Origin of the sequence: Streptomyces sp. NPDC059373 (assembly GCF_042751495.1) — a bacterium.
GTDB lineage: Bacteria > Actinomycetota > Actinomycetes > Streptomycetales > Streptomycetaceae > Actinacidiphila.
On sequence record NZ_JBHYXC010000010.1, the window covers coordinates 112,515 to 163,127 of the forward strand.

56 protein-coding genes and 1 pseudogene (1 of these 57 cut by a window edge) are annotated in these 50,613 nt (G+C 70.9%); 19 read left to right on the plus strand and 38 right to left on the minus strand.

All coding sequences use genetic code 11. The annotated features are described in order from the left end of the window. From ACFXJ5_RS41260 to ACFXJ5_RS16995, 5 genes and pseudogenes are all read left to right on the plus strand, one after another. Nucleotides 1-41, plus strand: a pseudogene (locus ACFXJ5_RS41260) (site-specific integrase) (its annotated part extends 244 nt beyond the left edge of the window); the annotation flags it as partial. A 294-nt stretch (nt 42-335) separates the two neighbouring features. Next, the gene (locus tag ACFXJ5_RS16980) at nt 336-629 is read left to right on the plus strand and encodes a hypothetical protein (protein ID WP_384631175.1); all 294 of its coding nucleotides are present in this window, start codon (nt 336-338) and stop codon (nt 627-629) included. Further along, entirely contained in the window at nt 626-1,192 is a 567-nt protein-coding gene (locus tag ACFXJ5_RS16985; protein ID WP_384631176.1) for a DUF6907 domain-containing protein, read from the plus strand. Before ACFXJ5_RS16980 ends, ACFXJ5_RS16985 begins: the two co-directional genes overlap by 4 nt. Next, nucleotides 1,192-1,629 (plus strand): helix-turn-helix domain-containing protein, encoded by a 438-nt coding sequence (locus ACFXJ5_RS16990; RefSeq protein ID WP_384631177.1) that lies wholly within the window; start codon nt 1,192-1,194, stop codon nt 1,627-1,629. The genes ACFXJ5_RS16985 and ACFXJ5_RS16990 overlap by 1 nt, the downstream gene beginning before the upstream one ends. Beyond that, nucleotides 1,616-1,912, plus strand: coding sequence for a hypothetical protein (locus ACFXJ5_RS16995; RefSeq protein ID WP_384631178.1), 297 nt, complete (start codon nt 1,616-1,618; stop codon nt 1,910-1,912). The genes ACFXJ5_RS16990 and ACFXJ5_RS16995 overlap by 14 nt, the downstream gene beginning before the upstream one ends. 203 nt (nt 1,913-2,115) lie before the next feature. Here the strand turns inward: ACFXJ5_RS16995 and ACFXJ5_RS17000 are convergent, their stop codons facing one another. The 5 genes from ACFXJ5_RS17000 to ACFXJ5_RS17020 form a co-directional block, all read right to left on the minus strand. After that, the gene (locus tag ACFXJ5_RS17000; protein WP_384631179.1) at nt 2,116-2,427 is read right to left on the minus strand and encodes a hypothetical protein; all 312 of its coding nucleotides are present in this window, start codon (nt 2,425-2,427) and stop codon (nt 2,116-2,118) included. Next, a complete protein-coding gene (locus ACFXJ5_RS17005; protein ID WP_384631180.1) occupies nt 2,424-2,654 on the minus strand; it encodes a hypothetical protein in 231 nt (76 codons plus the stop codon). Before ACFXJ5_RS17005 ends, ACFXJ5_RS17000 begins: the two co-directional genes overlap by 4 nt. A gap of 123 nt (nt 2,655-2,777) precedes the next feature. After that, the gene (locus ACFXJ5_RS17010) at nt 2,778-3,617 is read right to left on the minus strand and encodes a helix-turn-helix domain-containing protein (RefSeq protein WP_384631181.1); all 840 of its coding nucleotides are present in this window, start codon (nt 3,615-3,617) and stop codon (nt 2,778-2,780) included. Then, nucleotides 3,614-4,150 (minus strand): DUF6879 family protein, encoded by a 537-nt coding sequence (locus ACFXJ5_RS17015; RefSeq protein WP_384631182.1) that lies wholly within the window; start codon nt 4,148-4,150, stop codon nt 3,614-3,616. Before ACFXJ5_RS17015 ends, ACFXJ5_RS17010 begins: the two co-directional genes overlap by 4 nt. Before the next feature lies 1 nt (nt 4,151). Continuing rightward, nucleotides 4,152-4,361, minus strand: coding sequence for a hypothetical protein (locus tag ACFXJ5_RS17020; protein WP_384631183.1), 210 nt, complete (start codon nt 4,359-4,361; stop codon nt 4,152-4,154). 446 nt (nt 4,362-4,807) lie between these two features. On the opposite strand from ACFXJ5_RS17020, the gene ACFXJ5_RS17025 reads away from it, so the two are divergent. Beyond that, a complete protein-coding gene (locus tag ACFXJ5_RS17025) occupies nt 4,808-4,939 on the plus strand; it encodes a hypothetical protein (RefSeq protein ID WP_384631184.1) in 132 nt (43 codons plus the stop codon). 25 nt (nt 4,940-4,964) lie between these two features. Here the strand turns inward: ACFXJ5_RS17025 and ACFXJ5_RS17030 are convergent, their stop codons facing one another. The 10 genes from ACFXJ5_RS17030 to ACFXJ5_RS17075 all read right to left on the minus strand — a co-directional run bounded on the left by ACFXJ5_RS17030 (nt 4,965) and on the right by ACFXJ5_RS17075 (nt 14,529). Beyond that, entirely contained in the window at nt 4,965-9,521 is a 4,557-nt protein-coding gene (locus tag ACFXJ5_RS17030) for a phage tail tape measure protein (protein WP_384631185.1), read from the minus strand. 3 nt (nt 9,522-9,524) lie between these two features. After that, nucleotides 9,525-9,782: a hypothetical protein gene (locus ACFXJ5_RS17035; protein ID WP_384631186.1), complete on the minus strand. Its 258-nt coding sequence runs from the start codon at nt 9,780-9,782 to the stop codon at nt 9,525-9,527. Further along, a complete protein-coding gene (locus tag ACFXJ5_RS17040) occupies nt 9,779-10,258 on the minus strand; it encodes a hypothetical protein (protein WP_384631187.1) in 480 nt (159 codons plus the stop codon). Before ACFXJ5_RS17040 ends, ACFXJ5_RS17035 begins: the two co-directional genes overlap by 4 nt. Before the next feature lie 2 nt (nt 10,259-10,260). Next, the gene (locus tag ACFXJ5_RS17045) at nt 10,261-10,482 is read right to left on the minus strand and encodes a hypothetical protein (protein WP_384631188.1); all 222 of its coding nucleotides are present in this window, start codon (nt 10,480-10,482) and stop codon (nt 10,261-10,263) included. A 1,191-nt stretch (nt 10,483-11,673) separates the two neighbouring features. After that, nucleotides 11,674-11,904, minus strand: coding sequence for a hypothetical protein (locus ACFXJ5_RS17050; RefSeq protein WP_384631189.1), 231 nt, complete (start codon nt 11,902-11,904; stop codon nt 11,674-11,676). Further along, complete coding sequence (locus ACFXJ5_RS17055; RefSeq protein WP_384631190.1) at nt 11,901-12,218, minus strand: hypothetical protein; 318 nt, start codon at nt 12,216-12,218, stop codon at nt 11,901-11,903. Before ACFXJ5_RS17055 ends, ACFXJ5_RS17050 begins: the two co-directional genes overlap by 4 nt. Then, nucleotides 12,215-12,514 carry a hypothetical protein gene (locus ACFXJ5_RS17060; RefSeq protein WP_384631191.1) on the minus strand — a complete coding sequence of 100 codons (300 nt, stop codon included), beginning with the start codon at nt 12,512-12,514 and terminating at the stop codon, nt 12,215-12,217. Before ACFXJ5_RS17060 ends, ACFXJ5_RS17055 begins: the two co-directional genes overlap by 4 nt. Nucleotides 12,515-12,639: 125 nt before the next feature. Then, on the minus strand, nt 12,640-13,782 hold the full coding sequence (locus ACFXJ5_RS17065; RefSeq protein WP_384631192.1) for an AAA family ATPase: 1,143 nt from the start codon (nt 13,780-13,782) through the stop codon (nt 12,640-12,642). After that, on the minus strand, nt 13,779-14,336 hold the full coding sequence (locus ACFXJ5_RS17070) for a hypothetical protein (RefSeq protein WP_384631193.1): 558 nt from the start codon (nt 14,334-14,336) through the stop codon (nt 13,779-13,781). The genes ACFXJ5_RS17065 and ACFXJ5_RS17070 overlap by 4 nt, the downstream gene beginning before the upstream one ends. Nucleotide 14,337: 1 nt before the next feature. After that, entirely contained in the window at nt 14,338-14,529 is a 192-nt protein-coding gene (locus ACFXJ5_RS17075) for a helix-turn-helix transcriptional regulator (RefSeq protein ID WP_384631194.1), read from the minus strand. 99 nt (nt 14,530-14,628) lie between these two features. On the opposite strand from ACFXJ5_RS17075, the gene ACFXJ5_RS17080 reads away from it, so the two are divergent. Next, the gene (locus ACFXJ5_RS17080; RefSeq protein WP_384631195.1) at nt 14,629-15,138 is read left to right on the plus strand and encodes a helix-turn-helix domain-containing protein; all 510 of its coding nucleotides are present in this window, start codon (nt 14,629-14,631) and stop codon (nt 15,136-15,138) included. Then, a complete protein-coding gene (locus tag ACFXJ5_RS17085; protein ID WP_384631196.1) occupies nt 15,138-16,238 on the plus strand; it encodes a tyrosine-type recombinase/integrase in 1,101 nt (366 codons plus the stop codon). Before ACFXJ5_RS17080 ends, ACFXJ5_RS17085 begins: the two co-directional genes overlap by 1 nt. A gap of 30 nt (nt 16,239-16,268) precedes the next feature. On the opposite strand, the gene glnA is transcribed toward ACFXJ5_RS17085, so the two are convergent. Next, on the minus strand, nt 16,269-17,681 hold the full coding sequence (gene glnA, locus ACFXJ5_RS17090) for a type I glutamate--ammonia ligase (protein WP_384631197.1): 1,413 nt from the start codon (nt 17,679-17,681) through the stop codon (nt 16,269-16,271). A 200-nt stretch (nt 17,682-17,881) separates the two neighbouring features. Between glnA and ACFXJ5_RS17095 the strand changes: the two genes are divergently transcribed. Then, nucleotides 17,882-18,349 (plus strand): RDD family protein, encoded by a 468-nt coding sequence (locus ACFXJ5_RS17095; RefSeq protein WP_384631198.1) that lies wholly within the window; start codon nt 17,882-17,884, stop codon nt 18,347-18,349. An 86-nt stretch (nt 18,350-18,435) separates the two neighbouring features. Here the strand turns inward: ACFXJ5_RS17095 and ACFXJ5_RS17100 are convergent, their stop codons facing one another. From ACFXJ5_RS17100 to lipB, 4 genes are all read right to left on the minus strand, one after another. Then, complete coding sequence (locus ACFXJ5_RS17100; protein WP_384631199.1) at nt 18,436-19,119, minus strand: DUF4191 domain-containing protein; 684 nt, start codon at nt 19,117-19,119, stop codon at nt 18,436-18,438. A gap of 75 nt (nt 19,120-19,194) precedes the next feature. After that, the gene (locus ACFXJ5_RS17105) at nt 19,195-19,404 is read right to left on the minus strand and encodes an SCO2195 family GlnR-regulated protein (protein WP_384631200.1); all 210 of its coding nucleotides are present in this window, start codon (nt 19,402-19,404) and stop codon (nt 19,195-19,197) included. 190 nt (nt 19,405-19,594) lie between these two features. Then, nucleotides 19,595-20,536 carry a lipoyl synthase gene (lipA, locus tag ACFXJ5_RS17110; RefSeq protein WP_384631201.1) on the minus strand — a complete coding sequence of 314 codons (942 nt, stop codon included), beginning with the start codon at nt 20,534-20,536 and terminating at the stop codon, nt 19,595-19,597. A gap of 85 nt (nt 20,537-20,621) precedes the next feature. Continuing rightward, complete coding sequence (lipB, locus tag ACFXJ5_RS17115) at nt 20,622-21,509, minus strand: lipoyl(octanoyl) transferase LipB (protein WP_384631202.1); 888 nt, start codon at nt 21,507-21,509, stop codon at nt 20,622-20,624. Between the two features lie 237 nt (nt 21,510-21,746). Between lipB and ACFXJ5_RS17120 the strand changes: the two genes are divergently transcribed. Further along, on the plus strand, nt 21,747-23,204 hold the full coding sequence (locus ACFXJ5_RS17120) for a regulator (RefSeq protein WP_384631203.1): 1,458 nt from the start codon (nt 21,747-21,749) through the stop codon (nt 23,202-23,204). 326 nt (nt 23,205-23,530) lie between these two features. Here the strand turns inward: ACFXJ5_RS17120 and ACFXJ5_RS17125 are convergent, their stop codons facing one another. Both ACFXJ5_RS17125 and ACFXJ5_RS17130 read right to left on the minus strand, forming a co-directional pair. Continuing rightward, complete coding sequence (locus tag ACFXJ5_RS17125; protein ID WP_384631204.1) at nt 23,531-24,754, minus strand: NAD(P)/FAD-dependent oxidoreductase; 1,224 nt, start codon at nt 24,752-24,754, stop codon at nt 23,531-23,533. 90 nt (nt 24,755-24,844) lie between these two features. Beyond that, nucleotides 24,845-25,741 (minus strand): TIGR01777 family oxidoreductase, encoded by an 897-nt coding sequence (locus ACFXJ5_RS17130; protein WP_384631205.1) that lies wholly within the window; start codon nt 25,739-25,741, stop codon nt 24,845-24,847. 50 nt (nt 25,742-25,791) lie between these two features. On the opposite strand from ACFXJ5_RS17130, the gene ACFXJ5_RS17135 reads away from it, so the two are divergent. Continuing rightward, on the plus strand, nt 25,792-26,295 hold the full coding sequence (locus ACFXJ5_RS17135) for a GNAT family N-acetyltransferase (protein ID WP_384631206.1): 504 nt from the start codon (nt 25,792-25,794) through the stop codon (nt 26,293-26,295). Between the two features lie 6 nt (nt 26,296-26,301). On the opposite strand, the gene ACFXJ5_RS17140 is transcribed toward ACFXJ5_RS17135, so the two are convergent. The 9 genes from ACFXJ5_RS17140 to ACFXJ5_RS17180 all read right to left on the minus strand — a co-directional run bounded on the left by ACFXJ5_RS17140 (nt 26,302) and on the right by ACFXJ5_RS17180 (nt 36,710). After that, a complete protein-coding gene (locus ACFXJ5_RS17140) occupies nt 26,302-26,817 on the minus strand; it encodes a DUF4240 domain-containing protein (RefSeq protein WP_384631207.1) in 516 nt (171 codons plus the stop codon). A 66-nt stretch (nt 26,818-26,883) separates the two neighbouring features. Further along, complete coding sequence (locus tag ACFXJ5_RS17145; RefSeq protein WP_384631208.1) at nt 26,884-27,867, minus strand: helix-turn-helix transcriptional regulator; 984 nt, start codon at nt 27,865-27,867, stop codon at nt 26,884-26,886. Between the two features lie 71 nt (nt 27,868-27,938). Then, entirely contained in the window at nt 27,939-28,181 is a 243-nt protein-coding gene (locus tag ACFXJ5_RS17150; RefSeq protein ID WP_384631209.1) for a hypothetical protein, read from the minus strand. A 30-nt stretch (nt 28,182-28,211) separates the two neighbouring features. Continuing rightward, nucleotides 28,212-29,057 carry a hypothetical protein gene (locus tag ACFXJ5_RS17155; protein ID WP_384631210.1) on the minus strand — a complete coding sequence of 282 codons (846 nt, stop codon included), beginning with the start codon at nt 29,055-29,057 and terminating at the stop codon, nt 28,212-28,214. Between the two features lie 206 nt (nt 29,058-29,263). Next, on the minus strand, nt 29,264-31,018 hold the full coding sequence (gene sucB, locus ACFXJ5_RS17160) for a 2-oxoglutarate dehydrogenase, E2 component, dihydrolipoamide succinyltransferase (RefSeq protein WP_384631211.1): 1,755 nt from the start codon (nt 31,016-31,018) through the stop codon (nt 29,264-29,266). A 51-nt stretch (nt 31,019-31,069) separates the two neighbouring features. Beyond that, on the minus strand, nt 31,070-32,458 hold the full coding sequence (gene lpdA / locus ACFXJ5_RS17165; RefSeq protein WP_384631212.1) for a dihydrolipoyl dehydrogenase: 1,389 nt from the start codon (nt 32,456-32,458) through the stop codon (nt 31,070-31,072). A gap of 325 nt (nt 32,459-32,783) precedes the next feature. Next, nucleotides 32,784-34,292, minus strand: coding sequence for a leucyl aminopeptidase (locus tag ACFXJ5_RS17170; protein WP_384631213.1), 1,509 nt, complete (start codon nt 34,290-34,292; stop codon nt 32,784-32,786). 216 nt (nt 34,293-34,508) lie between these two features. Then, nucleotides 34,509-35,843, minus strand: coding sequence for an MATE family efflux transporter (locus tag ACFXJ5_RS17175; protein WP_384631214.1), 1,335 nt, complete (start codon nt 35,841-35,843; stop codon nt 34,509-34,511). Between the two features lie 93 nt (nt 35,844-35,936). Beyond that, complete coding sequence (locus tag ACFXJ5_RS17180) at nt 35,937-36,710, minus strand: adenosylcobinamide-GDP ribazoletransferase (RefSeq protein WP_384631215.1); 774 nt, start codon at nt 36,708-36,710, stop codon at nt 35,937-35,939. A 43-nt stretch (nt 36,711-36,753) separates the two neighbouring features. Here ACFXJ5_RS17180 and ACFXJ5_RS17185 point away from each other — a divergent pair, with 43 nt between their 5' ends. Beyond that, a complete protein-coding gene (locus tag ACFXJ5_RS17185; protein WP_384631216.1) occupies nt 36,754-37,497 on the plus strand; it encodes a hypothetical protein in 744 nt (247 codons plus the stop codon). Here the strand turns inward: ACFXJ5_RS17185 and ACFXJ5_RS17190 are convergent. The 3 genes from ACFXJ5_RS17190 to ACFXJ5_RS17200 all read right to left on the minus strand — a co-directional run bounded on the left by ACFXJ5_RS17190 (nt 37,458) and on the right by ACFXJ5_RS17200 (nt 41,586). Further along, nucleotides 37,458-39,209 carry a phosphatidylglycerol lysyltransferase domain-containing protein gene (locus ACFXJ5_RS17190; protein ID WP_384631217.1) on the minus strand — a complete coding sequence of 584 codons (1,752 nt, stop codon included), beginning with the start codon at nt 39,207-39,209 and terminating at the stop codon, nt 37,458-37,460. The two genes, ACFXJ5_RS17185 and ACFXJ5_RS17190, sit on opposite strands and share 40 nt — an antisense overlap. Before the next feature lie 64 nt (nt 39,210-39,273). Beyond that, nucleotides 39,274-40,299 (minus strand): nicotinate-nucleotide--dimethylbenzimidazole phosphoribosyltransferase, encoded by a 1,026-nt coding sequence (cobT, locus tag ACFXJ5_RS17195; RefSeq protein WP_384631218.1) that lies wholly within the window; start codon nt 40,297-40,299, stop codon nt 39,274-39,276. 72 nt (nt 40,300-40,371) lie between these two features. Beyond that, on the minus strand, nt 40,372-41,586 hold the full coding sequence (locus ACFXJ5_RS17200; RefSeq protein WP_384631219.1) for a bifunctional adenosylcobinamide kinase/adenosylcobinamide-phosphate guanylyltransferase: 1,215 nt from the start codon (nt 41,584-41,586) through the stop codon (nt 40,372-40,374). 71 nt (nt 41,587-41,657) lie between these two features. Between ACFXJ5_RS17200 and ACFXJ5_RS17205 the strand changes: the two genes are divergently transcribed. Then, the gene (locus ACFXJ5_RS17205) at nt 41,658-41,867 is read left to right on the plus strand and encodes a hypothetical protein (protein WP_384631220.1); all 210 of its coding nucleotides are present in this window, start codon (nt 41,658-41,660) and stop codon (nt 41,865-41,867) included. Between the two features lie 69 nt (nt 41,868-41,936). On the opposite strand, the gene ACFXJ5_RS17210 is transcribed toward ACFXJ5_RS17205, so the two are convergent. Genes ACFXJ5_RS17210 through ACFXJ5_RS17220 form a run of 3 tightly spaced genes read right to left on the minus strand, consistent with a single transcriptional unit; the run spans nt 41,937 to nt 44,479 of the window. After that, nucleotides 41,937-43,019: a S1C family serine protease gene (locus tag ACFXJ5_RS17210; protein ID WP_384631221.1), complete on the minus strand. Its 1,083-nt coding sequence runs from the start codon at nt 43,017-43,019 to the stop codon at nt 41,937-41,939. A 54-nt stretch (nt 43,020-43,073) separates the two neighbouring features. Next, a complete protein-coding gene (locus ACFXJ5_RS17215) occupies nt 43,074-43,820 on the minus strand; it encodes a class I SAM-dependent methyltransferase (protein ID WP_384631264.1) in 747 nt (248 codons plus the stop codon). A gap of 53 nt (nt 43,821-43,873) precedes the next feature. After that, a complete protein-coding gene (locus tag ACFXJ5_RS17220) occupies nt 43,874-44,479 on the minus strand; it encodes a DUF3043 domain-containing protein (RefSeq protein ID WP_384631222.1) in 606 nt (201 codons plus the stop codon). Between the two features lie 200 nt (nt 44,480-44,679). Between ACFXJ5_RS17220 and ACFXJ5_RS17225 the strand changes: the two genes are divergently transcribed. From ACFXJ5_RS17225 to ACFXJ5_RS17240, 4 genes are all read left to right on the plus strand, one after another. Continuing rightward, entirely contained in the window at nt 44,680-45,453 is a 774-nt protein-coding gene (locus ACFXJ5_RS17225; RefSeq protein ID WP_384631223.1) for a PspA/IM30 family protein, read from the plus strand. Nucleotides 45,454-45,482: 29 nt separating this feature from the next. Beyond that, nucleotides 45,483-45,761 carry a PspA-associated protein PspAA gene (pspAA, locus tag ACFXJ5_RS17230; protein ID WP_384631224.1) on the plus strand — a complete coding sequence of 93 codons (279 nt, stop codon included), beginning with the start codon at nt 45,483-45,485 and terminating at the stop codon, nt 45,759-45,761. Nucleotides 45,762-45,909: 148 nt separating this feature from the next. After that, on the plus strand, nt 45,910-47,133 hold the full coding sequence (locus tag ACFXJ5_RS17235) for a sensor histidine kinase (protein WP_384631225.1): 1,224 nt from the start codon (nt 45,910-45,912) through the stop codon (nt 47,131-47,133). Continuing rightward, on the plus strand, nt 47,130-47,798 hold the full coding sequence (locus ACFXJ5_RS17240) for a response regulator (RefSeq protein ID WP_384631226.1): 669 nt from the start codon (nt 47,130-47,132) through the stop codon (nt 47,796-47,798). The genes ACFXJ5_RS17235 and ACFXJ5_RS17240 overlap by 4 nt, the downstream gene beginning before the upstream one ends. A gap of 22 nt (nt 47,799-47,820) precedes the next feature. On the opposite strand, the gene ACFXJ5_RS17245 is transcribed toward ACFXJ5_RS17240, so the two are convergent. Further along, nucleotides 47,821-48,795 carry a carbohydrate kinase family protein gene (locus ACFXJ5_RS17245; protein ID WP_384631227.1) on the minus strand — a complete coding sequence of 325 codons (975 nt, stop codon included), beginning with the start codon at nt 48,793-48,795 and terminating at the stop codon, nt 47,821-47,823. Nucleotides 48,796-48,927: 132 nt separating this feature from the next. Between ACFXJ5_RS17245 and ACFXJ5_RS17250 the strand changes: the two genes are divergently transcribed. Next, a complete protein-coding gene (locus ACFXJ5_RS17250; protein ID WP_384631228.1) occupies nt 48,928-49,131 on the plus strand; it encodes a hypothetical protein in 204 nt (67 codons plus the stop codon). An 84-nt stretch (nt 49,132-49,215) separates the two neighbouring features. Continuing rightward, nucleotides 49,216-50,445, plus strand: a complete 1,230-nt coding sequence (locus ACFXJ5_RS17255) for a hypothetical protein (protein WP_384631229.1) — start codon at nt 49,216-49,218, stop codon at nt 50,443-50,445. Nucleotides 50,446-50,613 lie beyond the last annotated feature (168 nt).

Genomic DNA, 50,613 nt, shown 5'->3' on the forward strand with positions numbered 1-50,613 from the left:
TCGCGAACGACGGCCCCAGCACGGCCCCGGTGGTCAGCTAGGTGCTCTGACCTGCGGCGTTGTTAAATGTCGAAGTACAGCTCGAACTCGACACGCCGGGCTGACCACCTGCGGGTATACCCAGAGCACACCTTCTGACCTGCGTGTTCATCTCTCAACGTCTGTCATCGTTTGCCGACTCCAGCCAGGCTCGGACGGAACAGAAACGGAACAGACGGAACGCGGGCCGCCCTCGGCGCCGGTCTCCCTCTCGGAGACATAGCGGCGCCGTCCGGTGCTCGAACACCGAACGGCGCCTTGATCCAGCCCTTCTCGATCAAGGAGCCAGACCCGCCATGAACGCTACCCCGGAAGCCATCTGCGGGCAGTTGCCCGCACCCATCGTCGAGCTGCTGTCCGCAGTCCGTGACGCGCTCGAGCTGCCGACCGCCGACACCACCGCAGACCACCACGCCCGCGCCATCCTGCTCGACGCCCGAGCCAGCGACGCTCAGATCATCCTCGCCGCCGTCATTCGGGGTGACCTCATCACGGACTGCACCAACCAGCTCCGCGGCTGGACTGCCGAGCGGCCCGTCACGTACCGGGTGTGGGTGCCCGAGCAGGCCGAGGGCGAGGGCCAGCGATGACCGAGCGCAGCGTCACCATCTACACGGCCGACCACGGCCCGGTCACCATCCCCGAGCCCGCGTGGTGCACCGCCCCGCACAGGGACGGCGGCTACCGGGAGGACATCACGCACGCAGGGCCGGACGTCGACCTCACCACCGACACCGGCGACGGCCCGGCGGTCCTGCTCTCCTTCGCCCTCGAGCAGCACCCGTTCCAGGATGACGCGGGCCCGGGTGGCGGAGTGTTCGTCAGCGTCTGGCTCGCCGACGGCGAGTACCACCCGCACGACGTCGACGGGCTCGAGCGCCTGGCCGTCGACCTGGCCGAGGCCGGCCGAGGCGTACGCCTCATGGCTCGCCGCCTGGCCGCCGAGACCGGGCAGCGTCCCCGCCCGCAGCAGCCCGGCGAGGTGCTCGCCGCGATGGCGCAGCGGCTCGCCGAGCAGGCCGCCGCCGGCCGCGCCCCGTGGGCCGACATCACCGCCGACTCCGGAGAGCGGCACGTCACCACGCAGCAGGCGGTGGGCCCGTACGTGGTCCGGCTGACGGCGACCATCACGGCGCAGGAGGTGACCGAGTGATGACGACGACCGCCCCCGCGACCCGCACCGACCGGGCCGCCGCCGCACGCCAGCTCGCCGACGACGGGCTGAGCCACCGGGCCATCGCCCGCGAGCTCGGCGTCTCGAAGGACACTGTGCGCCGGGACCTGACAGCCCGTGGCTCACTGGCCGATGCGCCAGATGCGCCGCAGCTCGAGGCCGTCCTGCCGGGTGCACACCCGAAGGCCGTCGAGGCCATACGGAGCCTGCGCAACATCGACGGCGAGGCCCTGGCCGTCGACGTGCGCCAGGCCTGCGCCACCCGGCCCTACCTGCTCGGTGTGGTCCGCCGTGCGGTCGAGCTTCTGGCCGAGACGGGTCCGCTCGAGGTCCTGGACCAGCTCGAGGCGCGAGGCCTGGCCGAGCAGCTGAACGCGCTCATCGCCGAGGGCGGTGAGAGAGATGACGACGCCTGAGCCGATAGGGCCCCATGACGAAGCCATCGACGCCCTCGCGGTCCAGCTCGGCCGCATCGCCCAAGCGCTTCGCGCGCCGTACCTGCCTGAACTGCGGCTCGCCCGAATCCAGATCGCGTACGAAGGCGCCTTCGAGGCCCTGCTCGACACTTACGAGGACCTGCAACGAGCCCGCGACGGCCGCCCGCCCCGCGCGCCCCAGGAGGCCGTACCCGCGGTGACGCAGTCGACGCGGGGTGCCGCCCGAACGACGTCCACTGGTGTCGAGCTGCGCAGCCTCTGACCGTCGAACGCACAGCAAGCGCCCCCGTCGATATGGCGGGGGCGCTGCTCTGTGCTGGTCGTGGAGGGTCCGGCCCGGGCGGGCGAAGCACTGGGCCCCGGCCGTAAGACCGGGGCCCAGCTCTGGCCGCCTGCGCCGTCCGCTTGGGGCTGGCTCGGCGCAGGGGCCGGCTTATGGGGCGGCAGACCATGGACGGCCCAGTCTCAGGGCTGTGCGCCGCGGGACCGCTTGTAGGCGGCCCACAGCCTCTCGCCGTCGTCGCATCGGCCGTTCCCCGAGTTGCACCACTCGGGGCAGCCCCGGAGGTGCGTGAGGAACGCGACGTACGCCACCTCGACGGGCGACTCAGGGGCGCGGGTGGCATGCCAGGCCTGGCCGAGCTTGGAGGTGACCTGGCGGACCCGCTCGGCTTGCTCAGCCGGCGTTGCGTCGGGGACGTCGACCAGGAGGTCACGCAGGGCTTGGCCGAGGGCTTCGGAACGGCGGCCGAACAGGTCGTCGTTGTCGGTGGTCACACTGACCTCCCGGCCGGTTGCTTGGTCGTTTCGCAGTCCGGCGCGCATGCCCACAACTCGGTCGGCACGGTCTTGCTGCCGTACGCGATGTCGTGGACCCCGATCGACCGGTCGGCGTAGAGCCTGCGCGCGCACAAGGCGCAGAACCAACCGTTGATCTGGGCCTGGCTGAGGGCGGATAGGTCCGGCACCTCGCCGGCCGCCGCAGGGACGGGCAGAGCGCCCATGGATGCCTCCCCTGTACAGATCAGCAGCCCTGAGCGGGCTTGCTACCTGTCTGAAACGGTAGGAAGGCAGGGGAGAAAAGTGTAGAAAATTTCTCGGGATTTCTCGGATTGCTCGGGCGGGGGCTACTGGCGCTCGAGGTCGGCCAGTGCCTTCGTGATCAGAGCCCGGGCGTCGCCGTCGTAGCGCGCTGAGGTCGCCAGCCGGTCGAAGATCCGCCGGTACAGATCCAGCTCCTGAGGTTGCACCAGGCGCAGTTCGGCGTCGAACGTCTCGACCATCACGACGTCGTCGTCGAACAGCCAGAAGCCATGCGCCGGCGCCACCGGCAGCCGCACCCCGAACGGGACCACGCCAAGGCGAACTGACGACAGGGTGGACGCCGCCACGAGCCGGTCGAGCTGCCCGGCCAGTACGACGTGCGGCGCCGTGCCGTACCGCAGCACGGCCTCGGTGATGACGAAGTGGAAGCGGCGGCCGCGCTGATAGAGCACCTCCTGACGCTGCATGCGCGCCTGTACGCCCGCGTCGAGGTCGTTCTCGATGCTGTGGAGCTCGATTACCTCGGCCAGGCGGGCGCGCGCGTACTCGGCCGTCTGGAGGAGCCCGGGGACGTACGTGGACTCGAAGCCGCGGATGACACGGGTGTGGGCGTCGATCTCGGTGAGGGCCTGTTGGCGGACGCGCGTGCCGTTGCGGAGCTGGCGGCGCCACTCGGCGTACTGCGTCTCGAGGGAGCGGAGCGCGGCCACCAGATCAGGCGCGGCACTCTCGGCGCCGCAGGCGCGGCACCAGGCGGCGATGTCCTCCGACGTGGGGTTCTGCCTGCCGAGCTCGATCTTGCTGACCTTGCTGGCAGGCCAGGCCAGCGCCTCCGCGAGCGCCTTGCCATTCAATGTGGCGTCGCGGCGTACCTCACGGAGACGCTGACCGAGCGCTTCACGCGCTTCGTGGATGCGGGTCAACTGTTCTGGGCCCGGGCCTTGATGTAGTCGGAGTAGGGGACGGCGTGGTGCCAGGCGACATCACGCAGGTAGCTGTGGTGTACCACCTCGGCCGGATCTTCGACGAACTCGGCACCCAGCGGTCGCCCTTCGGGGTCGAAGTGCATGCGTGCGAGACGGCGGGAGTCGAAGAGCCAGTAGTCGTAACCCGGCAGGCTGAGCTTGGCGGCCTGGTCCTCCGGGAGGTAGCGGATGTCCTCGCCCACCTGCACGTTGAACTGGCACAGGTAGAGCTCGAACTCGAGGTAGTCGGTGAGGACCTCCGGCACGACGCGCACCCGCTCGATGCGCTTGCCCTGCTCGATGCCAGCCTGCATGGTGTCCAGCCACGGCTGGAACCAGTCGGTACGGGGGTCCTCGCCGCGTCGGAACCGGGCGAACGGCTCCTGCTCTTCATCGACGGTGTAGACCTCGCGGGTCTCCAGCCGCCAGGCGGTGTGCTCGAAGTCCTCGAAGAGCCGGCCGAAGGCCTCACCGGTGATCAGGTCAGGCACGTCACTCCTTGTCGTCCCGGGGTGCGAAGCGGGTCAGCAGCTCGCGAGGTACCTCGACGAAGGTCTCGCCCTCGAGGACGTCACGCAGGTCGGCCAGGGCCTCGGCGTCGGTGACCTTGTAGCCCTGGACCACGAACGTGCCGCGATCCGTCTCGTACAGGGTCGGGCAGTTGCCGCCGGCGGAGTTCGTACCGACGAAGCGTAGCTTCATGGGCTTGCTCCTCTGGTAGGGATTTCTCGAAATTGCAGCACTGCGGCGCGGGCGAGACAAGGGTGCGAAATCAGCCAAGAGCAGGCAGGCATTGGCGCGTTGGGTCCCGGTCACCTCCCCGGGGCGATTCAGCGGCCGGGCCGCCACGTAGGGCCAGGCCGAGGATCAAGGTTGACAATGTGCACCTTGATGAGCCCGTACGCCCCGGGCGCGCACCGGCTGAGGCCGGGGGTACGCACAGAGCGCGTACCCCTCTCGGTCCGCCCCAGGCGCGCGCCGGCCGAGGCGCCGGGGGTACGCACTGAGCGCGTACCCCTCTGTCCGCCCCGGAGGGGATCGCCGTTGTCGGCGAGGCGTCCGAGCCGAGCAGCACCCGCGCGAAGTACGTGAGCCGCCGCGGGCCTGCGTTGGATCCGAAAGTGCCGCCGCCGCCGGACACGGAGTCGATGAGTGTCCAGCCCGACGGCGTCGACGGGATCGAATCGGCGGTATTGCCGGATACGACCTGGAGGATGGCGAGCTGCCCGGCCGCGGGGCTGGGCACGACGGCCGTCACGGTGTCGGTGTGCGTGACCTGAGCACCGGTGTTGGTCAGCGTGATCGTCACCGTCGGCCCACCTTCTGCCGGAACGCCGTCCGGTCCTCACTCGCCTTGATCTTCGGCTTCACCTGGACATCGATCAGGTCCTTCAGCGCCGCGTCGTTGAAGTGGACGTGCACCTCGCTCCCCCCGTTGTTGGCCAGGGCCGCGGCGAGCTGCTCCATCGCTTCGGTGTGCCGGGCCGTGAGGGCCGAGCTCGAGCCCGCACGGGCCCTGTTCGTCACCTTCGGCACGACGATGCGGGGGATGGACACCCCGGCCGCGGTGGCCGCCATACGGGATGCTGCGGCGGCGATGTGTGGGGCGTGGGCGTCCATGCCGGCCACCACGCCGGCGCCGACCTGCCAGCCCACCTCGTCCCGCATGACCACCGACGGGCTGTTGATCTTCAGCGACTTCTTGATCGCCTTGACCATGCCCGCGGCGAGCTTGTCCATCTGCTTCTGGAGATCCTTCTCCTGAGCCTTCAGGCCCGCGAGGAAGCCCTCCCCGGCGTGCTTGCCCGAGTCGTACATGACGTCGGCCATGTTGTTGCCGAAGCTGGTCGCCAGCTTGTTCTGCGACGTGAACAGTGCATTGAGCTGGGTGATTTGCTGCGCGGTGACGCCGGGGTCGCCGAGGATCGTCGCGAGCTGGCTGCCGGGGCCGGCCGCGGCGAGCTGCTCCAGGAGGTCCTTGGACGCGCCGCGGTCCCGCAGTGAAGTCGCCAGCTTCGAGAAGTCGCCCGCGGTCTTCTGCGAACCCTTCATCTGCGAGATCAGGTCGGTGACCGAACCGGCGGTCGTGCCCGAGATGCTGAGGTAGTCCAGCAGGTTCGTCTTCTGGTCGCTCGCGTACGACTTGGCCGCGGCGATCTGTGCCGAGACGCCGGCCTTCTTGTCGGCGAGCTTCTCCAGCTTGTCACCCGTCTTCATGACGGACTTGGCGAGCTTGTCGAAGCCCGCGTTCAACAGCTTGGTGTTGAGGCTCTTCAGGGCGCTGGCGATCGCGGACGATGAGCCGGTGGCCAGGGTCTTCTGGAGGCCGTTGGCGATCGTGTTGGCGATCGACGTCTTCGCCGACCGCTTGGCGTTGGCGAGCGCGATCTCGGCGGCCTTCAGCTCCTTCTCTGCGGCCTTGAGCCGCTTGTCCGCAGCCGCCTCACCCTTGTGCCGCCTCTTGGCCCTCGACACGGCGTCCCTGGCGTCCGAGACGGCCCTCTTGTCACGCCGCACCCTGTCCGCGGCGTTGAGGATGGTCCCGGAGGCGTAGCCGGGCAGCTTGATGCCGTTGGACTTGGCGAACGCCATCGACTGCGGGTGAGAGAGGACGTCTTCGCCGCCCTTGAAGTTCACCAGCTCGGGTCCGCGCTCGCCGACCCAGGCCAGGCCTCGGGCGGCTCCGCTGGTGCCCTTGGCGTACCAGTGCGGACTGCGGCCGAGCCACGCGTTGTACGCCGCCCCCGGGCTGCCGTACCGGGACTTGATGTACGACAGGCCCCACTTGATCTGCGTGGCCGGGTTGGTCTGCCAGTCCGAGCCGGCCGACGCCATCTTCTTCGCCGGCAGCGCCTGCGGGATGCCATACGCGCCGGAAGAAGCGTTCTTCGCCTTGGGGTTCCAGCCGGACTCGCCCTGCCACAGAGCCCGCAGCGCCGCCCACTGGTCGGCGCCCCAGCCCTTGGCCTGCATCATCTGCCGGCCGAGGTTCATGATGGCCGTCGAGCCTGTGCCGTGGACACCCAGGCTCCCGCCCGCCAGGCCGCTCGTGGCGGCCGTGTTGATGCCGCTTTGCAGTTTGTGCAGCTGGTTGTAGAGCGCCTGCTCGAAGCGTGCCGCACCGAAGTACGCCGCGCCCGCGTCGGCCTTCCCCCAGGCCCCGGACGCACCCGCGATTCCGCCGTTCTTCAGGCCCCGGGCGTTCAGGTGCTCCAGCAGGCCCCGGAACATCTTCGTCGACCGGGCGTTGACGACGTACTCGCCGTTCGACAGCCATGTGGGGATCGCGTCATCACGCGGACCGCCGGGGCCGTAGACGATGCCGCCACGGGCACGGACGAACGTGCCGGTCTTGCTGTTGAAGCTGGTCAGGTGCAGTCCGGCGATCTTCTTTTCAGCCGCCGTCATCTGCTGCTGAAAAGCGAAGCTCGCCGACGACGACAAGTCCTTGGAGAACTTCGCGAAGCTGCCCTTGACGTGCTTGGTCAGCCATTTCACATCGGCGGCGATGTCCTTCTGGTTGCCGGCCGTCTGGTCGGCGTAGAACTTGGCGATGTGGCGCTGCAAGCTCTTGGTGTTCGCGTGCGAATTGTCGATCAGGCCGTGGGTGGAGTCGTCCTGCCACTGCTTCGTGGCCCTCGCCACCGCGGCGATGTCCGCCTTTTCCTTGCTCTTGCGGCCGTGGAACGCATCGTCGGTGTATTTGCCATACGCCGCGGTCAGCGTGTTCCAGTCCCGTCCCGTGACCTGGATCTGCTTCTTGGTCACCGCGTGGGACTGCGACTTGTGCTCGGCCAGAAACTCCGACCAGTGCCTTTGCTGGCTGGTGTCCATGCCCGCGAAGACCTTGGACATCGACCTGTTGAACGCGGTGTTCAGGTCCGTGCCCTGCTTCTTGAGATTGGCGCCCATGCTGCCGACGTCCTGGCCGAACTTGTTGCTGAACTGGGCGGCGGACTGGCCGAACGCCGTGCGGCCCAGATACAGGGCGCCGGCCACCTTGGTGCGCCCGTCGTTCACCGCATTGATGTACTCGGTGTGGGCGGCCAGGGAGTCGCCCGCGGCAAGGCGCAAAGTCTTCAGGGTGGCCGGGTCCTGGAAGGAGTTGGCGAACTTACGGTACGCCGCGGAGAAGTGCGCCCCTCCCGCCGAGGAGGCCGCGGTGACCAGACCGGAGCCCTTCTCGATGAGCCCGGCCGAGTCGTCCGACGCCTTCTTGACGTTGTGCCCGTACAACCCAACGGCGCCGATGAGAGCCAGCGCCCCGCCGGTCACCAGGGCTGCGCTGCTGATCCCCGCGGCGGCAAGAACCCCGCCACCGGTGGCCGCACCGCCGGCGGCCGCGCCACCGGCCCCGGTCGCGCCTGCCGCCACGCCGGCCCCGGCAGCCGACGTCCCCACCAGGGAACCGAGGCCCCGGCCAAGCGCGGACGTCCAACTGATCGCGGCAAGCGCCTGCGCGGTGATGAGGATCTTCCGCATGGCGGCGCCGATCAGCACCAGCTGGGCGACCGACTTGCCCGCCGTCGTCGTTCCCAGCCACTTGATCGAGGCCACGAACAGCTTCACGCCAGCCATCGCCACAGGAGCCAGCGGCTTGACCGTGTCGACGAGGATCTTCCCGATGCCAGCCAGTCCGGTGAGCAGATCCTTGAGCTCACCTTGCAGCGTCGCCATCGCGCTCTGCGTGCCCTGCGGAACCAGATCCTTCAGCAGCCCCTGCCCGAAGTGGATGACCGCCGGCAGCGCGGTCTTGTCCAGGTACGACACGAAGTGCGTGAGCGGTGGCAGGACCTTCATGCCGATCTTGATGGAGAGCACTTCGAGGTTCGAGACGAGCAGCTTCCACTGCGCCTGCGCGGTCTTGCGCTGCTCCTCGACTGCCTTGGGGAACTTGCCGATGCTGCCGTTGATCTGGTCTTGCTTCTTCTTCAGGACGTCAAGGTTGTTGACGAGCGCGAGGATCGTCGACGACGACCGTCCGCCGCCGAACGCACGGGAGAGCAGCTGGGACGCGGCCACTGCCGACATCCCGGACTTGTCGAGGTGGTCCTTGATGAGCTGGATAGCGCCGATCAGGCCGGACGGCCCGCGCATCGCCTTTGCCAGGGTCGTGCCCGACAGTCCGATCTTCGCGAGCTGCTTCTCCGCCTTGCCCGAGGGCGCCGCCAGGAGGCTGATCGACATCCGCAGCCGGGTCGCCGCGTCGACCGCAGGGACGCCTTCGTCGGTGAGTGTCGCCAGTGCGGCGCCGACGCTCTTCATGCTCAGGCCGAAGGTCTTCGCGGTCGGGAGGATGCCGGTGCCGATCGCGGCGGTGAAGTCCTCCATCCGCATGTTGCCCGCGCCGATGATGGCGTTGACGGTGGCCGCCGCCTCACTGAAACTCGTGGCGCCCTTGATGCCGGTCCGCCAGGCGCCCGCGAGTGCGTTGGTGGTCGCCTCGAGGTCGGCGCCGCCGACGGCCGCCAGGTCGCTGGCCTGCTTGAGCGCCTTCATTGCGTCGGCGTTGTCCATGCCGACGGACTTGAGGTGGTACAGGCTGTCCGCGAGGTGCTGGGGGCCCTGCTGCGTCTTCGTGCCGAGCTCCAGCACGGCCTTGCTGAGGACCTTGACGTCCTTGGCCGTGGCACCGGCCTGCGTCTGGATCTTCAGCATCTTCGACTGGAAGTCGACGGCCTGCTTCGCCGACTCGGCGAGCCCGACCACCAGGGCGCCGCCGACCGCCGCACCGGCATAGAGCGCGGCCTTGCCGACCCCGCGAAGGGTCCGGTCGAGGACCCCGGCCTTGCGGCCGACGTGGTCCATCGTGCGTGACGCGCGGTCCCGGGCGATGAGGTCGTAGACGACAGCCTTGCCCACCGCTCAGCACCCCCGCAGGCGGAGCAGCAGCTGCTCCTGGCGCAAGCGATTCGCTGTCTGGATACGGGCTGCCTGACGGCGCTCTGCGGGGTCCAGGCGGCGCTCTTGGAGCGTGGAGCGGAGGGCGCGCGGGTCACCGGCGGTCACGGCGGCGCGGCCCGCGAACTCGTGGTCACGTGCGGCGAGCTCGGCCAGGCGGGCAAGAGCCTGGGTCGGGGTGATCCCTGCGGCTGGGCCCCCCGCGTACTCGAGCCCGCTCATACCGGGTCCCTGTAGGTGTCACTGGTAGGCCGGGCAGCTTCGCTCTCCGGCACGTACATCAAGCTCGCGCAGTTGCCGGGGCCCGCCTCGCCCTGCCACATCGGACGGGGCGCGGTGCGCTCGTACGCCTCGGCGGCACCGCAGCCCGCTGTACCCGCCGCGTCCTGAGCTCTCCCCGGGCCGTGTCCAGCTCGCAGAACTTCGGTGCGCGCCTCGGTGGCGGCGTTACGGAAGGCCTCGGTGCGGTCGGACTCCCAGCGCTGGCAGGCGGCAAGGAACGCCGCCCACGCGCGATCATGTCCGGCGGCCACCTGGCGTACGCGGTCGATGAGCTTCCACGCGTCAACAAGCGACATCGACCCGTCCGGGTCGATGTCGAACCCGAACAAGCGCGGCTCAAGGACCTCCACGCCCAGTTCGGCGGCGACCTCGGCTACGGAGACCAGCGGCTCGGGCTTGCTTCGAAGCAGCGTCATCATCAGGCACCCGCCCGATCACTGCCGGAGCGGGTCTCAACGGCCCCGGCCCCGGAGGGCAGCAGGTCCTGAACGCTGAGCAGCTGGTTGCCGAGCGCGGCACGCACGGTGCGCAGCGCGTTGGCCAGCTTTCGGGGGTCGTGGGCGGCTCGTTCGGCGGTCCGCTGGCGGTTGGCTTCGTTCGCGGCGGCAGTGCGCGCCCGCGCAGATGCAGGATCGATCATGGAAGGCTCCAGTCGAGGAGCCGCATCCCACTCGGGATATGCGGCATCACCAGACGGAGTCCGCTCGCCACCACCCCTACCGGGGCCAAAGGCCGGCGCCTCTTCGCAACCGGCGGCCGAGCAATAGCGACTTCCGCGCTACGCGTTCGTCCCTGTGTGCCTCGCTGCGCCCAAGGCGGTACCGATCCGTTGTGTGCTTCGCCGCACCCAGCGCGGACACTGACCGGGAGAGCCCAAGTCGATGCCGTGGCGGTGTGGCTACGCGGTCCAGATTCGGTCCGTGGCAGCGCAGTTACGCGGTCCAAGACGAAGGTTCTCGACCGCTAGGCCGACGCGCCTTCACGATCAACGATAGACGCTCGCGTCTATCGTCGTGGCCTGCACAGACACCGAATTTTCCGACGGCCGATCAGGGCCGTCATCCTGTCCCGCGAGGCCGGCACCCTCGGCTCGTTGGGTGACGCTGAGTGAAAACGATCTTTTTGACAGCAAGATCACCAGCGACCCCGCCCCCATGGTCCCCGCAATGTGGACGCTTCATTTAATTCATGATCATGGATCCATGCGTCCATCACGCCTGGTCACCGTGCCCGAGGGGTAGCTGTGCAGGGTTCCTAGAAAGCGGTATTCCGGCACGGGTTCCTCGGGATTCCGCAGTGCGGATCGCATCCGGAGCAGCGCAGATCTTCCCAGCTCGCTACGACCCAACCCGTCGGGCGGGCGCCGCCACTCCCGCCAGTACCCGCGCCAGGCCGACGCTCCTGCGCCCGCCTCGCATTACCCAGCCGTCCGCCGGCCGCCCTGTTGCACCCCCTGTGAGCCAGGCGCCGCGGGCCCTTGGCGCCGCCCTCCACCCTGGCCACAACGTGGTCATAGTCCAACGGCTGGTCGTAGAACATCGGCCGGCCGCACCGCCAGCACGGCTCGCCGTCCTCCATCTCCGCGAGGGCCTTCGCTCGGGCCTGCTGGTGCTCCCACCCGAGGCCCTTCTGCGTGGTGGTCAGACCCTCCCGGGACGGATCGCCCTTCCTCGGTGACATTCAGTGTCCTTTCGCATCAATTGGATAGTTCTAGATGATCTTGGTCGGGCTTGAGAAACAGCACGGGGGGATCTGCCTGAATGTGGGAGGGATCAGGAGCCGATCTCCTCAGCAAGATCCACTTTCCTCGGCCCGTCACTATCCGTGCAGGTCAGCGGCGTGCGGCTCCCTTAAAGGTGTCTGGCAGGTCGTCGCCGCCTACTGCGCAGCCGGGCACGTGCTCGGTGTCGAGCCGTACGGCGCTACCGGGGCCGTCGGTGACTCGAGCTGGACCGCCACACCGCGGGCACTGACCCGTCGTGCGTACGTGGTCGACGATGGCGGCGAGTTCGTCCGGCTCGAGGTCGACGGCGACGTGCAGTGCGGGCAGACGGTGGGTCATCGCGTTGTACTCCTTCGTGGTCCAGCCGCGCCAGGTCGGGGCTGGTCGGGGGTCAGTGCTGCGGGCAGATCAAGGTGCGGCTGCTCTGCCTCGAGGTCGTCGAGCAGCTGCACGGCGCAGGCCCGTACGTCCTCGGGGAGTCGGTGCCGGCCGAGCAGGAAGCGGGCGCCCGCGACAGTACGGGCGCCATCGAGGGCGATCGCCACGACGCCGTACGCCTTGCGCCTCAGGCTGTGCACGGGCGCGAGTCGCTGTGCCTCCCTGGCCTGCTCGGCGAGGGCGGCCTGCCCGGCCGGGCGCGGCGGGGCGGTCACCTTCGCCGCCAGGGTGCGCGGCGGTACTTCGGGGTGCTCGGGTCCGAGTCGGGCTCGGCGGTCTCCTCGAGCGCGTCGGCGACCTCGGCGTAGATGTCGCTCCGGTTGTCCATCTCGGCGGTGAGGCGTGCATGGAGTTCGACCAGGGTGTCCATGTCGGCCTGGAGGACGTCGAGCCGGGCCTCGACCTGATCGCGGCCGAGGGCGACTTCCTCGTCGGTCCACTCTGCGACAGGCCGGGTCCACTCGACGTGGCCGTCGTCGTGGGCGTGGATACCGGAGGGCGGCTCGGTCACGGGCTTCTCCTTCGTCTCTGTCGCTGTCCGGGTCGTTACTGCCAATCACTGCCACCCCTAAAGGGGGGTGGCAGTTGGCAGCGTTGGGGCGGCGCTGCCGTGGCAGCGTTTGGCAGCATTGGCAGTCATGAGGGATCGGGGAGGTAGTACCGAGGCCGGGCCTGCGTGCCGCCCTTGTGCACGGCACCGCGACTGACCAGGGTCTTCAGTTCTCGGTAGAACGTCCGCTCGGCGATCGCGGTGACCCTGAGCAGTTGCGAAGTCGACGCGCCTTCGCTGCCAAAGGACTGCCGCAACTCGTCAAGGATCTTGTTCTGGAAGTCCGTGACGATCGCCGCGTCGCCGGGGCCCGTGGCAGTAAGTACGACACTGTCGCCGACGGGCGTCATGCGGAGGCGGATGGGCTCGAAGTCCTCGGTGTCCTTCTGCTTCTCAGACAGGACGTCGATCCATCGGCTGCCGTCCTTGGCCACCTTGATGATGCTGGTGGCTGCGCCCTCGAAGGCGGATGAGCCGCGGAGGTCGAGGCCGTTCTTGCCGGAGTGGTGGACCATCAGCACGCAGGCCGCGGACGCCTGGCGGATCTGGTCGGCCGCGTCGACGACCTTGCTCATCTCGCCGCTGCTGTTTTCTTCGGCGCCAACGGTGAGCCGGGCTTGCGTGTCCAGTACGACCAGGGCGGGCCGCAGTTCGGCGATGAGCATCACGAGGGCCTGGCGGTCGATGCCGTTGAGCAGCTGCACCGCGACGGGCAGGAAGACGACGCTGTTCATCTGCTGGCCGAAGGCGGTCTCCCAGGCACGTACGCGCTTGCGGATGCCCGATGCGCCCTCGGCGACGACGTACACCACCGGGCCGCCAGCCACCTCGCGCACATGCCAGGGCATGCCGTTCGCGATGCATCCCGCCCAATCCAGCGCGAGGAAGCTCTTGCCCGAGCCGGGCTTGCCGTAAAGCCACGCGAGGCTGTCGCGGAAAAGCACGCCATCGATGAGCGGCACGGGATCCGGGATCGAGTCGAGGCCGGCGGAATCGACCAGCGCAGCACGCAGCTGGGCAAGCCGAGCCTGCGTCGGGTTGGCGCCTTCCCTCGTGCCGTCCGCCTGAGGCGGGGACGGGTCGGCGGTCGCTTCCCCGCGCGGTGGCGTTCTGGGTGGTTCCGTGAGCAGCTGTTCCATGCCGCTCCACATCGAATCGTCCAAGGCGGGAGCAAGGTCTGGCCGCGGCTGGTCATCCATCAGCCGCTGCACGGCCGGATCCAGGCTCACCCTGCCTCCCGACGCGTATCGGGCAGGTCGGCCTGCTGGCCGTCGATGAGGTGCCGCCGCCAACCGGGCCGGCCGGGGATCGCGATCGGCGACCAGCCCGCCGTGGCCCTGATCTCGTGGGCGGGCCTGCGTGCACGGGCCGCCCGGAGTTCGGCGTTGGTCTTGCCTCGCGCGAGGGCCGGGGCGATACGTACGGCCTCGGCGTTGGCATCCTCGGTGATGATGGCGAACCACCGATCGGGATCGTCGTCGAGCAGCTGGTCGAGCCACGACTCGCGGGCACGTTGGCGGCGCCAGAGTTCGGCGGCCTCGACGATGGCGGCGGCGCGGCGAGGGTCTTCGGCACGGAGCCGAACCCATGCCGCAGTGCCGTACTCCGGCCACGTGTTGGGGCCAAGCGCGGCTACCTGCTGCTCGGCCCAAAGCGCCGCGATATCGCCTGCGGTGGCATCCGCGGGCACCGGGCGCAGCGACCGGACGCCGCGCGGACCGATGCCGATGTCGGTGGAGCGTCGTGCCGTCGAGGGCGATCCGCCAGTGTCGTCGGCCCCCATCTCACACCATGCCCGCGGGCTCGACGGCACGTGCGTCCTCCCACGCGATCACATCGGCGAGGCGGTACCGCACATGTCGGCCGATGCGCAGGTATCGCGGGCCTCTACCCCTCGAATTCCACTGGTAGATCGTTTCCTTCGGCACGCCCTCGCGCTCGGCGAGGTCATCAATCGTGAGGTGCTTCTCCGGCATGGTGTGCTCCAGAATCACAGAGCTGTGCTTTCACAGCGCATGGCGGAACTTTGGCAGCATCTCTTGTCTTGTGTCAACGTTCAGCATTACTGTGCTCTCATGACACACGAAGATGAGCCCGTGGGGCCCACCAGAGCCATCGCGAAGCGAGTGAAGGAACTGCGAGGAGAGCGCGGCCTGACGGGCGCCAACCTGGCTGAGCGCATGACCGAGCTGGGTGTTCCGTGGGACCGCTCAATCGTGGCGAACCTGGAGAACGGCCGGCGAGGCTCAGTGAGCGTCGCCGAGCTGCTGGGCCTCGCGTTCGTGCTCGACGTGGCGCCCATCCACCTGCTCGTGCCGGCCTGGCCGTCTCCACTATGGGACGAGGAAGGTCACAGCCGGCCAGAGGGCGAGCCGAATGAGCCCAATGACGACGCGCCTTACCAGATCACTCCGACACTCGCTGTGCCGTGCTGGCGAGCCCGCCAATTCGTCCGAGGCTCCCGACCTCTGCCGGGCATGGACGCCTGGAAGTTCTATGCCGAACAACCGGCGCACGAACGGCCAGACGCAGAGGGCCTGCGCAAGATGGTCGAGTCGAACCAGCGATACGCCGGCGGTGCCTGATGGCGCGCGTCAAGGACCTGTGGAGGGACCCGAAGCGCAAGGGAAAGGGCAAGCGCTGGCTGTCGATCTGGACGGGCCCGGACGGCAAGGAGCAGAGCAAGGCGTTCGCGAAGAAGGTCGAGGCCGAGCGGCATGGCCAAAAGCAGGAAGTCGATGTGCAGCAGGGGACGTACGTCGACCCGAAGTCGGCGCGCACCACAGTCGAGCAGTGGTGCGAGACATGGCTCGTCGGCTATGCGACGCGCCGGCCGTCGACTGTGCGCCAGGCCCGAGTGCACATCCGGCGCATCGTGAAGGAGTTCGGCGGCGTGCCGCTCGGCGCCGTGCGCCCGAGCCAGGTCAAGGCATGGTGTGCCCGGATGCGCGAGGAAGGGCTGAGCACGTCGTACGTCTACGCCTGCCACCGGCGCCTGTCGCAGATCATGGGCGACGCGGTGCATGACGGGCTGCTCACCAAGTCGCCGTGCTCGCGTCGCACATCACCCGGCATGGGCAAGCAGCGGCCGTACGTGGCGACGACAGAGCAGGTCTGGGCTCTGTACGACGCGATGCCGGAACGGATGCGGGCCGCCGTCCTGCTCGGCGCGTTCGTAGGCCTCCGGGTCTCCGAAGCCTGTGGTCTGCGGGTTGCTGACGTCGACTTCCTGCGCGGCGTCGTGCATCCGGCCGTTCAGTTCCCGTGCGAGGAACTGAAGACGGAGATCTCGAAGACTGCGGTACCGATTCCGCGATCTCTGGCCAAGCAACTGTCGGCGCATGTTGCGGCCTGGCGCGCGGAGACGCTGCTCACGGGCGACAACGACAAGCAGCTGTCGACGTGGGCACTGGAGCGGGCCATGAGGAAAGCCCGCGGGAAGGTGAAGGACCTTCCCACGGGCTTCCGGTACCACGATCTACGGCACTACCTCGCGAGCCTGCTCATCGCCAACGGCGCGGACGTCAAGGTCGTCCAAGCCCGGTTGCGGCACGCGAGCGCCAAGACGACCCTCGACACCTACGCCCATCTCTTCCCTGACTCTGACGAGTCGACCCGGACCGCCATCGACGCCGTATTCACGGCTCGGACGGAACAGGGACGGAACAGGAGGCGGGCGCGATGATTAAGACGCAGGTCAGCCGGTGTGCTCGGCCTACAGATCAAAGTACAGCTCGAACTCGTGCGGGTGCGGGCGCAGTTGGATCGGGGCGATCTCGTTGACCCGCTTGTAGTCGATCCAGGTCTCGATGAGGTCCGGGGTGAAGACACCGCCCGCGAGGAGGAACTCGTGGTCGGCCTCGAGGGCGTCGAGGACGGCCGGGAGGGAGGTGGGGACCTGCGGGACGCCGGCGTGCTCCTCGGGGGCGAGCTCGTAGAGGTCCTTGTCGACGGGCTCGGCGGGCTCGATCTTGTTCTTGATGCCGTCGAGGCCGGCCAGCAGCAGGGCCGAGAAGGCCAGGTACGGGTTGCTGGACGGGTCGGGGGCGCGGAACTCGATGCGCTTGGCCTTGGCGTTGGCACCCGTGATGGGGATGCGGATCGCGGCGGAGCGGTTGCGCTGGGAGTAGACCAGGTTGACCGGGGCCTCGAAGCCGGGGACCAGGCGGTGGTAGGAGTTCACCGTCGGGTTGGTGAAGGCGAGGAGCGAGGGGGCGTGCTTGAGGATGCCGCCGATGTAGTAGCGGGCGGTGTCCGAGAGGCCCGCGTAGCCCTGCTCGTCGTAGAAGAGGGGCTGGCCACCCTGCCAGAGGGACTGGTGGCAGTGCATGCCGGAGCCGTTGTCACCGAAGATCGGCTTGGGCATGAAGGTGGCGGTCTTGCCGTTGCGCCAGGCGACGTTCTTCACGATGTACTTGAAGAGCATCAGGTCGTCGGCGGCGGCGAGCAGCGTGTTGAACTTGTAGTTGATCTCGGCCTGGCCGGCGGTGCCCACCTCGTGGTGCTGGCGCTCGACCTGGAGGCCGGAGGCCTCGAGCTCCAGGGAGATCTCGGCACGGAGATCGGCGAAGTGGTCGACCGGCGGGGTCGGGAAGTACCCGCCCTTGTAGCGGACCTTGTAGCCGCGGTTGTCCTCGAGGGCACCGGTGTTCCAGGCGCCGGCCTCGGAGTCGATGTGGTAGAAGGACTCGTTGGCGCTGGTCTGGAAGCGGGCGCTGTCGAACACGTAGAACTCGGCCTCGGGGCCGAAGTACGCGGTGTCGGCGATGCCGGTGGAGGCGAGGTAGGCCTCGGCCTTCTTCGCCACGTTCCGCGGGTCACGACTGTACTGCTCGCCGGTGATCGGGTCGTGGATGAAGAAGTTGATGTTGAGCGTCTTGTCCTTGCGGAACGGGTCGAGCCGGCCGGTCGAGAGGTCCGCACGCAGCGCCATGTCGGACTCGTGGATGGCCTGGAAGCCGCGGATCGACGACCCGTCGAACGCGAGCTCCTCGGTCGGGTCGAAAGAGCCGACCGGGACCGTGAAGTGCTGCATCACACCGGGCAGGTCGCAGAACCGGACGTCCACGAACTTGACGTCCTCATCCGAGATGAACTTCTTCACCTCGTCGGCGTTCTGGAAAGACATCCAATTCCTCCTTGGCCCGGCCAGCGGCGACCGGATTGCAGCTCTCAGGTGCGACCAGTGCGGTGGCGCACGTTGGACCCGACCTTAGGGATCAGGGATTTCCCCATCATGACCCATTTGTTTCCTGGAGGTTAACCGCGCCTCCGTGAGAGTGACGGCCCAAGGGCGGCTTGCCCCGTACGGAGCAGTACGGTGGACAGGTGGACAACAGGGAAGCAATCGGATCATGGCTCTCCGGCCCCAAGGCGGCGGCCGAGCAGGCAGGCGTCGAGTTCGGCTACCGCGGTGAGCGGCTCGGGCTGCCGGAGGAAGGTCCGGGTTCGATCGCACCGGTGGGGCGGCGGATCGCGGCCGTTCTCGTCGACTGGCTCCTGTGCAGCTTGATCGCATACGGCTTGATCGCGCAGGGTGATGCGATCGCCGCCAATCGCTGGGCGTACGTCGTCTTCGTCGCGCTGAGCGTCCTCACCCTCGGCACGATCGGCATGACCCCCGGCAAGCGGCTGCTGCGGCTGCGCGTGGTGCGCCTCGACGGCAGCCGGCTCGGCTTCGGCGGGGTGCTGCTGCGCACCCTGCTGCTGCTTCTGGTGATCCCGGCGGTGATCTGGGACCGCGACACCCGGGGGCTGCACGACAAAGCCGTGGGCGCGGTGCAGGTCCGGCTCTGAAGCGAAAGAAAAAAGAGGAAAAAGGGGCCGGGCCCGGAGATTGTCTCTCCGGGCCCGGCCCGTATCCGTACGCGTTTCGTATGCGATCAGCGGCCCTTCGGCATCCGCATCCCCTTGGGCATCGGACCCTTCGGGATCGGCATGTTCTTCATCAGATCGCCCAGGGCCCGCAGCCGGTCGTTGACCTCGGTCACCTTGGGGCCGGGGAGTACGCGCGGCAGCTTCAGCAGCGTCGTACGCACCTTCTTCAGCGGCACCTCGCCCTCACCGGTGCCGACGATGATGTCGGTGACCGGCACGTCGATGACGACGCGCGCCATCCGGCGCTTCTCGGCGGCCAGCAGGCTCTTCACGCGGTTGGGGTTGCCCTCGGCGACCAGGACGATGCCGGCCTTGCCGACGGCGCGGTGCACCAGGTCCTGGCTCTTGTTCATCGCCACCGCCGGGGTGACCGACCAGCCGCGCCCGACGTTCTCCAGGACGGCCGCCGCAGCCCCCGGCTGGCCTTCGAGCTGACCGAAGGCGGCCCGCTCGGCGCGGCGGCCGAAAACGACCGCCACCGCGAGGAAGGCGAGCAGAAAGCCCAGGATGCCCGCGTAGATGGGGTGACCGACCAAGAAGCCGACAGCGAGGATGACACCGAACGTGACGATGCCCACACCTGCTAGGACGAGCCCGACCTTGGAGTCGACCCGCCTGGTCATCTTGTAGGTCTGGACGATCTGCTTAAGTCGCCCAGCGGTACTGCTCTCGGATGATTCCCTCGCCATGCGGCACAGGATACGTGCCCCGTGCCGCGACGGCCCCACCGGATGGGGTGGGAAGCGCCAGGAAGCCCTACGGGCCTACTGCACCCCGAGGGAGTCCAGGACGTGCTGGGCTTCCCGCCGGTCCTTCGCGCGCTTGCGGTCCTCCACGACGGCCGACCACGCGTTGCGGCGAGCGGTCTGCTCGGCACTGCGCAGCAGGATCGATTCGACGACGCGCAGCGCGCCCGCGACGGAGGCGGCGGGGTGGATGGAGCTCTGGCGGGCGTGTGCGGCCTCGGGCTGCATGTGGGTGTCCCCCTAAGGACGCTCAGAATCGCAAGGGAGTGCGTGAATCCAGAGTCACCACATTGTGTTACCAGGCGGTGACTGGTCGGTCAAACTCCCATGAAACCCTGACGTGTCCTTCGCCGCGACCCGGCACGTCAGCCGCCCGGCCGCCGCTCCCGGCGTGAGCGAACACACAAGCCGCAGGGGCTCAGCCCCGGGCTGCCAGCGCCTGCTGGAAGAGCCGCCCGGCCCGGTACGAGGAGCGCACCAGCGGCCCGGACATGACGCCGGCGAAGCCGATCTCCTCGGCCTCCTCCTTCAGCTCCACGAACTCCTGCGGCTTCACCCAGCGCTCCACGGGGTGGTGCCGCACGGTCGGCCGCAGGTACTGGGTGATGGTGATCAGCTCGCAGCCCGCGTCGTGCAGGTCCTGCAGCGCCTGGCTGATCTCCTCGCGCTCCTCGCCCATGCCCAGGATGAGGTTGGACTTGGTGACCAGACCGGCCTCACGCGCCCGCGTGATGACTTCGAGGGAGCGCTCGTAACGGAACGCCGGGCGGATCCGCTTGAAGATCCGCGGCACCGTCTCGACGTTGTGCGCCAGCACCTCCGGCCGCGCGCCGAAGACCTCGGCGAGCTGCTCCGGTACGGCGTTGAAGTCGGGGATCAGCAGCTCGACCTTCGTACGGCCGTCGGCGCGCTCCGCCGTCATGGCGTGGATCCGGCGTACGGTCTCCGCGTACAGCCAGGCGCCGCCGTCCTCCAGGTCGTCGCGGGCGACGCCGGTGATGGTGGCGTAGTTGAGGTCCATGGTGACCACGGACTCGCCGACCCGGCGCGGTTCGTCGCGGTCGAGGGCTTCGGGCTTGCCGGTGTCGATCTGGCAGAAGTCGCAGCGCCGGGTGCACTGGTCGCCGCCGATGAGGAAGGTCGCCTCGCGGTCCTCCCAGCACTCGAAGATGTTGGGGCAGCCGGCCTCCTGGCACACCGTGTGCAGGCCCTCGCCCTTCACCAGCGCCTGCATCTTCGTGTACTCGGGGCCCATCTTCGCGCGGGTCTTGATCCACTCGGGCTTGCGCTCGATGGGGGTCTGGCTGTTGCGGACCTCCAGACGCAGCATCTTGCGGCCCTCAGGTGCGACAGCGGACACGTCCGACTCCCTCTTGCGACTTCCGAGACTTCTTTTCCATGGCCAACCTCAGCGTACGCCCGTACATTCCTCAACCCCGAGGCCCCTAGACGGCCCGGGGGAGAGGTTCGGCCGACTCCAGGACGGCCCGCAGATGCTTCTCGACCACCGGGATCACCTCTGCGACCGTCACGTCGCGGCCCAGCTCGTCGCTGAGCGAGGCCACGCCCGCGTCGCGGATGCCGCAGGGCACGATCCGGTCGTACCAGGTGTTGTCCGGATTGCAGTTGAGCGCGAAGCCGTGCATCGTCACGCCCTTGGCGACCCGGATGCCGATCGCGGCGAGCTTGCGGTCCTCGCGGCGCTGGCCGGCGTTGGACGGGGCGTACTCCGGACCGCTCAGCCGGGGGTCGAACTCCTCGTCGTGCAGCCGGGGGTCGAAGTCCAGGGTCAGCCCCGGGACCGCGGGCCGGTCCGCTGCGTTTTCGGTCGCACTCCGGCTCGACTCCGCTCCGGCCGAGTGCCCCTCCCTCGTACCTCGGTCGGAACCCTCAACCTGCGCTGCATCTCGCCTGCGCCGCTCCACCGGATCACCCAGCACCCACACGCCGCTGCGGCCCTCGACGCGTGCGGTCTCCAGGCCGAACTCCGCGCAAGCGCCGATCAAGGCGTCCTCGAGCCGTCGTACGTGCGCGACCACGTCCACCGGGCGCGGCAGCTTCACGATCGGGTAGCCGACCAGCTGCCCCGGGCCGTGCCAGGTGATCTTGCCGCCGCGGTCCACGTCGACCACCGGAGTGCCGTCCAGGGGGCGCTCGTTGTCCTGCGTGCGCCGCCCGGCGGTGTAGACCGGGGGATGCTCCAGCAGCAGGCAGGTGTCCGGGATCTCATCCGCGAACCGGGCGGCGTGCACCCGGCGCTGCTCCTGCCATGCCTCCTGGTAGTCCACGGCTTCCCCGCCGAAGCCCAGGTGGACGAATCGCAGGTCACTCACGGCGGCTCTCCTCTGTGTGGACTCGTACGCACTCGCAACTGTACGTCCGGGTCCGCCGTGCTCAGTAGGTGGCCCTGTTAGCAGCCGGGCTCGGCGGAGGGAAGGATTCCGGCCATAAGTAGCCCCCGAATTCACCCGATCCGGCGAATGAGGGGCTCAGGTAGTGAGCAGGTCGCCACGGACCGTTACATTCACGCCTTCTGGAGCAAGCCCGGAAGGCAGGGGACCGCACAGCCGATGACCGACCGATCCACGCAGCGCTCTCCCAATCGTCGGCTCGCGGCCCTCATCGCTGAGGCCGGATTCTCCAACGCAGGGCTCGCCCGCCGCGTGGACCAGCTTGGCATAGAACATGGGCTCGATCTCCGCTACGACAAGACCTCCGTCACCCGCTGGCTGCGCGGTCAGCAGCCGCGCGGCACCACCCCCGCCCTCATCGCCGAGGTCTTCACCCGCCGCCTCGGCCGCCGGCTGTCCGCACAGGACCTCGGCCTCGACGCCGTCGCCCCCGTCTACGCGGGCCTGGAGTTCGCCGGCTCCCCCGAAGAGGCCATCGACATCGTCGCCGGGCTCTGGCGCAAGGACACCGGCGGCCAGACGGACCTCCGCAGGATCGCGTTCACCCCCGCCGGGCTCGTCGTCCCCAGCCGCGACTGGCTCATCGGCCGCGCCGACGACCGCGTCTCCCGTGGCCCCGCCGGGGCCGACCCCACGCTCCCCCGGGTGCCCGCGCAGACCCGGGGCCCGGGTGCGGCGGCCACCCTCTCCCGTACCGTCGGGCAGCGGCTCACCATGGGCGACATCGCCGCCCTGCGCTCGGTCGGCGAGCTCTTCCGATCCCTCGACAACGCGTACGGCGGCGGCCACGCCCGCCAAGCCCTCGTGCGCTACCTCGAGTTCGAGGCCGAGCCGATGCTGCGCGGCTCGTACGGCGAAGCCCTCGGCCGGCGCCTCTTCGCCGCCGTCGCCGACCTCACCCGGCTCGCCGGCTGGACCTCGTACGACATCGGCGCCCACGGGCTCGCCCAGCGCTACTTCGTCCAGGCCCTGCGCCTCGCCCAGGCCGCCGGCGACCGCGTCTACGGCGGCTATGTCCTGGTCACCATGAGCCGCCAGGCGGTGTACCTGGGGCACGGCCGCGAAGCCGTCCAGCTCGCCCGCGTCGCCCAGCAGGGCGTCGGCTCCGGCGCCCCACCCGTCGTCCAGGCGCTCCTCCACGCCGCGGAAGCCCGCGGCCACGGCATGCTGGGCGAGGTCCGCGCCTGCACGGCCGCCCTCGTCCGCGCCGAACGCGCCCTCGAGGCCGCCCGTGGTGGCGACGACGTCCCCTACTGGGCCCGCTTCTTCGACGAGGCCCAGCTGGCCGACGAGTTCGGCCACTGCCACCGCGACCTCCAGCAATACCGCGCCGCCGCCCAGCACGCCGAACGCTCCCTCCAACTGCGCGCCCCCGCCTACGCCCGGTCCCGGCTCTTCTGCCGCGTCGTCCTCGCCACGGCGCGGCTCGGGCTCGGCGAGCTCGACGCGGCGTGCGCGCTCGGGGCGGAGTCCATGCAACAGGCGGCGGACATGCGGTCGCTGCGTGCCGTCGAGTACGTACGCGACCTCGGGCGCCGCTTCGAGCCCCACCGGGACGCGCCCTCGGTCCGAGCCTTCCACGAGCGCGCGGCGCTGCTCGGCATGCTGCCGGCGTGACGGTGGGTCGCGTTGTGCCGTCCAGCCTTCCCGGGGCTGCCGCCCCGAGCCCGCTGGTGGGTTGTGGGAGAACGTTCCGCAAGGCGAGCGAAGCGAGGTGGGGGTGGGGCACCTCCCAGCGTCCAGCTGGGGGAGGCCGGCACAACCCACCAGCTCCCGGCGACGGCGTGTACCCCGACGGTGCTGACCCATGGGCCTGACCCATCGTCGCCGGGTGCGGACCGTGGCCGGGTTGGGCCAGCCCTCCCCCGGCCTTCGGCCGGGGGGACCCCCACCTCGCTTCGCTCGCCTCAGGCGGACGACCTACCCCCAACCCGGGCAAGTCGCTACGCCGCGACGGGGACCGCCCCGTAGCCCGGGCGGATGCCGAGGTCGCGGAGGGCGCGGAAGGCGGCGCGGCGGCCGGAGAGGAGGGCGCCCTGGACGGTGCTGGTGTCGCGGTGGTCGCCGCAGACGTAGAGGCCCTGGAGGATGCGGACGGGGCGACGGAGGTCGTGGGGGGCGGGCATGGCGGGGACGGCTTCGGGGTCGTGGTGGACGGCGAGGAGTTCCCAGCCGGTGGTGGGGACGCCGTAGAGGTCGGCGAGGTGGGCGCGGACCAGGGAGTCGGGGACCGGGGGGCCGAGGATGACGGACGTCACGAGTGCCCGGCCGACCGGGGCGCGGGAGGGGTCGATGACGCTGGCCGGAATCGAGTGGGAGACGGGCCCGCGGCGGTCGGCGTCCAGGACGAGGGAGGGCTCGCGGAGCGGGGCGTGCGGCGCGGCGTGGTGGACGACGGTGACGCCGTGGAAGCCCGGCACGCGCAGCCCCGGCAGCAGCTCGCCCGCCGCGCCGGCACCGGTCGCCACGATCACGCCGCGGGCGGCCAGAAAACCGCCGTCCTCGGTGAGTACGCCGTTCGTGGCGGCCGTCACCGCCCGTACCCCGAGCCGTACCGCCCCCGGCGGAAGTGCGGCGGCCAGCCGGCGCGGTACGGCGGCGGCACCGCCGGCCGGCAGGCACGTACGGCCCTTGGCGAAGCCCCGCAGCACCAGGTCGGCGCAGCGGCTGGACGTGCCGAGCTCGGCGTCGCAGAGCAGCGCGGCCAGCAGGGGCCGCAGGAAGCCGTCGACGGCGCGCGGCGCGAAGGCGGCGGACAGGGCGGCGGCCGCGGTGGTCTCGGGCCGGGCGAGCAGTCGTTCCGGGGGAGTGGCGGCCAGCTTGCCGAGCGCCGACCGCAGCCGCGCCCGGTCGAGGGCCCGGGTGCCCGTACGGGGACCGGAGGACCGGACGACCGCGCCCGGGGCGAACGGCCGCAGCGGCAGCCCCTGCAGACCCGGCGTACGCCGTAGCTCCGGGTACGACGAGTTGAGCAACTGGGGCCCCCGGTCGAGGCGGAAGCCGTCCACCTCGTCGGTGGCCATCCGTCCGCCGACCCGGTCGGCGGCCTCGACGACCGTGACTCTCAATCCCGCGCTGGTCAGATGGTGTGCCGCGGACAGACCGGCGAGGCCCGCCCCGATCACGCACACATCGGTAACGTCCGTTGGGCGTGCTGTTGAGAGCACGATGCCCCTCCCCGAGGTCGGCATGGTTCCCCGCTCGCGTCAGCTGCGCTGGAACCGTCATGCCCACAACTCGACCACGCCAAGCCGTAGTTATCGGCCGAGCGCCGCTCGAATCGCGCCGTCGATCTCCGGGAAGGCAAAGGCGAAGCCCGAGTCGAGCAGCTTCCCGGGCCGTACCCGGAAACTGCCCAGCACATCCCCAGCGAACTCCCCGAGCACGGCCCGCAACACCGGCCCCGGCACGGCGAAGAGAGCCGGCCGGTGCAGCACCCGCCCCATCGCGGCGTTGACCTCCCGGTTGGTGACCGGCTCCGGCGCGGTCAGGTTCACCGGGCCCGACAGCGTCGGGGTGTCGATGATGTGCCGCAGTGCCGCGACGTGGTCGTGCAGGGCGATGAACGACCAGTACTGCCGCCCGCTGCCCAGCCGTCCGCCCAGCCCCGCCCGGTAGAGCGGGAACAGCGGCCCCCACGCCCCGCCATGCCGCGCCACGACAAGCCCGGTCCGGATGTACGCGGTCCGCACGCCCGCCTCCTCGGCGGCCGCCGTCGCCTCCTCCCAGGCCTGGCACACCTCCGCGAGGAAGCCGTCGCCCGGCGGGTCGTTCTCGTCCACCGCGCGGTCGCCCGTGTCGCCGTAGAAGTTGACCCCCGAGGCGCTGATCAGCACCTGCGGCGGGCTGTCCATCGACGCCACCGCGTCGGCGATCGCCGCCGTCCCCAGCACCCGGCTCTCCCGGATCTCCTTCTTGTACGCGGCAGTCCACCGGTGGTCCCCGACCCCGGCCCCCGCCAGGTGCACGACCGCCTCACACCCGCGCAGCCCTGCGACGTCCACGTACTGGCGCTCGGGGTCCCACCGCACCTCGTCGGGCGCGGCGGGCTCCCTCCTGACCAGTCGTACGACCTGGTGGCCGTCAGCGCTCAGCGAGCGGACGAGAGCGGAACCGATCAATCCGGCCGAGCCGGTCACTGCGATGCGACGCATGAGGCAATAGTGCCTCGCGTTTCCGCGCCCCCGACTGGCAGGGTGGCCGAATGGCCGCCACCGACCGCAGCACCCGCATCCGGATACGCCCCGCCGCCCTCACCGACGACGCCGGACTCGCCCGCCTGGACCACGACACCTGGGCGACGCTGCATGCCGTGCAGCCCCGCCCGGACCCCGCGGAGCCGTTCTTCGACGCGCGCCACACCCCGGCCGCGTACCTCGTGGCGGAGGCCGACGGCGTACTCGCCGGGTACATACGCCTGGTGCCGGCGACGCCGCTGGCCTGCAATGCGCACGTCCGCCAGATCCAGGGGCTGGCGGTGGCGGACGCCGCGCGGGGGCGGGGCGTCGGGCGGGCGCTGGTGTCGGCCGCGATGGCCGAGGCACGGGCGCAGGGGGCCCGCCGGATCACGCTGCGGGTGCTGGGGCACAACGCGCCGGCCCGGCGGCTGTACGGGTCGCTCGGGTTCGCGGTGGAGGGTGTGCTGCCGGGGGAGTTCCTGCTCGACGGGGAGTATGTGGACGACGTGCTGATGGGCCGGCCGTTGTGAGTGACCTCAGCTGAAGCGGGCCCAGAGCTTGGGGAAGCGGTCGGCCATGCCGTCCGAGTCCTCGAAGTCGAAGTACGCGCCCTCGGGCTCGCTCGGCGGGTCGGAGAGCGCCAGATCCGGGAGGCGTACGCCCGTGAGGGCTTCGTACGCCTCGTCAGCCGCGTAGCCGAGATCCTCCGCGTCACCGTCGACCTCGGGGTCGAACGCGTCGATCAGCGAGGCGAGGGCGTCGGGCTCGTGCAGCGCGCCCTCGAAGACATGGCGGCCCTGCCCGATCAGCCAGCACCGGAAGAAGTCGAAGGCGTCGTCGCTCGCACCGCCCAGCATGATGTCGGCCGCGCCCCACACGTCCCAGCGGTAGGCGCGGTGGAAGCGGTTCTCGAAGTGGCGGGCGAAGTCGACCACCGAGTCGGGATCGAGTTGCGTCAGGCGCTCGACCAGCAGGTCGGCGTGCTCCTCCGGATCACCGTCCGCGGCCTCCCGCGTCGCGTCGATGATCTCCCAGAACTCGGTCTCGTCCATCACCGCTCCAGCATCCGGCTTGCCACGGCCGCCCGCACGCGGGGCGGCCCATATGCACCCGTGTCGTTACGCGGGCACCCGCCCCGAAGCGTAGAGCGCCGCGAGCCGTTCCGCGGCGAAGGCGAAACGTTCCCTCAGATCGGCCGGGCCCAGCACCTCCACCTCCGGGCCGAGGGCCAGCAGCTGTTCATAGGCGACATCCAGCCCCTCCACCGGCAGGCTCACGATCACCCGGCCGAGCACGTCCGGCGCGCCGGCCGCCGCGAGGGCGTCGCGGGCGGCCGCGCTGTCGGTGACGTACGGAAGCCGGTGCGCGCCGGTGCTCGTGAGCCGGACCACGACCTCCTCCCGCAGGATGGAGCGGGCGAACTCCGCCGCGTGCCGCGCCCAGAAGGCGGCGAGGTCGACCTCCGGGTCGCGCCGGAAGTGGCCGCCGGACACCTCGGCCGCGACCGCCCGGTCCAGCCGGTACACGCGCAGTCTGCCCTCCACCCGGGCGACCAGATACCAGACACCGGCCTTCAGCACGAGCCCGTACGGCTCCAACTCCCGCTCCACGGCGCCGTCGTCACGCCGGTAGGTGAGCCGCAGCCGCAGATCCCCCCAGACCGCCTCGGCGACCGGCGGCAGCAGCTTCGGGGTGTCGGGCTCCTGCCACCAGCCCGGGGCGTCGAGGTGGAAGCGCTGGGCGGCGGAGTCCGAGGCGTCGCGCAGCTCGGGGAGCAGGGCCGCCGAGACCTTGAGCCGGGCGGCGGAGGCGGCGTCGTGCAGGCCCATGGCGCGCAGGGCGGCCGGCACGCCGGACAGGAACAGGGCCTCGGCCTCGTCGCGGCCCAGGCCGGTCAGCCGGGTGCGGTAGCCGTCCACGAGGCGGTAGCCGCCGGCCCGCCCGCGCTCCGCGTAGACCGGCACACCCGCTTCGGAGAGCGCGAGCACATCGCGGCCCACGGTGCGCTCGGACACCTCCAGCGTGGCCGCCAGTTCGGCCGCGGTCATGGAGCCACGCGTCTGCAGGAGCAGCACCAGGTGTATGAGGCGTGCCGCGCGCATGAGACCTCCAGGTGCGTATCGTTCCCTCGCTCCGTACGGGAACGATACGCACCGAACTGGACGAAGAGACCTCAGGCCGCCGAATCACCGTCCCATTTGATACCGATCTCCTGCAGCCATCTCAGGTCCTCCGGCACCGGACCGCCCCCGGCATGCGCGACGGTGTCGTCGCCGCGCTCCAGCACGACGACCTCGTAGTGCGGCGGCCACTGCATCAGGATCCGCCGCTGGCACATCGGGCAGAACCACTCCTCGGCACCAGACGGTTCCGTCGCGACCAGCCGCATCTCGTGTGTCTCGCGTGTGTCACGCATGAGGCCCCTCTCACATCCCCAAGTCCCCGTTTACGACAGCTTGCAGGCCGCCAGCGACGAGTTGACGCCGTTGGGCGCGGCCGCGCCCGTGCGGGTGAAGTCGAGCACGATGCGGTCGATGACCGCGACGCGCTTGTCCTTGAGCGGGCCGAGGATCGCGTTGTTCACGAAGTTCGGTCCGCCCTGCCCGACGGTGTTGGCGAGGCGGGTGTTCGCCTCGCTGATCTGCGTCTGCAGCAGTGCCAGCTCCTTGCTCACCCCGGCCTGCGCGGAGGCCGGGACGTTGGTGATCAGCCCGGTGACGTCCGGGCACACGATCGTCGAGCCCGTGCCGGCGGCCGCGGACCCGGTGGCGGTCGCACTCGCGGTCGTGGAGGCGGCGGCCGACGGGGTGGCGGTCGCGGTGGCGGTGGCGGTCGCGGTTGCCACCACGCCCGTCGTGTTCAGCGTGCAGGCCGCCAGCGAGTCGAGCCCGGTCGGCTTGGCCGCGTGCCGGCCGATCGAGATCGCGATCCGGTCGATCGTCGACACCCGCTTGTCCTTCAGCGGGCCGAGGATCGCGTTGTTGATGAAGTTCGGGCCGCCTTGTCCCTGCGTCGTGACCAGGCGGCGGTTCGCCTCCGCGATCTGCGTGTCCAGCAGCGCGAGATTGCGGTCGACCTCCGCCTGGGCCTGCGCCGGTATGGCGGGCAACGCGCCCTTGACCGCCGGGCAGTTGACCGTGGGCACAGCGGCCTTCGTGGTGGCCTTGGTCGTGACCTTGGTCTGACCCGCCATGGCGGCTCCCACCACCACGACCCCTGACACCATCACGCCGCCTAGCACACCGGCGATGAGGACCCGTCGCCGGTTGAAGGAGGGAAGGGCACGCGACATCTGATCTCCTTGAAGATGAAATCCACTACTGGTCGCGCCCGTCTGGCCCCTCACGGGCGATGCATGGCCGTGCCCCCTCCAATACGTCAGCTGTGGCAGGTGTGTTCAACGCGGGCCGTGATTCTTCCGTGACCCGGAACGGCAAAAGGCGGTGGCCCGGTCCTTGAGCAAGGACCGGGCCACCGCCGTTGTGCGTGCCGTAAGGCTCAGAGCCCGAGGTCGCCCTCGAACTCGCCGGCTTCCAGACGCGCCTTGACGTCGGACAGGTACCGCGCCGCGTCCGCGCCGTCGACCAGCTGGTGGTCGTACGACAGGGTCAGGTAGACCATGTCGCGGATGGCGATGGTCTCGCCGAGGTCCGGGTGGTTGATGACCACCGGGCGGCGGACCGTGGCACCGATGCCGAGCTCGGCGACCTGCGGGTAGTTCACGATGATCGTGTCGAACAGCGCACCGCGCGAGCCGGTGTTGCTGATCGTGAACGTGCCGCCGCCGAGGTCGTCGGGGCTGATCTTCTTGGTGCGGACCTTGCCGGCCAGCTCGGCGGTCTTCTTGGCGATGCCGGCGATGTTGAGGTCGCCCGCGCCCTTGATGACCGGGACCATGAGGCCCGCTTCCGAGTCCACCGCGATGCCGATGTTCTCGACGTCGTGGTAGGTGATGGTGCCGTCGTCGTTGATCTTGGCGTTGATCGACGGGTGGGCCTTCAGCGCCTCGGCGGCGGCCTTCACGAAGAACGGCATCGGGGAGAGCTTGACGCCCTCGGTGGCCAGGAAGGACTCCTTGGCACGGGCCCGAAGCTTCATGATCTTGGTGACGTCCACCTCGAGCACGGAGGACAGCTGCGCCTGGCTGTGCAGCGCCTTCATCATGTTTTCCGCGATGACCTTGCGGATGCGGGACATCTTCACCGTCTGGCCGCGCAGCGGCGACACGGCGGCAGGCGCGGCAGCGGCCTTGGCCGGAGCGGCCTGGGCGCTCGCGGCAGCGGCGGCCCTGGCGGCCTCGGCGGCGGCGATGACGTCCTGCTTGCGGACCCGACCGCCGACGCCGGTGCCCTTGACCGTGGCGAGGTCGACGCCGTTCTCGGCGGCGAGCTTACGGACCAGCGGGGTCACGTACGTACCCTCGTCACCGCCTGCGGCGGCCGGAGCCGGAGCCGGGGTGACCGGAGCCGGAGCCGCGACCGGGGCGGGCGCGGGGGCCGGAGCAACCGGGGCCGGGGCGGGCGCGGGAGCCGGGGCGGGCACCGGAGGAGCGACCGGAGCCGGAGCCTGCTGGACCGGAGCCGGAGCCGGGGCAGCGGCCGGAGCAGGAGCGGCCGGGGCCGGGGCAGCGGCCGGGGCGGCACCGGCGGCACCGACGACGGCGAGCTTGGCGCCGACCTCGGCGGTCTCGTCCTCGCCCACCAGGATCTCCAGCAGCGTGCCGGCGACGGGGGAGGGGATCTCGGTGTCGACCTTGTCCGTGGAGACCTCCAGCAGCGGCTCGTCGGCCGCCACCTCCTCGCCGACCGACTTCAGCCAGCGGGTCACGGTGCCCTCGGTCACCGACTCACCGAGCGCCGGCAGCAGCACCGGAGTGCCCGCGGCGCCACCGGCCGGGGCGGCGGCCGGAGCAGCAGCCGGGGCCGGGGCGGCCACGGGGGCCGGGGCCTCAGCCACCGGAGCCGGGGCCGCGACGGGCTCCGCCGCCGGAGCCGGGGCGGCAGCAGGCGCGCCCGTGCCGTCGTCGATGATGGCCAGCTCGGCGCCGACCTCGACCGTCTCGTCCTCGGCCACCTTGATGGAGGCGAGGATGCCGGCCGCGGGCGCCGGGATCTCGGTGTCGACCTTGTCCGTCGAGACCTCGAGCAGCGGCTCGTCGGCCTCTACGTGCTCACCCTCGGCCTTCAGCCATCGGGTGACGGTGCCCTCGGTCACGCTCTCGCCGAGCGCCGGCAGGGTTACGGAAACCGCCATGGTTTCGGTTGCTCCTAACGATCTGTGCGTACTGGTCTGCGTGTCGAGGGATCAGTCGTGCGAGTGCAGCGGCTTGCCCGCCAGCGCGAGGTGAGCCTCGCCGAGGGCCTCGCTCTGCGTCGGGTGCGCGTGGATCAGCTGCGCGACCTCGGCAGGCAGGGCCTCCCAGTTGTAGACCAGCTGGGCCTCGCCCACCTGCTCGCCCATCCGGTCGCCGACCATGTGGACGCCGACCACCGCACCGTCGCGGACCTGGACGAGCTTGATCTCGCCCGCGGTCTTCAGGATCTTGCTCTTGCCGTTGCCGGCCAGGTTGTACTTCAGGGTGACGACCTTGTCGGCGCCGTACAGCTCCTTGGCCTTCGCCTCGGAGATACCGACCGAAGCGACCTCCGGGTGGCAGTACGTGACGCGCGGCACGCCGTCGTAGTCGATCGGCACGGTCTTGAGACCGGCCAGTCGCTCTGCTACCAGGATGCCCTCGGCGAAGCCGACGTGCGCGAGCTGGAGGGTCGGGACCAGGTCACCGACGGCCGAGATGGTCGGCACGTTCGTCTGCATGTACTCGTCGACGAGGACGTAGCCACGGTCCGTCGCGACGCCCGCCTCCTCGTAACCGAGGCCCTGCGACACCGGGCCCCGGCCGACGGCGACGAGCAGCAGCTCGGCCTCGAAGGTCTTGCCGTCGGCGAGGGTGACCTTGACGCCGTCCGCCGTGTACTCGGCGTTCTGGAAGAAGGTGCCCAGGTTGAACTTGATGCCGCGCTTGCGGAAGGCGCGCTCAAGAAGCTTGGAGCTGTTCTCGTCCTCGACCGGGACCAGGTGCGGCAGACCCTCGATCACGGTGACGTCGGTGCCGAAGGACTTCCACGCGGAGGCGAACTCGACGCCGATGACGCCGCCGCCCAGCACGATCGCGGACTTCGGGACCCGGTCCAGCACCAGCGCGTGGTCGGAGGAGATGATGCGGTCGCCGTCGATGGTCAGGCCCGGCAGCGACTTCGGCACGGAGCCGGTCGCCAGCAGGATGTGGCGCGCGGTGTAGCGCTGGCCGTTGACATCCACCGAGGTCGGGGAGGAGAGCCGGCCCTCGCCGGTCACGTACGTGACCTTGCGCGAGGCCACCAGGCCCTGCAGGCCCTTGTACAGGCCGGAGATGACGTCGTCCTTGTACTTGTGGACCCCGGCGATGTCGATGCCCTCGAACGAGGCCTTCACGCCGAACTGCTCGCTCTCGCGGGCCTGGTCCGCGATCTCACCGGCGTGCAGCAGAGCCTTTGTGGGGATGCAGCCGCGGTGCAGGCAGGTGCCGCCGAGCTTGTCCTTCTCGATCAGGGCGACGTCCAGACCGAGCTGCGCCGCGCGCAGGGCAGCCGCGTAGCCGCCGCTCCCGCCGCCGAGGATCACTAGGTCGAAAACGGTGCTGGCGTCGTTCGCCACGTCACGTCCTCCATGCATGGGTACGCCGGAGCCGGTCTGCCGTGACCGGGCGGCGGCTTTTTTTCGGCCGCTTCTGTTTAAACGGGGGCCCTGTCGTGCCGAGACAACATCTTCGCACTTGTTCGCGGTGGACGGGCCACCGGGCCGGGCTCTGAGACGTACGGAACGTCCAGCTCTCTGCCTACTCGTCGGTATCTCGCTCAGGGCGAACGCAATAACGTACGGGCCCCGGACGATATGCCCAGGGCCCGTACGTGTGTGACGCAAGGATCACATCAGATGTCTATCGGACGTCGATCACAGAACGCCGATCACAGAACGCCGATCACAGGACGTCGCCGTCGGCGGCCTTCTCCGCCAGCCGCACCAGCGTGCGCACCGCCGAGCCCGTGCCGCCCTTGGGGGTGTAGCCGAAGGGGCCGGACTCGTTGAAGGCCGGGCCCGCGATGTCCAGGTGGGCCCAGGTGATGCCCTCGCCCACGAACTCCTTCAGGAACAGACCGGCCGCCAGGCCGCCGCCCATCCGCTCGCCCATGTTCGCGATGTCCGCGGTCGGCGAGTCCATCGCCTTGCGCAGCTCCACCGGCAGCGGCATCGGCCACGACTGCTCGCCGGCCTCGGTCGCGATGTTGTGGACGGCGGTACGGAAGTCGTCGTCGTTGGCCATGATCCCGAAGATGTGGTTGCCCAGCGCCAGCACCATCGCGCCGGTCAGGGTCGCCACGTCCACGATCGCGTCCGGCTTCTCCTCCGACGCCCGGGTGATCGCGTCGGCCAGCACGAGCCGGCCCTCGGCGTCGGTGTTCAGCACCTCCACCGTCTTGCCGCTGTACATCCGCAGCACGTCGCCGGGGCGGGTCGCGGTGCCCGACGGCATGTTCTCCGCCAGCGCCAGCCAGCCGGTGACATTGACCTCCAGGCCGAGCTTCGCCGCCGCGACCACGGCCGCGAAGACCGCCGCCGCGCCGCTCATGTCGCACTTCATCGTCTCGTTGTGACCGGCCGGCTTCAGCGAGATGCCGCCCGAGTCGTACGTGATGCCCTTGCCCACGAAGGCCAGGTGCTTCTTCGCCTTCGCGGTCCGGTACGACAGCTTCACCAGCCGGGGCGGGTTCGCCGAGCCCTTGCCGACGCCCAGGATGCCGCCGTAGCCGCCCTTGGCCAGCGCCTTCTCGTCCAGCACCTCGACCTTCAGGCCGTGCTCCGCCGCTGCCGCCTTCACCACCGTGGCGAACTCCTGCGGGTGCAGGTCGTTCGGCGGCATGTTGATCAGGTCCCGCGCCCGGTTGATCTCGTCGGCGAGCGCGATCGCCCGGTCCGCGGCGGCCTTGTACGCCTTGTCGCGCGGCTTGGCGCCCACCAGGGCCACCTCGGCCAGCGGCGTCTTGCCGTTGGCCTTCGCCTGGTAGGCGGTGTACGTGTACGCGCCCAGCAGCGCGCCCTGCGCGACCGCCTCCGCCGACGCCGCGTCCGCCACCGGCAGCGCGAACACGGCCTTCTTCGAACCGCTCAGGCTGCGCGCCGCGACCCCCGCCGCCTTCCGCAGCGCCTCCGGTGCGTACGCCTCGCCGTCCGCCGGCGGCTCCCCGAGGCCCACCGCCAGCACCACGGGCGCCTTGACCCCGGCCGGCGCCGGCAGCTTCGTCACCTCGCCCTCGCCGCCCGACGCGCCCAGCGTCTCCAACGTCGCCGCCAGCTTGCCGTCGTACGCCTTGTCCACCGCCTCCGCACCCGGGGCGACCTCGGGGCCCTTCGCCCCCTTGGCCACGCCGACGACGACGGCGTCCGCGCGCAGCGCTGCGGCGGAGGAAGTGCTGAGAGTCAGTGCAGTCACGGTATTGAAGGTCCTGTTCCTCGTATTTTCCGGCCGGTGGATGGGCCGGCCGCCCGCGCCCACCGCGTGCCGCTCCGGGCTTCTCCTACGCCTGCGCCTGCGATGGGCGGACGCGGAATCGACCCTACGCCGGGTAGTGCCCCCTCCGCCCCCGCCAAGCCCACCGCAAGGGGTTTCCCCACCCTTCGCGTACCCCCAGAGCGGGCAAAGCCTGCCCTAGTGCGCCGCCACCGGTGCTCCCGCACCCGGGTGCGGCGCCAGAAGCGCGCTGTAGTGGCGGAAGGACATCACCTGTCCGACCGCCAGTACCGCGTTGGCACAGGCGAGGGCGCCCCAGAGCCCGGCGAGGCCGCCCGCTCCGGCGGCGGGGACCGCGGCGAGGGCCAGCAGAGTGCCGACAACGGCGAAGCGGACAAGGCTGGGGAGGGTGCGCTTGAGGCCGATCATGCCGAAGCCGACGACCGCCTGGAAGGCGTCGAAGGCCACGACGGCCAGCAGCAGGGGCAGCTGCGCCCGCACCTGGCTCTGGATCGCCGGATCCGTCGTGAAAACCGGAATCACCACCGCCCGCAGCGCCACCAGCAGCACCCCCAGCACCACCACCGCCCCGAAAGCCACCCGCACGCCCGCCGCGACATTGCGCCGAGCGTCCCGCACGTCCCCCGTCCTCAGCGACTGGCCCATGAGCGGAATGAGCGCCTGGCCCACGGAAACAGCCGCCGTGAACACGAGGTTGGCCAGCGAAAGGCAGACACCGTGCACGGCGGCCGCGTCCGTACTGATCCGGGCCGCCGCGAAGGTCAGCACCCCCAGCGAGGCGAACTTCAACAGCACGGTCCCGGCCAGCGGAATCCCCACCCGCGCAAAGCGGAGGACCTCCCCGAAGCGTGGCCGCCCCAGTCGCAGCGACCGCCCTGCCAGCACAGGCACCCGGCGCAGGCTGACGTGCGCGACGCATGCGTTGATGCTCACCGAAGCCAGCATCGCCACGCCCGCACCCGGCAGCCCGAAGCGGGGGACCAGGCTCAGCGACAGCGCGACCGCCGCCGCCGTCCCCGCGAGACCCGAGCGCATCACCGCCTTGCCGCGGCCCAGCCCCACCAGGCTCGACGTCGCCGACGTGCTCAGCCCGAGCACAAGCACCGCGCCCGCGAGCAGATACGGAAAGACCCCCAACGCGTCCAGCGTCGCCCCCGGCACCCCGGTCACCCGCCCGAGCAGCGGCACCGCCGCGACCGGCAGAGCCCCCAGCACCCCGACCATCAGGCCCAGCCACATGCCGTTGCGTACGACGGCGAGCAGCCCCTCCGGATCGTCGTCCTTCTCGGCGACGAAGGGCATCACGCCCCGCAACGCCCCCGCCACCGCGGCGGACGCGGGGTTGAACACCGCGATGGTCACCGCGAAGGCGGCCAGTGCAGCGGTGGCATGACGCCCGAGGACCGCGGTGTCCACGACGGCGCCGGCCGACGAGGCGATCAGGGTGAGGTAGAGCGGCAGGGCCGCCCCCGCTATCTTGCGATCCTTGCCCGGGGCGGCAGTTGACGTCACGGCCCAACCCTAGTGCCCCTCCCGGCAAGCCTTGCCCTGTCGCGCCGCCCAGCACGCACGCTCCTTGACGGGCAAACATCGCCGGTCACGGCACTAGCCAAGCGCGGCGACGACCAGCGTGGCGACGACCGCCGTTTCGCAGAGCGCGCCGAACACGTCCCCCGTGACACCGCCGAAGCGGTCCCGGCAGCGGCGCAGCAGAAGCTCCGCGGCGGCCAGCCCGGCCACCGCGGCAGCGGCGAACTGCAGGGCGCCCCAAGGCCCGAAGGCGGTGCCGCAGGCGGCGCCGAGCAGGACGACGGCGGCCGCGGCGGCCCGGGCGGTGCGTATGGGGAGGGCGCCGGCGACGGCGGCGCCGAGGCCGTCGGGGCGGGCCGGGGGGATGCCGGTGCGGCAGGCGAGGGTCATGGCGGCGCGGCCGACGGCGGAGGCGACGGTGACGGCGACGGCGCCGAGGGCCCAGGAGGACGCGTAGAGGGAGGAGAGGGCGGCGACCTGACCGAGGATCACGAAGAGGAGGGTCAGGACGCCGAAGGGGCCGATGTCGGACTGCTTCATGATGCGGAGGGCGTCCTCCGCGGGCTTGCCGCTGCCCAGGCCGTCGGCCGTGTCGGCGAGGCCGTCCAGATGGAGACCCCGGGTGAGGGCGCCGGGCACGGCGGCCGTGGCGACGGCGGCGAGCAGAGCGCTCGCCCCGAGGAGCAGCAGCAGGCCGCCGACGAAGGCCGCGGCCGCACCCACGACCAGGCCGACCAGCGGAGCGCAGAGCATGCCGGTGCGGGCGGCCGCGCGGTCCCAGCGGGTGACGCGGATCCGCAGGACGGTCAGGGTGCCGAAGGCGAAGCGCGGTCCGTCGTCAAAAGCCATGGCGTGCAGCGTATCTGGGCCGCAAATCAGTAGATTTACGGACATGGGTCACTGGTGGTACCGGAACATCGTCGAGCCGGGCAAGCTGCCGCTGCTTCTCGCGCTGGCGTCGTTCCTGCTGACGTTCGCGATCACCCGGACGGTCACCCGGCTGATCCGGGCCGGCAAGGGGCCGTTCCGCAATGTCACCCCCGGCGGCATGCACATCCACCACGTGGTCCCCGGGGTCGTGCTCACCGTCATCGGCGGCTTCGGCGCCGTGTCGAGCAACCGGCAGGGCTGGGCGGCGGGGATCTGCGCCGTGGTGTTCGGGATGGGGGCGGGGCTGGTCCTGGACGAGTTCGCGCTGCTGCTCTACCTCGACGACGTGTACTGGAGCGAGCGCGGCCGCAAGAGCGTGGAAGTGGTCGTGCTGACGGCCGCTCTCGTCGGGCTGCTGCTGGGCGGCTTCCTTCCGTTCGGCGTGAACTCGGTGACCGCCGGCGAGCAGCAGGACCGGGTCGGCGTCGTCCTCACCGTGCTGTTCAATCTGCTCTTCTCCCTCATCGCCCTGGTCAAGGGCAAGGGCCGGCTCGCCGTCGTCGGCATTCTCGTCCCGTTCGTCGCGCTGTTCGGGGCCGCCAGACTGGCCCGCCCCGGCTCGTACTGGGCCGACAAGCTCTACGCCCGCCGCCCCCGCTCCCAGCGCCGCGCCATCGCCCGGGCCGCCCGCCACGACGCCCGCTGGGACGCCCCCCGGCGGCGGATTCAGGACTGGCTCGGCGGTACGCCGGACCCGGACCGCTGACGCCGCCGCTTCCACAGCGACAGCAGACGCGGCGCCTGGATGAATCCCTCGGCCCGCGCGCTCGCGATCCCGATCCGCGGTAGCTCACCGCTCTTCTCGAACAGCAGGTAGCGCGGCTCCCAGATCGGCCGGTACTTGGCGTTCGCCCGGTACAGCGACTCGATCTGCCACCACCGCGAGAAGAACGTCAGCAGCGACCGCCACACCCTCAGCACGGGCCCGGCGCCCAGCCTCGCGCCTCGCTCGAAGACCGACCGGAACATCGCGAAGTTCAGCGAGATGTGGCTGACCCCGACCTCGTCCGCCCGCTGGATCAGCTCGATCACCATGAACTCGATCAGCCCGTTGTCGGAGTCCCGGTCCCGGCGCATCAGATCCAGCGACAGCCCCTCCGGCCCCCAGGGCACAAAGCTCAGCAGTGCCCGGGGTTCCCCCGCCCCGTCACGGCACTCGAGCATCACGCACCGCCCGTCCGCCGGATCGCCCAGCCGGCCCAGCGCCATCGAGAAGCCGCGCTCGGTCTCGCCGTCCCGCCAGTGGTCCGCGCGGTCGAGCAGTGCGTCCATCTCCTCCTCCGGGATGTCCTCGTGCCGGCGGATCCGTACGGTGTGGCCGGCCCGCTTCACCCGGTTGTACGCCTGCCGTACGGACCGCATCGCCCGGCCGTCCAGGGTGAACTCGGCGGTCTCCACGAGCGCCTCGTCGCCCAGCTCCAGCGCGTTGAGCCCGCCGCGCCGGGCGTAGACCGTGCCGCCCTCCTCGCTCGCCCCCATCACCGCCGGCACCCAGGCGTGCTCCCGCGCCTCGGCCAGCCACGCGTCGATGGCGCCCGGCCAGGCCTCCGGATCACCGATCGGATCGCCCGACGCCAGCGAGACACCACCGACGACCCGGTACGCGATCGCCGACTTGCCGCTGGGCGACCACACCACGCTCTTGTCCCGGCGCAACGCGAAGTACCCGAGCGAGTCCCGGTTGCCGTACCGGGCCAGCAGTGCGCGCAGCCGCCGCTCGTCGTCCTCGCCGAGCAGCGCCGTACCGCGCGGGGAGCGGAAGGCCGCGTACAGCACCAGCAGGAAGAGCACCGCGCTGAGGACGTTGATGACGACGTTCACCCACCCGGGCGTCGAGATCCCCGGGAAGTCGGTGTCGCTGCCCGCCAGGGAGACCACCCGCAGCAGCGCATAGCCGAACCGCTGCCCGAAGGTCGAGCCGTGAGCCCGGTTGGTGACCGTCACCAGCGCGGTGGCGAGCAGCCCGCCGACCACCGCGCCCCCGACGGCGACCAGGGCGGCCAGCCTCGGGTTGGCCCGGTCGCCCTTCGCGCGGAACTCACGGCGCCCGAGCAGCAGCGCGGCGAAGAAGGCGGCGGTGACCACCAGCGACACCCAGTTCAGGGCGTGCTCGCGGACCTCCGGGTCGGCCAGCGACAGGGCCAGGAGCAGCAGATACAGCCCGCTGATCACCAGGTTGAGGATCCACGCCGCCCGCTTCCTGCGCCGCATGGTGATGCCGAGGAAGAACGCGAAGAGGGACGAGGTGAAGCCGGCGGTCAGGAGGTAGGGGGTGAAGAACTCATTGATGTTGTGGCGGCGGATGTCGTTGCCGAAGGCGACCCAGACGGCGCTGAGGAGGTTGAGGAACCCCACGAGACGCAGGTACCAGACCGTGAGCGACGCGGAGGCGGGACCTGCGGCACGGACCATTCCCATAAAGGGCGATTTTAGGCGTAATGCACCGGTGGTGGACTGTCCCGCCGCGCCGCCGCCGGCAGCGTCAGAAACGTTCCGGCAGCTCCGCCGCCAGCGCGGCGGCGCCCTGCAGCAGCGGCAGCGCCAGCAGCGCGCCGGTGCCCTCGCCCGCCGTCACGCCCTGGTCGAGCAGCGGCTCGATGGACAGCCGGTCCAGGGCCTTCGCCTGCCCCGGCTCGCCGTTCGTCTGCCCGGCCAGCCACCAGTCCGGCGCCCGGAAGGCCACGCGCTGCGCGACCAGGGCCGCCGCGGCGGTGACCACCCCGTCGAGGATCACCGGGAGCTTGCGTACGGCCGCCTGCAGCAGAAAGCCGGTCAGCGCGGCGAGGTCGGCGCCGCCCACCGCGGCGAGCAGCTGCATCTGGTCGCCCAGCACCGGGCGGGCCCGGCGCAGCCCGTCCCGGATCGCCGCGCACTTGCGCATCCAGGCGATGTCGTCGATGCCCGAGCCCCGGCCCGTCACCACGGAGGCGTCCGTGCCGCACAGCGCCGCGATCAGCACTCCGGCGGCCGTGGTGCCGCCCACGCTCACGTTCCCGAGCAGGACGAGGTCGGTGCCCGAGTCGGCCTCGTCGTCCGCGATCGCCACGCCGGTACGGAAGGCCTGCTCGGCCTCCTCCAGCGTCAGCGCGTCCTCGACGTCCAGCCGCCCCGACCCCTGCCGGACCCGGTGCGGGGATTCCACCTGCACGTCCAGCCCGACGTCCACGACCCGGATCTGGGCCCCGTACTGACGGGCCAGCACATTCACCGCCGAGTCGCCCTCCAGGACCGCGCGCACCAGCTCCACCGTGGAACCGGCCGGGTGCGCCGACACGTTCAGCGCCGCGACCCCGTGGTCCGCCGCGAACAGCAGGACCTTCGGCCGCGCGATCGTCCGCACCGGCACCTGCCCCTGGACCGCCGCCAGCCAGTCGGCGAGCTCCGCCAGCTTCCCCAGAGCCCCGGCCGGCCGCATCACCCGCTCCCACCGGTCGTGCGCATCGCGCCGGACCCCGGCATCGGGGCGCTCCACACGGGAGCCGAAGTCTTCGAGATTCACGCCGCTCACCGGCCGAACACTACCGCCCCGTCGCGGCAGTCGGACCGTTGCATCCGCGCGGACTCCACGGCCGCCCTCCCGTCAGCCCCGCAGCGGGAGCGCCTGCCCGGCCACCACGAGAAGGACGCATTCCGACTCGTCCGCGACCACCGCGTTCAGCCGCCCGAGCTCGTCCCGGAAGCGCCGGCCGCTGGCGGTCGCCGGCACCACCCCGGATCCCACCTCGTTGCTGACGGCGACGACGGTCCGCCGGGTCGCCCGCCAGGCCGCCGCCAACTCGTCGACCCGCGCCCGCAGTTCGCGCCGCCCGCTGTACTCCCACGCCGCGTCGTCCCACGCGCCGACGGCGTCCATCGCATCGGTCAGCCACAGCGCGAGGCAGTCGATCAGCAGCGCCGGCTCGTCCGCGCCCCCCCCGAGCAGCGGCACCAGGTCGCAGGTCTCCAGGGTCTGCCACGCCCCGGGCCGCCGCTCCCGGTGCAGGGCGACCCGCTGGGCCCATTCCGGGTCCCCCTCCCGCACACCTGCCGTCGCGACGTACAGCACGCCTGGGAAGGCGGCGAGCCGTCGCTCGGCCTCCACCGACTTACCGGACCGGGCACCGCCGAGGACCAGCGTCCGGCGGGGCACGTCCGGCACGTCCGCGTACTCGCCGACGACCAGCGTCGTGCCGTCCGGTACGGCCCGCGCGCCCAGCGCCGCCAGCTGCCGCCGCAGCTCGGCCGCGCCCGGCGGCACCGCATGGTCGAGGTGGACGGCGAGCACGTCCGTCGTACGCCCGACCGCGCCCGCCGCCCGGAGCCGGGCCAGCGCGTCGGGCCGCCCCACGACGTCGAGCAGCACCATTTCGTACGCGTACGGCGCCGAGCCCTCGGCCAGTCCCGCGGGCGCGCACCCGGGCGGGAGGTAGAGCAGCCGCTCGCCGTCCGGCCCCTCGACCTCGTAGCCGGACCCGGGGGCGTCCACCGCCACGGCCGTGACGTGGTGACCGGACAGCAGCGCCAGCTCCTGCCCGGCCGCCATCCGCGCGGGCGCGGGGAGCCCGGCGGGGATCTCCACGGCGGGCCCGTCGTGCGGGTGCGACAGCAGCACCTGCCGTACGCCGACGAGCGAGTGCCCGGCGCGGGCGGCCGCGAAGGCGAGCCCGGGCGTGAGGTCGAGCAGCAGCGTGCCGTCCACCAGCAGGGCGGTGGCGGCACGTGCCTGCTCGCCGGTGGCGCAGGCGCAGGTGGCGCAGGGACAGTCGGGGAGGGGCAGGCCTTCGGGGCCTCCGGTGCCGAGGAGAGTGAGTTCCACGTCACGATCCTCTCTCGTCCGTGCACGCTACGCTGCCGGGCAGGCACCCCGAGGGACTGAGGAGTACGGACATGGCGTGGACGTGGCGGTTCGAGAAGGCCGACGGCACCGAGGTTCAGCCCGCGGTTGAGCCGGAGGAGTTCACCACGCAGGGGGATGCCGAGTCCTGGATCGGTGAGGTCTGGAAGGACCTCGTGCAGGGCGGTACGGACCAGGTCGTGCTCTCCGACGACGGCACCAAGATCTACGGCCCCATGAGCCTGCACGGCGACGAGGAGTAGGGCGGCCCGCCTGCGTCCAGGACGGCGGGCGGCCCGGTGGTCAGCGGGCGGCCCGCCACCCCGGGCCGCTCACAGCTGGCCCAGCGTCACGGTCACCGTCTTCGTGGTCCCGCCCCGCTGGAAGGTCACCGCCACCTTGTCCCCGGGCGCGTACGCCGCCAGGGCCTCCGACAGCGACTCGATCGTGGTGATGGGGGAGCTGCCCACCTTGGTGATGATGTCGCCGGCCTGAAGACCGGCCTTGGAGGCCGCCCCGCCCTTGGTGACCGACACCACCGCGACGCCCGCCGCCTCGAAGTTGTCGTTGAGGACGGTCCGGCCGGTGATCCCCAGCGCGGCCCGCCCGGACTCGGTGACCTTCCCGTTCCTGACGATCTGGTTCGCGATCTTGGTGACCGTCGAGGCGGGGATGGCGAAGCCGATGCCGGCCGCCGTGCTGTCGCCGAGGCCGGGTTCGGTCGCCGCGAGGGTCGGGATGCCGATCACCTGACCGGCGAGGTTCACCAGTGCGCCGCCGCTGTTGCCGGGGTTGATGGGCGCCGAGGTCTGCACCATGTTGCTGATGGTCGCGCCCGTGCCGCCGCCGGACGACCCTTCACTGACCGTACGGCCCAGCGCCGACACGATGCCCTGGGTCACGCTTCCGGAGAGCCCGAGCGGGCTGCCCATCGCCAGCGTGATCTGCCCGACCGCGACCTTCGTGGAGTCACCGAAGGTCGCCGCCCTCAGCCCCTTCGGGGGACTGCTCAGCGCGATCACGGCGAGGTCCTGCGCGGGGTAGCTCGAGACGAGCGTCGCATCGAGGGGCGTGTGGCTGTTGACGAGCGTCACCTTGAAGGACTTGGCGTTACCCACCACATGGGCGTTGGTGACGATGTGGCCCTTGTCGTCGTAGACGATCCCCGAGCCCAGGTCCGACGTCGTTGTGATCTGGACGACCGACGGCAGCACGTTCTTCACGACCCGCTGGTACGCGGCCTCCAGATCGCTCGTCGCCGCCGTGTCCGCCCCCGGAGCGGCGGACGCCGACGCCGACGCCGACGTGGACGCCGATGCCTTGGCGGAGGACCCGGAAGAACCGCTGCACCCGGCCAGCGCGAGCGTCGCACAGGTGAGCAGCGCCATGGCAGCCAGGCCCGTGAATTTCCTCATGCCGGAATTGTCGCGTTGGTCGCGCCGCCTCGCCCCTCCGGAGCGGCGGACGGGTCAGCTACGGACCGCGACCAGATGCAGCAGCGCCGCCACCGCCCGGTACGGATCCGTACGTCCCGCCTGCTCCTCGACCGCGAGCAGCCGCTCCCGCTCCGCCGGGTCCTCCGGCGGCGGCACGGAACGGTCGGCGGAGTCGGTGAAGACGCGGACGCCGTACCAGCCGCCCAGCGGCAGGCCGATGCCGGCCAGGGTCGCCGAGAGGGCCTCCAGCCGGTCGGCCCGCACCGGCAGTCCGAGCCGGTTGGTGTACGTCTCCGTGCCGAAGGCGGCCAGCGCGCCGGCCCAGTCGCCGAGCAGGGCGGGCCGCATGGCGAGGGCGTCGCCGTTGCGCACCAGCAGCGAGAGCAACCCCTGCGGGGCCAGTACGCGCGCCAGCGCGGCCAGCATGGCGTCGGCTTCGGGGACGTACATCAGCACGCCATGGCAGAGGACCACGTCGAAGCTGCCGGGCCCGAAGTGCCGGCCGGTCTCGCGGCCGTCGCCCTCGATGAGGGTGACGCGCTCACGTATGCCCTCGGGCTGGTCGGCGAGCGCCGCCCGGAAGGCGTCCAGCATGGCCTGATCGGACTCCAGGCCCGTCACCAGATGCCCGGCGCGGGCCAGCCGCAGCGCCTGGGTGCCCTGCCCGGGGCCGACGTCCAGGACGCGCAGCCGGCGGCCGACGGGGAAGCGGGCGGTGATCTGCTCGTCGAGCTGTCGGGCGACCAGCTCCTGGCGCACGGTGTTCCGCAAGCTGTCCAGCCCGCTCAGCCAGGCCTCGGCGCCTGCCGCGAATCCGGCGGGGACGGACCCGCTCAGAGCTTCGTGCCGCGCTTGACCTGCGGCTTCGGCAGCCTCAGCCGCCGCATCTGCAGGGTGCGCATCAGACCGTAGGAGATGTGGCTGCGCAGCCTGCTCTCCTGCGGGAACCGCTTGTGCAGCTGTCGCCGCAGCGTGATGGTCGTGAAGACCGAGTCGAACACGATCAGGAGGATGACCAGCAGCCACAGCACCAGGCCGAGGTTCTTGATCGCCGCGCTCTGCACGATCGTCATCAGGAGGATGACCACCGCCAGCGGCAGGAAGAACTCGGCGACCCGCAGCCGGGAGTCGATGTAGTCCCGTACGAACTTGCGCACCGGGCCTCGGTCGCGCAGCGGCAGGTAGCGCTCGTCGCCCCCGGCCAGCGCCTCGCGCTGCTTCGCGAGCTCGACCCGGCGGGCCTCGCGGGCCTGCTTGGTCGCCGCCTTGCGGTCGGACGGCACGGTCGCGGCGGTGCGGCGGCGGGTCTGGGAATCGCTGCGCTTGGGCGTGGGACGACCCTTGGGAGCCTGCGGGTCACGGGACTGCCGCTCGTCCTCGAGCACCGTGGTGGTCGAGGCCTTGGCGGCCTGCTCATCTTGGGAACGACGTCGGAACACACTCCCAGGTTACGTGGTCCCGGACCCGTCCCCCAGCCTCCTGGTCATCCCTGGGCCTGAGGACACCGAACTGTGATCGTCCTGCAGGATGAGCGCATCCGCCCCCGAACAGTGGGGTAATGGAACCAGGCCCCGTACTGTGGGGTCTGTAGAGGTGTGCTGGCGAGCTGAATCCGGTGAGAAGGGGGCGCGCGAGGCCCATGAGCGGTGTCATGAAGCGGATGGGAATGATCTTCCGCGCGAAGGCCAACAAGGCCCTGGACCGGGCCGAGGATCCGCGCGAGACCCTGGACTACTCGTACCAGAAGCAGCTGGAGCTGCTGCAGAAGGTGCGCCGGGGCGTCGCGGACGTGGCCACGTCGCGTAAGCGTCTGGAGTTGCAGCTGGGCCAGCTGCAGCAGCAGTCGACGAAGTACGAGGACCAGGGCCGCAAGGCGCTCGCCCTGGGGCGTGAGGACCTGGCCCGAGAGGCGCTGTCGCGCAAGGCGGCCCTGCAGCAGCAGGTCACCGACCTGGAGACGCAGCACCAGACACTGCAGGGCGAGGAGGAGAAGCTCACCCTCGCGGCCCAACGGCTGCAGGCCAAGGTCGACGCCTTCCGTACGAAGAAGGAGACCATCAAGGCCACCTACAGCGCGGCCAAGGCGCAGACCCAGATCGGCGAGGCCTTCTCCGGCATCTCCGAGGAGATGGGCGACGTCGGCATGGCCATCCAGCGTGCCGAGGACAAGACCGAGCAGCTGCGCGCCCGGGCCGGTGCCCTGGACGAGCTGATTGCCTCCGGAGCGCTCGACGACGCGAGCGGACTCGCCAAGGACGACATCCAGTCCGAGCTGGACCGGCTCTCCGGTGGTAGTGATGTGGAGCTGGAACTGCAGCGGATGAAGGCCGAGCTGGCGGGCGGCACTCCGCAGCAGGCGATCGAGAGCGGCCAGCAGGAGACCAAGGACCAGCCCCGGTTCGACAAGCAGTAGCACCGGCACCGGCACCCGAGGAGGGCGTCATGATCGTACGGATCATGGGGGAGGGGCAGGTGAAGGTGGACGACAGCCACCTCACCGAACTCAACAAGCTCGACGACGATCTGCTCGTCGAGCTGGAGAAGGGCGACCAGGCGGGCTTCCGTGGCACGCTGCACGCCCTGCTCGACGCCGTTCGTTCGCTCGGTGAGCCGCTGCCGGACGACTCCCTGGAGCCGTCCGGGCTGATCCTGCCCAACCCGGACGCCACCCTTGAGGAGGTCCGGGAGATGCTCCGCGACGACGGACTGATCCCGGGCTGATCCCAGCTCGAACCGGGTCGGTCACCGGCCCGACGGCGCGCCTGACCGTTGCCCCGGATCCGGAATCCCCGGATCCGGGGCACAGTCGTCTCCCCGCGACCCGTACCGTTGCTGCCTGTACTGCCGGCGCTGTCGCGAGGTGACCTCAGTGAACCCCCTTGCCCGACCGACCAGACGGCTGCGGGCCCACCCCCTGGCGCTCGACGCCCTCCTGGCCGCCGTCGTGCTGGGCGTGATCCTCGGCAGCCTGTACATCGGGCCGGACAAGGCGAAGTACGACTCGTCGGCCTCCGGCGCGGCCCTCAGCGTCCTCGGCTGCGCGGCGCTGGTGCTGCGCCGCCGGTACCCGCTCGGCGTACTGGCGTTCACCTGTGCGGTCACCGTCGGGTACGTCGCCACGGAGGGCGGCCGGGAGAGCGGCCCCGTGGTGGTCTGCGCGGTCGTGGCGCTCTACTCCGCCGCCGCGTACACCGACCGGCCCACGACCTGGCGGGCCGGCGTCCTCACCTGCGTCGGGCTCACCGCCGCCGCGATGCTGGTCGGCAGACGGCCCTGGTACTCCCCGGAGAACCTCGCCCTGCTGGCCTGGACCGGCATGGCAGCGGCGGCCGGCGACGCGAAGCGCACCCGCCGGCCCTACATCGCCGCGATCGAGGAGCGCGCCGAGCGGGCGGAACGCACCCGCGAGCAGGAAGCCAAGCGACGGGTCACCGAGGAACGCATGCGGATCGCCCGCGAACTGCACGACGTGGTGGCCCACCACATCGCCCTGGTCAACGTCCAGGCGGGGGTCGCGGCGCACGTCATGGACACCCGCCCCGACCAGGCCAAGCAGGCCCTCGCGCACGTCCGTGAGGCCAGCCGCTCGGCCCTGGACGAGCTGCGCGCCACGGTCGGCCTGCTGCGCCAGTCCGGCGAACCCGAGGCGCCCATGGAACCCGCCCCGGGCCTCGGCGTGCTGGACCAGCTGATCGACGGCTTCCGTCGCGCGGGGCTCCCCGTCGAGGTCGCCGTCGCCGAACCCGCGCCGTCGCTGCCCGCCAGCGTCGACCTCACCGCGTACCGGGTGATCCAGGAGTCGCTGACCAACGCCCACAAGCACGCCGGCGCCGGGGCCCGCGTCGAGGTCCGGGTCACCCGCGCCACCGACGCCCTGGAGGTCACCGTCCAGGACGACGGCGGAACGTCCCCCGCCGAGACCGCCGAGACCGTCGAGTCCTCCGAAATCGGTCAACACGCGGGCGGCCACGGCCTGATGGGCATGCACGAGCGCACCGCCGCCCTCGGCGGCACCTGCGAGGCCGGCCGCTGCCCCGACGGCGGTTTCCGCGTCCACGCACGGCTTCCGCTCACCGTGGGGGACAAGGCATGACCATTCGCGTGCTGCTCGCCGACGACCAGGCCCTGCTGCGCGGCGCCTTCCGGGTCCTCGTCGAGTCAGAGCCCGACATGGAGGTCGTGGGGGAGGCCTCGGACGGCGCCGAGGCGGTGGCACTGGCCCGCTCGGCCCGCGCCGACGTCGTCCTCATGGACATCCGCATGCCCGGCATGGACGGCCTGGCCGCGACCAGGGCGATCACCGCCGACGAGGACCTGGCCGGCGTCGCGGTCCTCGTCCTGACCACCTTCGAGGCCGACGAGTACGTGGTCCAGGCGCTGCGCGCCGGCGCCTCCGGATTCCTCGGCAAGGGCGCCGAGCCGCGCGAACTCCTCGACGCCATACGGATCGTGGCGTCCGGCGACGCGCTCCTGTCGCCGACCGCCACCCGAAGCCTCATCGACCGTTTCCTCGCCCTGCCCGGCGGCCCCGCCCGCCCTGTGCCGGAGCTGGCCGCCCTCACCGCCCGGGAGCGCGAGGTGCTGGTCCAGGTCGCCGCCGGACTGCCCAACGACGAGATCGCCGACCGCCTCGGCGTCAGCCCGCTCACCGTCAAGACCCACGTCAACCGCACCATGGCCAAGCTCCGCGCCCGCGACCGCGCCCAACTGGTGGTCGCGGCGTACGAGTCCGGCCTGGTGCGCCCCAGCGCCCGCTAGGGCCTGTCGCCGTACGGGAGCGCTAGATCAGGTGCCCCCGCACCTCGTCGGCGGCCTCGTGGCCGTACGCCTTGGTGAACCGGTCCATGAAGCGCGCCCGGCGCAGCGTGTACTCCTGGGTGCCCAGGGTCTCGATGACCAGGGTGGCCAGCATGCAGCCGACCTGCGCGGCCCGCTCCAGGCCGACGCCCCAGGCCAGGCCGGACAGGAAGCCCGCGCGGAAGGCGTCGCCGACGCCGGTGGGGTCGACCTTGGCGTCCTCCTCCGGGCAGCCGACCACGATCGGCTCCTCGCCGGTCCGTTCGATCCGCACGCCCCGGGAGCCGAGCGTGGTGACGCGGTGCCCGACCTTGGCGAGGATCTCCTCGTCCGTCCAGCCGGTCTTGGACTCGATGAGCCCCTTCTCGTACTCGTTGGAGAAGAGGTAGGCCGCGCCGTCCAGCAGTATCCGGATGTCGTCGCCGCTCATGCGGGCGATCTGCTGTGAGAAGTCCGCCGCGAAGGGGATGCCGCGCGAACGGCACTCCTCGGTGTGGCGGAGCATCGCCTCGGGGTCGTCGGCACCGATGAGGACCAGGTCGAGGCCGCCGACCCGGTTGGCGACGGCCGTGAGCTCGATCTGCCGGGCCTCGCTCATGGCGCCGGTGTAGAAGGAGCCGATCTGGTTGTGGTCGGTGTCGGTGGTGCAGACGAAGCGGGCGGTGTGCAGCACCTCGGAGATGCGTACGGACCCGGTGTCCACGCCGTGCCGGTCCAGCCAGGCGCGGTACTCGTCGAAGTCGGAGCCGGCCGCGCCGACCAGGATCGGCCTGGTGCCGAGCTGGCCCATGCCGAAGCAGATGTTGGCGCCGACGCCACCGCGCCGTACGTCCAGATTGTCGACGAGGAAGGAGAGTGAGACCGTGTGCAGCTGGTCGGCGACCAGCTGGTCGGCGAAGCGGCCGGGGAAGGTCATCAGGTGGTCGGTGGCGATGGAGCCGGTGACAGCGATACGCACGACAGGGACGCTCCTGCGGAGGGCGATACGGACCTGTCAACGCTACCGGGTGCCACTGGCCTGCGCCGACACGGCGAAACTACCCGATAGTAGGGCTTTATCCCGTGCTCCGGGATGCCTACTGTCAGGACTATGACCACTTCTCTTCCCCCCACTCCCCCCGCAGAACCCGAATCACTCGCACAGCTGATCGGCGACTGCCACAAGATGGCCCCCCACTGGGAAACCAAGGCCGGTGAGAAGGCGGCGGCGGTCGCCCCCTCGAGCCTGCACGGCATCACCGTCCCGGAGGCGTCCGCGCACGTCGTCGACGGCATGGCCGAGTACGGGGACTGAGCCCCCCGGGCCCCTGGAACCACCGCAGCCGCGGCTCCGTCCAACCGGCGTACGTCGAGAACGGTATGGAGCCGAAGGAGCCGAATGGTGGAAGAGCGTACGCAGGACGGCCGTAGGTACAGGTCCCCGCTGCTGATCGCGGGCGTCGCCATGGCGGTCCTGTTCGCCGGTGGCGGTGGCGCTTACTGGGCCACGACCTCGGGCAGCGGCAACAGCTCGAACGCCTCACCCGGCGGCACCCCCTCCGCGACCACGCTGCCGACCGGCCCCGGCTCGGCGCCGGTCCAGCGCCCCGGCACGGTGTCCCGCGCCGCCGTCGAGAAGCTGGCCAAGGCGCTCGGCGTGCCCGGCACCGTCACGTCCGACGCGGGATTCTGGAAGGCAGGCGGCGGTGCGGGCCCCACCCTCCAGGTTCTCAAGGCCGCACCCGGCTCGTGGTCGTACGCCCGTTACGGCACCGGCGTCCACAGCACGTCCGGCGCGGCCGTCGCCGAGCAGAAGGCCCTCGACAAGGCGGCACCCCTGCTCGCCGCCCTCGGCCTCGGCGGCGCGAAGACCGACGCGAGCCAGACCGCCAACGGGCTGCGTACGGTCAGCGCAGACCCGGTCGTCGCCGGCCTCCCCACGCACGGCTGGAGCACCAGCCTGAAGATCGACCCCGACGGCGTGCTGACCAGCGCCAACGGCCCGCTGTCGCCGCTCACCAAGGGCGACGTCCAGCCGGTCATGAGCGCCGAAAAGGCCCTCAAGAACCTCAATGCCGCCCGTGGCGGCGGCGAAGACCACGGCATCGGCGAATGCCCGACCGTCGTGCCCAAGGAGTCCAAGGCCCCGGGCGACGACCCGAAGCTGCCGACCGTGCTTCCCTGCGTGCCCACCAGGACCCAGCCTCTGAACGTCCGCAAGGCGGTCTTCGGGCTCTCCTCGCAGTACGTGGCCGGCCGGCAGGCCCTCGTACCGTCCTGGCTGTTCGAGGTGACCCAGGCCGGCGTGAAGGGCACCACGACGCTGGCGCAGCCGGCGGTGGACACCACGGAGGCGACGCCGCCGGGCCTGGTCGACATCACGTCCTACACGGTGGACGGCAACAGCCTGAAGCTGAGCTTCTGGGGCGGCGTCTGCAGCACCTACACGGCGTCCGCGGACCAGTCAGGCCAGACGGTGAAGGCGCAGGTCACGGAGGTGCGCAAGCATCCGGAGCGGCCCTGCATCATGATCGCCAAGCTCTTCACGAAGACCGTGCCGCTCGGCAAGCCGCTGGGCGCCCGGAAGGTCGTCGACGCCTTCGACGGCAAGGCGGTCCCGAAGAAGTGACCACACAGAAGTGACCACACAGAAGTGACTGCACACAGAAGTGGGGGGCGCCCCGCCCGGGGGCCCCCCCCGGCCCGCGTGGGGGCCGCACCGGGGGGCCCCCGCGTGTACCCCCCGGGGACCCGCCGGGGCGGCCGGGCCGCCGGCCGGCTCCGCACTCCCGCACAC

Coding starts and splice junctions, on each gene's coding strand:
- ACFXJ5_RS16980 (WP_384631175.1), top strand. CDS start 336: ATGAACGCTACCCCGGAAGCCATCTGCGGGCAGTTGCCCGCACCCATC.
- ACFXJ5_RS16985 (WP_384631176.1), top strand. CDS start 626: ATGACCGAGCGCAGCGTCACCATCTACACGGCCGACCACGGCCCGGTC.
- ACFXJ5_RS16990 (WP_384631177.1), top strand. CDS start 1,192: ATGACGACGACCGCCCCCGCGACCCGCACCGACCGGGCCGCCGCCGCA.
- ACFXJ5_RS16995 (WP_384631178.1), top strand. CDS start 1,616: ATGACGACGCCTGAGCCGATAGGGCCCCATGACGAAGCCATCGACGCC.
- ACFXJ5_RS17005 (WP_384631180.1), bottom strand. CDS start 2,654: ATGGGCGCTCTGCCCGTCCCTGCGGCGGCCGGCGAGGTGCCGGACCTA.
- ACFXJ5_RS17020 (WP_384631183.1), bottom strand. CDS start 4,361: ATGAAGCTACGCTTCGTCGGTACGAACTCCGCCGGCGGCAACTGCCCG.
- ACFXJ5_RS17025 (WP_384631184.1), top strand. CDS start 4,808: ATGAGTGTCCAGCCCGACGGCGTCGACGGGATCGAATCGGCGGTATTG.
- ACFXJ5_RS17035 (WP_384631186.1), bottom strand. CDS start 9,782: ATGAGCGGGCTCGAGTACGCGGGGGGCCCAGCCGCAGGGATCACCCCG.
- ACFXJ5_RS17040 (WP_384631187.1), bottom strand. CDS start 10,258: ATGACGCTGCTTCGAAGCAAGCCCGAGCCGCTGGTCTCCGTAGCCGAG.
- ACFXJ5_RS17045 (WP_384631188.1), bottom strand. CDS start 10,482: ATGATCGATCCTGCATCTGCGCGGGCGCGCACTGCCGCCGCGAACGAA.
- ACFXJ5_RS17050 (WP_384631189.1), bottom strand. CDS start 11,904: ATGACCCACCGTCTGCCCGCACTGCACGTCGCCGTCGACCTCGAGCCG.
- ACFXJ5_RS17070 (WP_384631193.1), bottom strand. CDS start 14,336: ATGGGGGCCGACGACACTGGCGGATCGCCCTCGACGGCACGACGCTCC.
- ACFXJ5_RS17075 (WP_384631194.1), bottom strand. CDS start 14,529: ATGCCGGAGAAGCACCTCACGATTGATGACCTCGCCGAGCGCGAGGGC.
- ACFXJ5_RS17080 (WP_384631195.1), top strand. CDS start 14,629: ATGACACACGAAGATGAGCCCGTGGGGCCCACCAGAGCCATCGCGAAG.
- ACFXJ5_RS17085 (WP_384631196.1), top strand. CDS start 15,138: ATGGCGCGCGTCAAGGACCTGTGGAGGGACCCGAAGCGCAAGGGAAAG.
- glnA (WP_384631197.1), bottom strand. CDS start 17,681: ATGTCTTTCCAGAACGCCGACGAGGTGAAGAAGTTCATCTCGGATGAG.
- ACFXJ5_RS17100 (WP_384631199.1), bottom strand. CDS start 19,119: ATGGCGAGGGAATCATCCGAGAGCAGTACCGCTGGGCGACTTAAGCAG.
- ACFXJ5_RS17105 (WP_384631200.1), bottom strand. CDS start 19,404: ATGCAGCCCGAGGCCGCACACGCCCGCCAGAGCTCCATCCACCCCGCC.
- ACFXJ5_RS17120 (WP_384631203.1), top strand. CDS start 21,747: ATGACCGACCGATCCACGCAGCGCTCTCCCAATCGTCGGCTCGCGGCC.
- ACFXJ5_RS17130 (WP_384631205.1), bottom strand. CDS start 25,741: ATGCGTCGCATCGCAGTGACCGGCTCGGCCGGATTGATCGGTTCCGCT.
- ACFXJ5_RS17135 (WP_384631206.1), top strand. CDS start 25,792: ATGGCCGCCACCGACCGCAGCACCCGCATCCGGATACGCCCCGCCGCC.
- ACFXJ5_RS17140 (WP_384631207.1), bottom strand. CDS start 26,817: ATGGACGAGACCGAGTTCTGGGAGATCATCGACGCGACGCGGGAGGCC.
- ACFXJ5_RS17145 (WP_384631208.1), bottom strand. CDS start 27,867: ATGCGCGCGGCACGCCTCATACACCTGGTGCTGCTCCTGCAGACGCGT.
- ACFXJ5_RS17150 (WP_384631209.1), bottom strand. CDS start 28,181: ATGCGTGACACACGCGAGACACACGAGATGCGGCTGGTCGCGACGGAA.
- ACFXJ5_RS17155 (WP_384631210.1), bottom strand. CDS start 29,057: ATGTCGCGTGCCCTTCCCTCCTTCAACCGGCGACGGGTCCTCATCGCC.
- sucB (WP_384631211.1), bottom strand. CDS start 31,018: ATGGCGGTTTCCGTAACCCTGCCGGCGCTCGGCGAGAGCGTGACCGAG.
- ACFXJ5_RS17180 (WP_384631215.1), bottom strand. CDS start 36,710: ATGGCTTTTGACGACGGACCGCGCTTCGCCTTCGGCACCCTGACCGTC.
- ACFXJ5_RS17185 (WP_384631216.1), top strand. CDS start 36,754: ATGGGTCACTGGTGGTACCGGAACATCGTCGAGCCGGGCAAGCTGCCG.
- ACFXJ5_RS17190 (WP_384631217.1), bottom strand. CDS start 39,209: ATGGGAATGGTCCGTGCCGCAGGTCCCGCCTCCGCGTCGCTCACGGTC.
- ACFXJ5_RS17205 (WP_384631220.1), top strand. CDS start 41,658: ATGGCGTGGACGTGGCGGTTCGAGAAGGCCGACGGCACCGAGGTTCAG.
- ACFXJ5_RS17210 (WP_384631221.1), bottom strand. CDS start 43,019: ATGAGGAAATTCACGGGCCTGGCTGCCATGGCGCTGCTCACCTGTGCG.
- ACFXJ5_RS17225 (WP_384631223.1), top strand. CDS start 44,680: ATGAGCGGTGTCATGAAGCGGATGGGAATGATCTTCCGCGCGAAGGCC.
- pspAA (WP_384631224.1), top strand. CDS start 45,483: ATGATCGTACGGATCATGGGGGAGGGGCAGGTGAAGGTGGACGACAGC.
- ACFXJ5_RS17240 (WP_384631226.1), top strand. CDS start 47,130: ATGACCATTCGCGTGCTGCTCGCCGACGACCAGGCCCTGCTGCGCGGC.
- ACFXJ5_RS17250 (WP_384631228.1), top strand. CDS start 48,928: ATGACCACTTCTCTTCCCCCCACTCCCCCCGCAGAACCCGAATCACTC.
- ACFXJ5_RS17255 (WP_384631229.1), top strand. CDS start 49,216: ATGGTGGAAGAGCGTACGCAGGACGGCCGTAGGTACAGGTCCCCGCTG.